Origin of the sequence: Neotamlana sedimentorum, from assembly GCF_000943565.1 — a bacterium.
GTDB lineage: Bacteria > Bacteroidota > Bacteroidia > Flavobacteriales > Flavobacteriaceae > Neotamlana > Neotamlana sedimentorum.
The window spans coordinates 230687-288357 of record NZ_JTDW01000001.1; the positions used below are offsets into that span (position 1 = coordinate 230687).

Annotated in this window: 61 protein-coding genes (2 of these 61 running past the window's edge); 41 read left to right on the top strand and 20 right to left on the bottom strand. The window is 33.6% G+C overall.

Features of this window, described 5'->3' with window-relative positions; all coding sequences use genetic code 11:
• On the top strand, window positions 1-2117 hold the 3' portion of the coding sequence (locus PW52_RS01020; protein ID WP_044631065.1) for a S9 family peptidase. 184 nt of this gene lie to the left of the window's left edge; the window shows 2117 of its 2301 coding nt (coding positions 185-2301); the start codon falls outside the window, past its left edge; the stop codon is at window positions 2115-2117.
• Between the two features lie 117 nt (window positions 2118-2234).
• On the opposite strand, the gene PW52_RS01025 is transcribed toward PW52_RS01020, so the two are convergent.
• Complete coding sequence (locus tag PW52_RS01025) at window positions 2235-3335, bottom strand: alpha/beta hydrolase family protein (RefSeq protein WP_044631066.1); 1101 nt, start codon at window positions 3333-3335, stop codon at window positions 2235-2237.
• Between the two features lie 113 nt (window positions 3336-3448).
• Here PW52_RS01025 and PW52_RS01030 point away from each other — a divergent pair, with 113 nt between their 5' ends.
• Together PW52_RS01030 and PW52_RS01035 are read left to right on the top strand one after the other, a co-directional pair.
• Window positions 3449-3970 carry a DUF4136 domain-containing protein gene (locus PW52_RS01030; RefSeq protein ID WP_044631067.1) on the top strand — a complete coding sequence of 174 codons (522 nt, stop codon included), beginning with the start codon at window positions 3449-3451 and terminating at the stop codon, window positions 3968-3970.
• A gap of 36 nt (window positions 3971-4006) precedes the next feature.
• A complete protein-coding gene (locus PW52_RS01035) occupies window positions 4007-4732 on the top strand; it encodes an SDR family oxidoreductase (RefSeq protein WP_044631068.1) in 726 nt (241 codons plus the stop codon).
• 109 nt (window positions 4733-4841) lie between these two features.
• On the opposite strand, the gene PW52_RS01040 is transcribed toward PW52_RS01035, so the two are convergent.
• The 3 genes from PW52_RS01040 to PW52_RS01050 are packed head-to-tail and all read right to left on the bottom strand — an operon-like array spanning window position 4842 to window position 12901.
• Entirely contained in the window at window positions 4842-6224 is a 1383-nt protein-coding gene (locus PW52_RS01040) for a T9SS type A sorting domain-containing protein (protein ID WP_044631069.1), read from the bottom strand.
• Window positions 6225-6226: 2 nt separating this feature from the next.
• Window positions 6227-6724 (bottom strand): hypothetical protein, encoded by a 498-nt coding sequence (locus PW52_RS01045; protein ID WP_044631070.1) that lies wholly within the window; start codon window positions 6722-6724, stop codon window positions 6227-6229.
• Between the two features lie 45 nt (window positions 6725-6769).
• Window positions 6770-12901: an alpha-2-macroglobulin family protein gene (locus PW52_RS01050; RefSeq protein WP_044631071.1), complete on the bottom strand. Its 6132-nt coding sequence runs from the start codon at window positions 12899-12901 to the stop codon at window positions 6770-6772.
• 138 nt (window positions 12902-13039) lie between these two features.
• Here PW52_RS01050 and PW52_RS01055 point away from each other — a divergent pair, with 138 nt between their 5' ends.
• Together PW52_RS01055 and PW52_RS01060 are read left to right on the top strand one after the other, a co-directional pair.
• Window positions 13040-13990, top strand: a complete 951-nt coding sequence (locus tag PW52_RS01055; RefSeq protein ID WP_044631072.1) for a tetratricopeptide repeat protein — start codon at window positions 13040-13042, stop codon at window positions 13988-13990.
• 512 nt (window positions 13991-14502) lie between these two features.
• Window positions 14503-15858: a UDP-N-acetylmuramate--L-alanine ligase gene (locus PW52_RS01060; protein ID WP_044631073.1), complete on the top strand. Its 1356-nt coding sequence runs from the start codon at window positions 14503-14505 to the stop codon at window positions 15856-15858.
• A 273-nt stretch (window positions 15859-16131) separates the two neighbouring features.
• On the opposite strand, the gene PW52_RS16970 is transcribed toward PW52_RS01060, so the two are convergent.
• The 8 genes from PW52_RS16970 to PW52_RS01100 form a co-directional block, all read right to left on the bottom strand.
• The gene (locus PW52_RS16970; protein WP_052823304.1) at window positions 16132-16800 is read right to left on the bottom strand and encodes a cupin domain-containing protein; all 669 of its coding nucleotides are present in this window, start codon (window positions 16798-16800) and stop codon (window positions 16132-16134) included.
• Window positions 16801-17376: 576 nt separating this feature from the next.
• The gene (locus tag PW52_RS01070) at window positions 17377-18342 is read right to left on the bottom strand and encodes an adenylate/guanylate cyclase domain-containing protein (RefSeq protein ID WP_131453958.1); all 966 of its coding nucleotides are present in this window, start codon (window positions 18340-18342) and stop codon (window positions 17377-17379) included.
• A 56-nt stretch (window positions 18343-18398) separates the two neighbouring features.
• Window positions 18399-19205 carry a sterol desaturase family protein gene (locus tag PW52_RS01075; protein ID WP_044631074.1) on the bottom strand — a complete coding sequence of 269 codons (807 nt, stop codon included), beginning with the start codon at window positions 19203-19205 and terminating at the stop codon, window positions 18399-18401.
• 108 nt (window positions 19206-19313) lie between these two features.
• Complete coding sequence (locus PW52_RS01080) at window positions 19314-20741, bottom strand: TolC family protein (RefSeq protein WP_082050816.1); 1428 nt, start codon at window positions 20739-20741, stop codon at window positions 19314-19316.
• 18 nt (window positions 20742-20759) lie between these two features.
• Window positions 20760-22127, bottom strand: a complete 1368-nt coding sequence (locus PW52_RS01085; protein ID WP_044631075.1) for an HlyD family secretion protein — start codon at window positions 22125-22127, stop codon at window positions 20760-20762.
• A gap of 5 nt (window positions 22128-22132) precedes the next feature.
• A complete protein-coding gene (locus tag PW52_RS01090) occupies window positions 22133-23797 on the bottom strand; it encodes a peptidase domain-containing ABC transporter (RefSeq protein WP_044631076.1) in 1665 nt (554 codons plus the stop codon).
• Window positions 23787-24467, bottom strand: coding sequence for a TetR/AcrR family transcriptional regulator (locus tag PW52_RS01095; protein WP_044631077.1), 681 nt, complete (start codon window positions 24465-24467; stop codon window positions 23787-23789). Before PW52_RS01095 ends, PW52_RS01090 begins: the two co-directional genes overlap by 11 nt.
• A gap of 307 nt (window positions 24468-24774) precedes the next feature.
• Entirely contained in the window at window positions 24775-25218 is a 444-nt protein-coding gene (locus PW52_RS01100) for a DUF1569 domain-containing protein (RefSeq protein ID WP_044631078.1), read from the bottom strand.
• 46 nt (window positions 25219-25264) lie between these two features.
• On the opposite strand from PW52_RS01100, the gene radC reads away from it, so the two are divergent.
• The 6 genes from radC (at window position 25265) to PW52_RS01130 (ending at window position 30858) form a co-directional block, all read left to right on the top strand.
• Entirely contained in the window at window positions 25265-25963 is a 699-nt protein-coding gene (radC, locus tag PW52_RS01105) for a RadC family protein (RefSeq protein WP_044631079.1), read from the top strand.
• 82 nt (window positions 25964-26045) lie between these two features.
• On the top strand, window positions 26046-27347 hold the full coding sequence (locus tag PW52_RS01110) for a polysaccharide deacetylase family protein (protein ID WP_044631080.1): 1302 nt from the start codon (window positions 26046-26048) through the stop codon (window positions 27345-27347).
• Window positions 27337-28026 carry a YjjG family noncanonical pyrimidine nucleotidase gene (locus tag PW52_RS01115; RefSeq protein ID WP_044631081.1) on the top strand — a complete coding sequence of 230 codons (690 nt, stop codon included), beginning with the start codon at window positions 27337-27339 and terminating at the stop codon, window positions 28024-28026. The genes PW52_RS01110 and PW52_RS01115 overlap by 11 nt, the downstream gene beginning before the upstream one ends.
• A gap of 52 nt (window positions 28027-28078) precedes the next feature.
• The gene (locus tag PW52_RS01120; protein ID WP_044631082.1) at window positions 28079-28603 is read left to right on the top strand and encodes a hypothetical protein; all 525 of its coding nucleotides are present in this window, start codon (window positions 28079-28081) and stop codon (window positions 28601-28603) included.
• 1 nt (window position 28604) lies between these two features.
• Window positions 28605-30017, top strand: a complete 1413-nt coding sequence (locus tag PW52_RS01125; protein WP_044631083.1) for a DUF5723 family protein — start codon at window positions 28605-28607, stop codon at window positions 30015-30017.
• Complete coding sequence (locus PW52_RS01130) at window positions 30007-30858, top strand: hypothetical protein (RefSeq protein WP_044631284.1); 852 nt, start codon at window positions 30007-30009, stop codon at window positions 30856-30858. Before PW52_RS01125 ends, PW52_RS01130 begins: the two co-directional genes overlap by 11 nt.
• Window positions 30859-31064: 206 nt before the next feature.
• On the opposite strand, the gene PW52_RS01135 is transcribed toward PW52_RS01130, so the two are convergent.
• A complete protein-coding gene (locus tag PW52_RS01135; protein WP_044631084.1) occupies window positions 31065-32348 on the bottom strand; it encodes a replication-associated recombination protein A in 1284 nt (427 codons plus the stop codon).
• Between the two features lie 181 nt (window positions 32349-32529).
• On the opposite strand from PW52_RS01135, the gene PW52_RS01140 reads away from it, so the two are divergent.
• On the top strand, window positions 32530-33267 hold the full coding sequence (locus tag PW52_RS01140) for a rhomboid family intramembrane serine protease (protein ID WP_044631085.1): 738 nt from the start codon (window positions 32530-32532) through the stop codon (window positions 33265-33267).
• 20 nt (window positions 33268-33287) lie between these two features.
• On the opposite strand, the gene PW52_RS01145 is transcribed toward PW52_RS01140, so the two are convergent.
• The 7 genes from PW52_RS01145 to PW52_RS01175 all read right to left on the bottom strand — a co-directional run bounded on the left by PW52_RS01145 (window position 33288) and on the right by PW52_RS01175 (window position 42370).
• Window positions 33288-33785, bottom strand: a complete 498-nt coding sequence (locus PW52_RS01145) for a hypothetical protein (protein WP_131453959.1) — start codon at window positions 33783-33785, stop codon at window positions 33288-33290.
• 19 nt (window positions 33786-33804) lie between these two features.
• Window positions 33805-34539, bottom strand: coding sequence for a 23S rRNA (guanosine(2251)-2'-O)-methyltransferase RlmB (rlmB, locus tag PW52_RS01150; RefSeq protein WP_044631087.1), 735 nt, complete (start codon window positions 34537-34539; stop codon window positions 33805-33807).
• A gap of 73 nt (window positions 34540-34612) precedes the next feature.
• Window positions 34613-35122 (bottom strand): lipid-binding protein, encoded by a 510-nt coding sequence (locus tag PW52_RS01155; RefSeq protein WP_044631088.1) that lies wholly within the window; start codon window positions 35120-35122, stop codon window positions 34613-34615.
• A 3-nt stretch (window positions 35123-35125) separates the two neighbouring features.
• A complete protein-coding gene (locus PW52_RS16975; RefSeq protein WP_052823307.1) occupies window positions 35126-35800 on the bottom strand; it encodes an immunoglobulin-like domain-containing protein in 675 nt (224 codons plus the stop codon).
• Window positions 35801-35812: 12 nt separating this feature from the next.
• The gene (locus PW52_RS01165) at window positions 35813-37258 is read right to left on the bottom strand and encodes a SusD/RagB family nutrient-binding outer membrane lipoprotein (RefSeq protein ID WP_165586738.1); all 1446 of its coding nucleotides are present in this window, start codon (window positions 37256-37258) and stop codon (window positions 35813-35815) included.
• Window positions 37259-37270: 12 nt separating this feature from the next.
• Window positions 37271-40447, bottom strand: a complete 3177-nt coding sequence (locus PW52_RS01170; protein ID WP_044631090.1) for a SusC/RagA family TonB-linked outer membrane protein — start codon at window positions 40445-40447, stop codon at window positions 37271-37273.
• A gap of 240 nt (window positions 40448-40687) precedes the next feature.
• The gene (locus PW52_RS01175; protein ID WP_044631091.1) at window positions 40688-42370 is read right to left on the bottom strand and encodes a POTRA domain-containing protein; all 1683 of its coding nucleotides are present in this window, start codon (window positions 42368-42370) and stop codon (window positions 40688-40690) included.
• A 289-nt stretch (window positions 42371-42659) separates the two neighbouring features.
• Between PW52_RS01175 and rpsL the strand changes: the two genes are divergently transcribed.
• From rpsL to rpsK, 29 genes are all read left to right on the top strand, one after another.
• Entirely contained in the window at window positions 42660-43034 is a 375-nt protein-coding gene (gene rpsL / locus PW52_RS01185; protein WP_044626943.1) for a 30S ribosomal protein S12, read from the top strand.
• Between the two features lie 22 nt (window positions 43035-43056).
• A complete protein-coding gene (rpsG, locus tag PW52_RS01190) occupies window positions 43057-43533 on the top strand; it encodes a 30S ribosomal protein S7 (RefSeq protein ID WP_044631093.1) in 477 nt (158 codons plus the stop codon).
• A gap of 5 nt (window positions 43534-43538) precedes the next feature.
• Window positions 43539-45665 carry an elongation factor G gene (fusA, locus tag PW52_RS01195; RefSeq protein ID WP_044631094.1) on the top strand — a complete coding sequence of 709 codons (2127 nt, stop codon included), beginning with the start codon at window positions 43539-43541 and terminating at the stop codon, window positions 45663-45665.
• A gap of 11 nt (window positions 45666-45676) precedes the next feature.
• Complete coding sequence (rpsJ, locus tag PW52_RS01200; protein WP_044626940.1) at window positions 45677-45982, top strand: 30S ribosomal protein S10; 306 nt, start codon at window positions 45677-45679, stop codon at window positions 45980-45982.
• A 171-nt stretch (window positions 45983-46153) separates the two neighbouring features.
• Entirely contained in the window at window positions 46154-46771 is a 618-nt protein-coding gene (gene rplC, locus PW52_RS01205; protein ID WP_044631095.1) for a 50S ribosomal protein L3, read from the top strand.
• Window positions 46771-47400 carry a 50S ribosomal protein L4 gene (gene rplD, locus PW52_RS01210; protein ID WP_044631096.1) on the top strand — a complete coding sequence of 210 codons (630 nt, stop codon included), beginning with the start codon at window positions 46771-46773 and terminating at the stop codon, window positions 47398-47400. The genes rplC and rplD overlap by 1 nt, the downstream gene beginning before the upstream one ends.
• Window positions 47401-47407: 7 nt before the next feature.
• Window positions 47408-47698 carry a 50S ribosomal protein L23 gene (gene rplW, locus PW52_RS01215; protein WP_044631097.1) on the top strand — a complete coding sequence of 97 codons (291 nt, stop codon included), beginning with the start codon at window positions 47408-47410 and terminating at the stop codon, window positions 47696-47698.
• 11 nt (window positions 47699-47709) lie between these two features.
• Complete coding sequence (gene rplB, locus PW52_RS01220; RefSeq protein ID WP_044631098.1) at window positions 47710-48537, top strand: 50S ribosomal protein L2; 828 nt, start codon at window positions 47710-47712, stop codon at window positions 48535-48537.
• Window positions 48538-48540: 3 nt separating this feature from the next.
• Entirely contained in the window at window positions 48541-48819 is a 279-nt protein-coding gene (gene rpsS / locus PW52_RS01225; RefSeq protein WP_013869040.1) for a 30S ribosomal protein S19, read from the top strand.
• 6 nt (window positions 48820-48825) lie between these two features.
• Window positions 48826-49233 (top strand): 50S ribosomal protein L22, encoded by a 408-nt coding sequence (rplV, locus tag PW52_RS01230; RefSeq protein ID WP_044631099.1) that lies wholly within the window; start codon window positions 48826-48828, stop codon window positions 49231-49233.
• A gap of 9 nt (window positions 49234-49242) precedes the next feature.
• On the top strand, window positions 49243-49962 hold the full coding sequence (rpsC, locus tag PW52_RS01235) for a 30S ribosomal protein S3 (RefSeq protein WP_044626934.1): 720 nt from the start codon (window positions 49243-49245) through the stop codon (window positions 49960-49962).
• Between the two features lie 21 nt (window positions 49963-49983).
• A complete protein-coding gene (rplP, locus tag PW52_RS01240; protein ID WP_044626933.1) occupies window positions 49984-50403 on the top strand; it encodes a 50S ribosomal protein L16 in 420 nt (139 codons plus the stop codon).
• A 13-nt stretch (window positions 50404-50416) separates the two neighbouring features.
• On the top strand, window positions 50417-50608 hold the full coding sequence (rpmC, locus tag PW52_RS01245; RefSeq protein ID WP_044631100.1) for a 50S ribosomal protein L29: 192 nt from the start codon (window positions 50417-50419) through the stop codon (window positions 50606-50608).
• Between the two features lie 12 nt (window positions 50609-50620).
• Window positions 50621-50878 carry a 30S ribosomal protein S17 gene (gene rpsQ / locus PW52_RS01250; RefSeq protein ID WP_044626931.1) on the top strand — a complete coding sequence of 86 codons (258 nt, stop codon included), beginning with the start codon at window positions 50621-50623 and terminating at the stop codon, window positions 50876-50878.
• A gap of 2 nt (window positions 50879-50880) precedes the next feature.
• A complete protein-coding gene (gene rplN / locus PW52_RS01255) occupies window positions 50881-51249 on the top strand; it encodes a 50S ribosomal protein L14 (RefSeq protein ID WP_027138502.1) in 369 nt (122 codons plus the stop codon).
• A 12-nt stretch (window positions 51250-51261) separates the two neighbouring features.
• Window positions 51262-51573 carry a 50S ribosomal protein L24 gene (gene rplX, locus PW52_RS01260; RefSeq protein WP_044631101.1) on the top strand — a complete coding sequence of 104 codons (312 nt, stop codon included), beginning with the start codon at window positions 51262-51264 and terminating at the stop codon, window positions 51571-51573.
• Between the two features lie 2 nt (window positions 51574-51575).
• Window positions 51576-52127: a 50S ribosomal protein L5 gene (gene rplE / locus PW52_RS01265; RefSeq protein ID WP_044631102.1), complete on the top strand. Its 552-nt coding sequence runs from the start codon at window positions 51576-51578 to the stop codon at window positions 52125-52127.
• Window positions 52128-52130: 3 nt separating this feature from the next.
• Window positions 52131-52400, top strand: coding sequence for a 30S ribosomal protein S14 (gene rpsN / locus PW52_RS01270; protein WP_044631103.1), 270 nt, complete (start codon window positions 52131-52133; stop codon window positions 52398-52400).
• A gap of 73 nt (window positions 52401-52473) precedes the next feature.
• Complete coding sequence (gene rpsH / locus PW52_RS01275; RefSeq protein WP_044631104.1) at window positions 52474-52872, top strand: 30S ribosomal protein S8; 399 nt, start codon at window positions 52474-52476, stop codon at window positions 52870-52872.
• Window positions 52873-52889: 17 nt separating this feature from the next.
• A complete protein-coding gene (gene rplF, locus PW52_RS01280; protein WP_044631105.1) occupies window positions 52890-53432 on the top strand; it encodes a 50S ribosomal protein L6 in 543 nt (180 codons plus the stop codon).
• 11 nt (window positions 53433-53443) lie between these two features.
• Complete coding sequence (gene rplR, locus PW52_RS01285) at window positions 53444-53800, top strand: 50S ribosomal protein L18 (protein ID WP_044631106.1); 357 nt, start codon at window positions 53444-53446, stop codon at window positions 53798-53800.
• Window positions 53801-53806: 6 nt separating this feature from the next.
• The gene (rpsE, locus tag PW52_RS01290) at window positions 53807-54331 is read left to right on the top strand and encodes a 30S ribosomal protein S5 (RefSeq protein WP_044631107.1); all 525 of its coding nucleotides are present in this window, start codon (window positions 53807-53809) and stop codon (window positions 54329-54331) included.
• A 12-nt stretch (window positions 54332-54343) separates the two neighbouring features.
• Window positions 54344-54523 (top strand): 50S ribosomal protein L30, encoded by a 180-nt coding sequence (gene rpmD / locus PW52_RS01295; RefSeq protein ID WP_044631108.1) that lies wholly within the window; start codon window positions 54344-54346, stop codon window positions 54521-54523.
• A 16-nt stretch (window positions 54524-54539) separates the two neighbouring features.
• On the top strand, window positions 54540-54992 hold the full coding sequence (rplO, locus tag PW52_RS01300; RefSeq protein ID WP_044631109.1) for a 50S ribosomal protein L15: 453 nt from the start codon (window positions 54540-54542) through the stop codon (window positions 54990-54992).
• Window positions 54993-55006: 14 nt separating this feature from the next.
• Window positions 55007-56353, top strand: a complete 1347-nt coding sequence (gene secY / locus PW52_RS01305) for a preprotein translocase subunit SecY (protein WP_044631110.1) — start codon at window positions 55007-55009, stop codon at window positions 56351-56353.
• Between the two features lie 10 nt (window positions 56354-56363).
• Window positions 56364-56579, top strand: a complete 216-nt coding sequence (gene infA, locus PW52_RS01310) for a translation initiation factor IF-1 (RefSeq protein WP_007094967.1) — start codon at window positions 56364-56366, stop codon at window positions 56577-56579.
• A gap of 5 nt (window positions 56580-56584) precedes the next feature.
• Complete coding sequence (gene ykgO / locus PW52_RS17310; protein WP_013305171.1) at window positions 56585-56701, top strand: type B 50S ribosomal protein L36; 117 nt, start codon at window positions 56585-56587, stop codon at window positions 56699-56701.
• Between the two features lie 106 nt (window positions 56702-56807).
• Window positions 56808-57176 (top strand): 30S ribosomal protein S13, encoded by a 369-nt coding sequence (gene rpsM / locus PW52_RS01315; protein WP_044631111.1) that lies wholly within the window; start codon window positions 56808-56810, stop codon window positions 57174-57176.
• A gap of 117 nt (window positions 57177-57293) precedes the next feature.
• Window positions 57294-57671, top strand: partial view of a 30S ribosomal protein S11 gene (gene rpsK / locus PW52_RS01320; RefSeq protein WP_044631112.1) — the 5' portion only. It continues 6 nt past the right edge of the window; 378 of the gene's 384 nt are visible here — the first part of the coding sequence; it begins with the start codon at window positions 57294-57296; its stop codon lies beyond the right edge, outside the window.

The following is a 57671-nucleotide window of genomic DNA, read 5'->3' on the forward strand; positions in this document are numbered from 1 at the left end:
AAGGAGCAACAGGAATCCCTATGGACGAGACTACTTTTACAGACAATACCTTAACTATATTATTTAAACAAGCTGGAATAAAATACACAGCATCACTAGAAGGCGAAACATTTAACGGTACGTTTAATCAAGGCGGAAATGCGTTGCCTCTAACCTTAACAAAAACGGTAATTACGTTACCTGGAAATCCCGATTTGGTGTCTTCAGAAGCCGAATTAAAAGCGCTTTCTAGTTTGTCGAAAGGGCAATATAAATATAGTGTTGAAGATTATTTTTCAAATCCAAAAGGGTATACATTTCGGTTTTCTCCTAACGGAAAATATCTGTCTTATCGAGAACGCGATGAAAATGGAAAACAACATGTGTACGTAAAAAATATTGAAACGGGCGAGGCTAATCGAGTTATTGTAGAGTCAGAAGAATTAATTCGAGGTTATGGTTGGTTAAATCACGAACGTTTGTATTATGTAATGGATAAAGGTGGCGACGAAAATAATCACATTTATGCTATAAATTTAGATGGAACTAACGATAAAGATTTAACACCTTTCGATGGGGTGAAAGCAAATTTTTCCGAACTTTTAAAGGAAGATAAGGATCATATAATTGTGGAATTAAATAAAAATAATCCACAGGTTTTCGAACCTTATAAACTAAATGTAGTTACTGGAGAAATAACACAGCTTTTTACAAATGATGATATTAATAATCCTATTTCTGGATATGAATTCGATAAAGACGGGAATTTAAGAGGCTACACCAAAATGAAAGATGGTGTATTTAACGATTTGTATTATGAAGATGGAGAAGGCGGCTTTAAATTTATGAAACAGTTAAGCTGGAAAGATAAATTTGGTATCATTGCCTTCGATTACTCAACCGAGTATGCTCATGATGCCTACGTGGTTTCAAATTTAGAATCCGATAAATCTGAAATTCTCTTGTGTGATATAAAAAGAATGAAAGTAATTGAAAAGGTGTTTTCTAATCCTAATTACGATGTAAGTAGCATGGGTTTATCTAAAAAAAATAACTATGCGATCGATTATTTTTCATATGAAGGCGAAAAAAATGTATTAATACCTGTTAGCGATACTTATAAAAAAATTGATGCCAAGGTAAACGAAGTTTTACCAAACATGCAATATTACGTTTTAGATAAAACCGAAGACGAAACTAAGTTTATGCTTTACGTAACAAGCGATAAGCTTTATGGAGTTTATTATGCGTACGATTTGCAAAAAGATGAGTTAAAAGAAATTTATAATACCATGCCACAACTTAACCCCGATGATATGGCCGAAATGCGACCTATTAGTTTTACAAGTCGCGATGGTGTTACAATTCATGGTTATATTACTTTACCAAAAGCGGCATTAAATGGGGAAAAGGTGCCCGTAATTGTAAATCCTCATGGAGGGCCTCAAGGTGTTCGCGATTCTTGGGGGTTTAATCCAGAAACCCAATTGTTTGCTAGTCGAGGATATGCAACTTTACAAGTTAACTTTAGAATTTCGGGTGGTTATGGGCGTGCTTTTTTAGAATCTGGGTTTAAACAAATTGGTCGTAAAGCTATGGACGACGTTGAAGATGGCTTAAAATATGTTATCGATAAAGGTTGGGTCGATGGTAATAAAGCCGCAATTTATGGCGCTAGCCATGGTGGTTATGCTGTTTTAAGAGGCTTAACTAAAACCCCAGATTTGTATGCTTGTGGCGTAGATTATGTTGGGGTTTCAAATCTTTTTACATTCATGAAATCTATGCCGCCTTACTGGAAACCTTATTTAAAAATTATTAAAGAAATTTGGTATGATGAGGATGTAGCCGAAGAAAAACTTATTATGGAAGAAGTTTCTCCTGTTAATCACATCGATAAAATTAAAAAACCATTATTTGTTGTTCAAGGTGCTAACGACCCTAGAGTTAATATTGATGAATCCGACCAAATTGTTAGTGGTTTACGAGCCAGAAATGTCGATGTACCTTATATGGTAAAATACGATGAAGGTCATGGTTTTGGAAAAGAAGAAAACACAATTGAATTGTACAAAGCAATGTTAGGGTTTTATGCGAAGCATTTAAAGGAAGAACATAGCGAACCTATTAAAGATTAGTTATTAAGAAATAATTTGGTATATAAAAATGTCATCTCGAACATTGTCCTAAAGTATAAATGGTCTTAAGAGGAAGTTTTTATTTTTAGTAAATAACAATGTTTGAGACGGCTTTTTTTATTGCGTGTTTTTTAAAATCCAATCTGTTATAATTTTTAGTGCTTGAGGTGAAAAAGTTTCTTCAATACTACTATACTCATTAATCATGCCTGTTTTACAAGTTTGAAATAAGTGATTTAAGTCTGCTAATTCGTGTAACGTAACATTTTTATTATTGGTTAATTTTAAGGCGTTGCTTATGCTTTCCAAATTTAATTTAGGCAAAACCTGTACGTCTTTACTACCGTTTAAAGCTAAAACAGGACAGGTAGTTTTTTCAAGATAATCTTTAGGTTCGGTTCTAATAAAAGTTAAAAGCCAAGGTGAGTTTAAAACCTTAAACTGTTGCTCAATCATTACCGGTGTAATAGCATTAGCAATGGGCGACATTGGGTTTTTAAACTTATAATCGTTTAACGTGTCTGTTATTTTTGTTTTTATAATGTCGTTATCATTTTCATTTTGAATAATACTGTAAATTAGGCTGGAGAGTTTCTCGTTTTCGTTAATATACATTTCTGGTGTTCCAGATAATTTAGCTATTTTCCGCGATTGCGATTTTAAAATTTCAGCGCCATTTACACCAGGTCCAGCAAGTAATACGCAAAAGACAAGAGTTTTGTTTTTTGATGCTACTATAGGTGCAATTAATCCACCTTCGCTATGTCCAATTAAACCTATTTTGGTAGTGTCAATATCGGTTCTCGTTTTTAAATACTTTATGGCTGCTTCAACATCTGTAGCAAAATCGAAAGTAGTTGCAGTACTAAAATCGCCTTCAGATTCAGCAATGCCTCTATCATCATATCGTAAAACAGCAATGCCATGTTCAGATAAAAAATCGGCTAAAACCCAAAACGGACGATGGTTAAATTGTGTAACTTCTTCATTTCTATTTTGAGGTCCCGAACCAGAAATTAAAATGGCAACGGGTGCATTTTTTGTGTTTTTTGGCAAGGTTAAAGTACCTGCAAGTTTAATACTATCGGCTTCGGTATTGATAAAATTAATAGCTTCAGAAGTGTAGTTAAAAGGAGGTTTAGGGTCTTGTGGTCTTTCGTTTTGCCCATGTAAAAACGTAACAATTAATGTGGCAAACAAAGTAAAAAGTCGTTTCATGTGCTTAAATGATGGTGTTATGCTTCAAGATACTATAAGTTTCACAAATATTTAGCATAAAAACTTAAATAGGAAGTCTGTTTTTCTGTTAATTTTAAATAAAAATTAAAGTTATGAGATTTTTACTAGTCTTTTTAATAGCAGTTACAACCTTATCCTGCGCAACCGTTAAGGTGGATTATGATTATGATAGCGCAGCCAATTTTAATAATTATAAATCCTATAATTATTATGCCGATATGAAAACAGGCTTTAGCGAATTAGATACCAACCGTTTACTCGATGCCATTGATAGCACCATGACTGCAAAAGGATTTTACATAGCAGATAGCCCAGATTTTTTTATTGATATAAAAAGTGAAGCTTTTCAAGCACCACCCAGACAAACTGTGGGCGTAGGCGTTGGCGGTGGTGGTGGACACGTAGGCGGAGGCATATCTATAGGAATACCTGTTGGAGACTCTAACTTTAACCGCGTTATTACTATCGATTTTGTTGATGAAAATAAAAAACAACTGTTTTGGCAAGCCGTTGCAGAAACATCACTAAAATTAAATAGCACACCAGATCAGCGTGAAGCTAAAATGCAAGCGGTTGCTAAAAAAGTATTGGCTGCATATCCGCCAGAATTATAATTTAAAAGGGAAACGAACAATTAAATAGCATATATTTTGAATACATTAAAACATAAAACCGCTTTAATAACCGGCGGATCAAAAGGCATAGGTTACGCTACGGCTTTAGCTTTATTAAACGAAGGCATTAACGTTGCTGTAACGAGCAGAAGTAAAGCAGCTGCCAATAAAGCAGCTGCAGAATTAAACAAAACTAAAACTACAGAAGCTGAAGCTATAGGGGTAGAAGCCGATGTTAGAAATTATGAAAGTCAAGAAAATGCGGTAAAAGAAATTTTAGAGCGTTTTAAACAGATAGATATTGTAGTTGCTAATGCAGGTTTGGGGCATTTTGCGAGTATAGAAGATTTAACGCTGGAGCAATGGCACGAAATAATCGATACCAATTTAACAGGTGTTTTTTATTCCATTAAAACTACGGTTGAAGCTTTAAAACAAACACAAGGTTATTTTATTAGCATTTCGAGTTTGGCAGGAACAAACTTTTTTGCAAAAGGGTCGGCTTACAATGCGAGCAAATTTGGTGTTACAGGGTTTACCCAAGCCGTAATGTTAGATTTGCGCCAGCATAATGTAAAAGTTAGTACAATAATGCCAGGTTCTGTATCGACTTATTTTAACGGAAGAACACCAAGTGAAGATGAAGCTTGGAAAATTCAAGGTGAAGATATTGGTGAGTTGGTGGTAGATTTGCTTAAAATGAATCCGCGTACTTTACCAAGTAAAATAGAGGTGCGCCCAACTATGCCGCCGCAAAAATAAACACGAAGCATTTAGATTTTTTTTGATAATTAACGATTGAAGCTACATTTGTAGTTTTGGTCGTTTTTTTATTTTAGGCTAGAAGCCTTTACTTTTAAAAAGAAAACAGCTACTGTTTAATAAGTTTTTTTGTAGATAACAACGCATTATCAGAATAAAAATTGGCTAAATAAACTCCGGCGTTTAATTTGCTAATATTTACACTTTCGGTTTCGAAATTTTTAAGCGATAACGTTTTAATTCGCTTACCGTCTAAACTTATAATTTCAATTTTTAGGTTAGAATTATTTCCGTTTTCAAATGAAAAATTAATGGTGTTTTTAGTAGGGTTTGGATACATTTTAATACTCAAATTGTTTTCGCTACTAATAGTTTCAATACCTAAAGTAGAGTAATTAATACTCCAAGTTACGGTGTGTATATTTATGGTTTCGTAATCGTCAATTCTAATAAGGCTTGTGTTGTCTGTAATGGCAGTTATAAGTGTGTTTTCGCCTTCAACTAAATCGGTTTCGTTAATAGAAACTTCATCTAAATTATTAGCAAAAACGTTGCTGTTTAATGTCCAATTGCTTTCTAAGGTGTTAGGGTTTGGTTTAATTAAACTAAGCGAGAAATCAATTGGGAAGTTTAACGCTTCTATGTTACTTGCACTCGGTAAATAACTATCAATTGGAGAAATTAACTCGTGAATTCTTGCCACCATTCCTTCTTTACAAACCGAACAAAATCCTTTGTCTATTTTCTCCATAATGCAGTTTTGGTGTGGTTTATACCAGTCTGCACAATTTCCCGTGTCGCAAGTATATTGGTAAATGCCAACGCTATTTGTGTTAAGCCAGTTTTTCCATTTAACACTGTTCGTGTTGGTTTCTTTTGTCATGTTAATAGCTTCTGACGCTAATTCATCTCCAGGATAATATTCATCTTTTAAATCGAAAAGCGAATGCCCGATTTCGTGCATAATTACATTATTACCCCAATAGCCATTATAAGCCATAGGGAAACTACCACCGCTACCACCATAATCGGGAGAATTTACCAAAATAAGTCCAACGTCATAATTAGGTGTATTATCAGCTAAAACGCTAAGTATTTTTGCTTCGGTGTTATTGGTGCTATACCCATCGACTTCGTAATAAAGTAAATATGGTTTACCAAAGGCTTCATGGGTAGCGTTAAAATAAGTGTCTACGTAAGTGTTTGTAGAAGGCCTGTCGGCACCACTTTCGTTCGATGGTACTTTTACAGCGTAAACATTAAAATAATTAGTGTAATTAGAAAAAGGAGCTTCTGCAAACATGGTTGAAGTGAATTTTTCCGCATCAGAAATAAAATCCGCCAACTCACTTTCTTGATAACCTTCACTTAAAATAACTAGGTTAATACGATTATTGTCATCACCAGAATATTTAATAGTTTCTACATCAAAAACCTGAGCGTTTAAAAAGCTTGATAACATCAATATGATAAAAAAATTAACCTTTTTCATTTTTAATCCAGTTTTGTGGTTATAAGCTCTGTTGTGCTTTTTTTGTTATCGGTTATTACAAGTAACCTTAAATAATGCGCTTCGGGATGTAATTGTAATTTAAGTGAAATTGGAGCTTTTTTTAAGATGTGTTTTTGTCTTGAAAATTCAAGCGATTCGTTAGTCGTTTCGGTAAACTTAATTAACGGATTTCTTATATAATCAACGTGAATTGTTTTGTAATTTTTATCTAATTGTACACATTTAATATCATCAACATTGGGTTGGCTAATAAATTTATGACTTTGGGTTTTTACCAGACCGTCTGTGATTTTTTTATTTATTAGTTGTATTTTTTTTGTGTTTTCTTCTTGTGCTTCTAAAGTGTAATTAATAAATAATAGTTTAGGGTTTTTGGTAATAGGAATGCTGTTATCGCTAATTTGTTTTTGCCCACCACAAGCTAGAAGGCATAACATACCAAGCAGGAAAATTAATTTAAAAAAGAATAACCGTTTCATAGGCGTAATAGATTTTGGGACAAATCTGTTACAAATTTAAACAATTTAGTTTATATGTAATCTTACGCCTTCGCTATGGCTACTAAATTCGGGTGCGTACATGCTTTGTATGGTGGTAATGCCATTACTCATATTACCAGCATTGTTAACACGTAAATCGTATTCGAAAACATAAATTCCTTTTGGTAAATAGTCGAAAAAGAAGTTTGTGCTCGCATCTTTTGTGCTTTCATAATAGCCCAAACCGTCTTGCCATTTGTATTGACTAATTACATTTACGGGTTCTAAACCTGCGGCACGCATGTCTTTCATGTGTATAAATTCCATAGCACGATCGCTGCGCAACTCAATACGAACGCGAACTAAATCGCCAACTTCAAGTTTGGTGTTTTCAGTAATTTCGGTGATTTCTTCTCCAAAATCTGTATTTGTTTTTTTGAAAAGCTTCTTTTTAAGACTTAATGGTGTTTCTGCCGATGAAATTTTATCTAAATCTTCAAAATATTGCCAATACAATCCGCCCCAAGCAATACCATCGCCTTTTTTAGTTAGTGTAACGTTGGCCATTTCGGGTTTAATTTCTGACGGATTCCATGAGGTTTTAAAGTAACCCGTTCCGGCTTCAACTTTTACGTTCTCTAGCTTTTTAGGTTCAATTTTTTTATTAGCTACTAAAACATCAACAGCTTCAGTAACGCTTAACCAATCACTACCTTGAAGCAATAAAGCATAAACCGCTTCGGTAGTTGCTTTGGTAGTTTTCCAACGGTTGGTTTGCTTATTTTTAAGTAACCAAATTTTTAGATTGTCTATGGTTTTTAAATTCTTTTTCTGTGCTTCAATTTCGTTCCGCGAGACATAAAGCACTTCGCCTGCTTCAGAAAAGGCTTCAATTAAAAGTGCTTGTGTTTCAATGGGTGCTTGATACCAAAACCATGAGTTCGTGTTTGTTTTCCAGTACATGCCCAATTCTTCATTAGTAATACTCGTTTCTTTTAGCGATTTTAAAATTTTTGATGCTGTATTTTTATCATCTTTTCTATATGAAACGAGCGCCATTAATCCTTTTGCGTATAAACTTCTATTTATCCAATACTTTTGAATTTGAGTTTGGTAATAATCCATAATGTTTTCAACTTCCTTTGAAGGTTTAATTTCTGGGAAGAAGCTTCGCATGTATAAATATTGAAGCTGTGTATAGCTTAAATGATTTTTGCTTAAATCAACTTTAGCATTGTATTTTGTTAGGCCTTTATATTCTTTAACAAACTGCGCATCTAAATATTTGATGGCTTTTTGAATCATTTTAGAGGTTTCATCATAATTATTTGTGACATTTAGTTTATTAAGATGCCCAAAACCAGAAATAATATGTTGGGTAATGTATCGGTTTTCGCGTCCGCCTTTAAACCAACTCCAAGCACCAGAACTCATTTGGTTAGATTTTAGTTTGTTGATTGCCGATTGTAATTCATTATTCATTTTGTTTAAATTGAATAATAAGGCGATGCGTTTTTTCTGTTCGGTTTCACTTTGTGCATCACGAAGCCAAGGCGTTTCTTGTATTAAAATAGATTTTAATTCTTCGTTTTTTTCAAGGTTAGAAACAAGAGCATCTGCATTGGCCCATTGGTTAAAAACCTCCTGAATTCGCGGATTAGAATTTGCAATGTGGCTTGCCAAAGCATTCGCATAATACCTGCTAAATGTTTGCTCGTTACATTCGTAAGGATATTCCATTAAATATGGTAAAGCTTGCACAGCGTACCATGCCGGATTTGAAGTGATTTCTAAAGTTAGCTTATGATGTTTTAATGTAGCAGACGAATTGGTCTTTAATTTATCGAGTGTAAAGGTTCGGGTTTCGTTACTTTTAATCCACATAGGAAGCGTTTCTGTAACTAACATACGATTACTTAAAACCGGTAGAGCGTTTTGTTCGCCATCGCTAAAGGTGTCGGATTTTGCGACAATTTTATATTGAACCGCATCGATAGTGTCTGGAATACTAAGTTGCCATGACACTTGTGTGTTGGCTTGTGGGTTAACCACGAAGGTTTCGACTGCGCTCAACCTGACAAGTTCTTTTGTAACATCTTCTCCAGAAATAGCATCTGTAAGGACTAAAAATGCGTTTCCTGATAATTGGTTGTCTGTTAGGTTTGCAATTTTTGTACTAATAGTAATGCTATCGCCATGGCGTAAAAAGCGTGGTGCGTTAGGTGTTACCATAAGTTCCTTTTGTGTAACTGTAGTAAGTGTTTTTGTTGCGCTTTCTAGGTTTTTGGTGTGTGCTAAAAGTTGCAATTTCCATTGGGTTAAAGCTTCAGGTGTGGTGAAACTAAAACTTACATTTCCAGCTTCGTCGGTTGTTAGCTGAGGAAAAAAGAAAGCGGTTTCTTGTAAATTTTTACGAATTTGTATGTTATCGAAATTTGGGGTTTCTGTGGCTGATTCTTCGGAAGTTTCTTCTATTATATCTTCATTAAGACTGTCGGCTTCGGCTTCTGCAGGAGCGCTTGCAATTGCTCCAACTTTAGCGTTTCTTTTTTGTGTACCGTAACCAACCACAACTACTTCATCTAAAATGGCTTCGTCTTCAACAACCTGGACACCAGCTACACGACCACTAAGCGCGCTCGAAACATTACTCATGCCTCTTATCATTAAATTTCCATTACCAAACCTAAATCCAAACCAATTCAATTCATCGTAATATTGCTGAGGGTAAGTTGTTCGCGGGTTGTAATTATAAACTTGAAAATTAGTGTTGCCAAAACTGCTGTAAGCTTTATTGCTAGTACCAATGTAATATGTTGGGTTATTCACAGGATTGAAATACCAATTATGAGGTTTAAACTGGTCGAGTGAAGCATCATACATGTTTGCTAAAAATTCGGCGCTTACTTTTTCGCTTTTAGGGCCTTTTATGTTAAAACTCCAAGTTTCGTTGGTTCCTGGTTGTAATTTATCGCGAAACGTATTGGTTTCAATGTTTAAATCGGTTTTAGGATAGGGCACAGCAATATAAGTTGTACCAGATTTATAACTGTTATAGGCGGCAAAACTATAATGCACTACAAAACCGCCAATGTCGTTAGTTTCAACGGGAACTGAAATGCTTTTTTTATTATTGTTAAGCTGAATTATTTCGGTTTTTATAATTTTTTTGTCTTTTTCAATACGAATAGTAACCGATACATCTTTGGAAGCAGAAGCTACAGTAACAACTGCAGTTTCACCAATATTATATTTTGATTTGTTGGTTGTGATACTAAACAATTGCTTATCGGCTAAAGTTTTATCGGTTTCACTAAATAAGGTAGTTTTAACTTCGTCTTTAACTAATTGTCCGAATTTGTCTTTACTTTCTAAAGTGATGAGGTATTGGCCAGATTCCCATTTTTTAAGTTTTCCTAAATCTATTTGTTTAGCGTTTTCGGTTTTAAAATCGCTACTAAAAACAAGTGTGCCTTTTTCCCAATTAGCCGAATTGTCTTCATTTTTATAAGCTTCATTAGGGAATAAGTTTTTGTATGCTTCTTTCGAGAATTCTTGATAATCTGGCGTTGCCCAAGGGCGAGGTCTTACAACGGTTTCCGGAGCTTTAAGTTTATAAATTTTAATATCACCTTGAGCCGGAACAAATTCGCCATTTAAGTTTTTTGTATCAATAGAAATACTTTGGTTTTTCTTGTTTTTATCAATTAAAGCATCTACGGTTAATTGGGCAGTTAAGGCATGATAACCTACGTTAACAATGGTTGTTGCACTTCTGGTTTCTCCGTTTAAATCGGTTACATCGGCAGTGATTTCGTAGTTAAAAATGGGTAAGCTGTTTTTATCTACACTTTGGTCTGGAAGCGCTTTAAAAGTAATTTCGAAGTTTCCGGAAGCATCGGTTGCGGTTTCGCCATGTGTAATTTCTTGAGCTTCGCTGCTAAAATATGGTCTGTACCAAAAATACCAACGCGGATATTGTACTTTTCGTTGTACACGGTAAACCACTTTAGCATCGGTAATATTGCTGCCGGCATAAGCTAGCGCATTTCCTGTTACGGTAACCGAATCGTTAATTTTATAAGTGTCTGTAACGGGTATAAATTCGGTTTTAAATTTAGGACGTTTGTATTCTTCTACAGAAAAATAGTGATCTGTATAAAAGTCTTTATTGTCGCCGTCAAATTCTATGTAATATTCGCCATTTAAACCGTTGTTTGGTAAAATGAATTCACCGGAAACCGAGCCAAATTCGTTGGTTTTAAATTCTAATTTGCTAACTTCTTCGTTGTTTACATTATAAAGTGTAACATAAACAGGTTCGTTATCAACAACTTCAGATTTATTGTTTTTAGTTTTTATGGCAATGGCTTTAAAAAACACGGTTTGCCCAGGACGATAAATGCTTCTATCGGTGAAAATGAAAGCTTTGTATTGTGTTTTTTCTCGAGGTTCTTGGTATTTAGTATAGACATTATAATTGCCAAAATAAGCCGTTTCGTTAGCGTTGCTTACTTTTAAAGTTATGTTTCTGTACCAATCGTTGGTTTTTTCAATACGTATTTCTCCGTAGTTGTTTGTGGTGTATTCTTCACGATTAATGGCGCGTGAATTTCTTTCAGAATAACTCATTTCAACTTTGGCGTTACTAACAGGAGCGCCATTAGTTCTGTTAATTACTTGAAATATTTTTTGTGTAATCGCTTCGGTTTCAACCAAAGCCAAATTGGTGACTTGTACTGTTGTGTAAGCAAAATTTTCTGGGTTGTTTTTTATTTCGGCATAAATTAAATAATCGCCGCCAACCAATTTCGGAATTAAAATTTCGGTGCTATGTTGTTGGTAATCGTTTTCATTTTTTAAAACACTTTCCCAAGATTGGTTCTCGTTTAAGGTTTTTATAAAATCTAGTTTTTCTTCTTTACGGTAAAGCTCTTCAAATTTCTCAAGCTCTTTTCTTTTTAGTTTAAATAGTTTAAAATTTAAAACGTCAATATTTTTATAATCAACCAAAACTTTGGCGTGCTTTTGTGTTGGTAAAAAGCGTTCTGCAGTTATTTTTAAAGAAGTAGCTTCAATGGTTTGTTTTAAAACTTGGCATTTTTCGGCGGCATGACTTTTTGGATAATTTGCAATGACATTATTACAAATTTCTAGAGCTTCTTTTGCTTTCCAACGATAGTCTTCTTGGGTTTTTGCATTGTGTTTTTTACTTTGATGCTGGTAAATATTAGCAATTTCATAATCGTATAAACCGGAAACCTCATGGTTTTTAACTTTGCTTTTTTCTGTTTTAAGGGCTTTTAAAAGGATTGTTTCTTTATTGCTAATTGGGGCGTGTTGGTTTACAAATTTTAAGCGCTCAATATCGGCATCTGCCTTAGCGTAAATGGCATTGTCTTTTAAATGAAATTGAATTAAATCTTGATAAATTTTTAAAGCATTTAATTGTAACGAAGTCGAATCTTTTGAAGTTATTTTTAGTTCCGAAAAGGTTTTGGCATCGGCTAAAAAATCTGGATTATCAATTTCGAATTTGTAAGAAGGTCGGGTAATATGCGTTTCATTCGTTTTATAAAATTCTAGAGCTTCATGGTTTAAAAAATCGAATAGGGTAGGACGGTATTTTTTAGAGTCCTTTTGAAGAATTAAAATATCATTGAACTGACTTAAATCTTCTTGTTGAAGCATTAACCCGCTCGCTAAGGCATTTTGGTAATGCACATGTATTTCATGAAAAAGTGTTTGTAAATCCCAAGTTCTAAAATCGGTTTTATCTACCTTTTCGCTTGTTTTTGTGCGGTTGTAAAATTGCCAACGGTTTTGCTGAAAATATTGCCAATACATTTTGGCAAGCATGCTCTCTAAAACATTTTTAGTAGGGAACTTGCTAGCTTCAATTTGGGATTTAAAATCGTTAATTATGTTAAGTTGCGCATCTTCTTCTAAAATAAGAGCAAACTTGCCTTTAAAAAGCATGGTTTTAATAAGTTGCGGCGTGTTATTATCTTGTTTTGCTTTTTCGGCAATGTCGTTCACTACTTTTAATGCCGATTTTGGTAAACCTTCGGCTTCAAATGTTTCAACCTTTTGCCATAAGTTGGTGTAGTCTGGATTTTGTGCAGTGGTGAAGTTTGCAAAAAGTATAATCATTAAAATAGTAAATGTCTGTTTCATATAGATTCGTATCTAAAAAGTAAAAATCAAAATCCGTTCCAAAATCCAAAATTTTAAAAAGATTTATAATGGAAGTTAAGTTAGCCATTTTTCAGGTTTAATTTGAAAGATTAACTTTGTTTTTTCGACCGACATTCTATGAGAAATTTTTTATTGTTTTTATTCTGCCCGATATGCTTATTTGCCCAGTTAAATACAGCGAATATTGATGCTTATTTTAGCAAAAAACAATACAAAAAAGCTGAAACCGAACTAAAAACGTATTTAAAAAGTACACCAAACGATTTACTAGCTACAGAGTATTTAGGCGATGCTTATGGTTACCAAAAACAATGGGATGCCGCTATAAAAATCTATAAAAACCTAGTCGATTTAAAACCCAAAGAAGCCAATTATCAATATAAATATGGAGGTGTTTTGGGCATGAAAGCTTTAGAAAATAAATTTAAGGCCATAGGCTTAATTAGCGATATAAAAACGGCTTTTACCACCGCTGCCAAACTCGATAAAAATCATATAAATGTGCGTTGGGCCTTAGTAGAATTATACGTGCAGTTGCCTTTGCTTTTTGGCGGAAGTTCTACCAAAGCATTAAGTTATGCTAGCGAGCTAGAAAACCTTTCGAAAGTAGATGGTTATTTGGCAAAAGGCTATGTTTATGAGTACGACGACGAGCCAGAACTTGCCGAAAAATATTATAAAATGGCAATAAAAACAGGAGGTTCTTTAGTCTGTTTCGATAAGTTGACCAAGTTTTACGAAAATAAAAACAAGCCAGCAGATGCCATAAAAAATATTGAAGCAGCGCACGAAAAACATCAGCGTAACGCCCTGTATTACCAAATAGGTAAAGTGGCTGCAGAATATAATGTGGAGTTGCAAAAAGGTATAAACTGCCTTAATGTTTATCTTAATAATTATTCTGCCATAGACGGTGTGCCAGTGGCTTGGGCAAATTACCGTTTAGCACAAATTTATTACCATAAACAAAATAAAACCGAAGCTTTAAAATACATTAATTTAGCATTAAACGAATTGCCAAAAATAGAGCCGTTTAAAACGCATAAGCAGAAGGTTTTAAACATGTAAATAAGGGCGTTCCCCCGAATTTTCGTGGTCGGGCTTTTATTTATGGTTCTTTATTCTATATTTTTGAATTCATGAACATAAATGTTTCACTATACCTGCCTGCCGACAGGCAGGTCTTTTTTTTGGCTTCTCGATACATTTTACTCATACTTCGTAAAACACTCGAAGTGACAAAAAAAAGGATGCCGCTACAATCCCTAACGCGCTACACCAGTGGCAAGTTTTTATAACAAAAGGTAAGTTCCATTTAACAACACTTTTATTAAGTTGAAAACAAAAAATAATATCTTTTGTCAGATTGAACGAAGTCGAAACCTAATTGATATAAGATTATTTGGAGACCTTTCGACTGCGCTCAAGGTGACAAGTATCTGTTTTTATAGCGTTTTTGGCTATTCTTTTATGGGTTTTATATCGAGCTCAGGTTAACCAAAAACATAGAAGCCACCAATGCTTTTAAAAAATAAAAGCATAAACTTTGAGATTTAAGCTTATAAACAGATATTTGCTTTATGAATGTACATTTTATAGCCATAGGCGGTGCAGCAATGCACAATTTAGCCATTGCATTACACAATAAGGGTTACCAAGTTACAGGTAGCGACGATGTTATTTTCGATCCATCAAAATCTAGGTTAGCTGCCAAAGGATTGCTGCCGGAAGCATTTGGTTGGTTTCCAGAAAAAATCTCCGAAAATTTAGATGCTATTGTTTTAGGAATGCATGCCAAAGCCGATAATCCCGAGCTTTTAAAAGCGCAGGAATTAGGGCTTAAAATTTACAGTTATCCAGAGTTTTTATACGAGCAATCTAAAAATAAAACACGTGTAGTAATTGGTGGTAGTCATGGTAAAACAACTATAACATCTATGATTTTGCACGTTATGCATTATCACGATCGTGATGTCGATTTTATGGTAGGCGCGCAACTCGAAGGCTTCGATGTTATGGTGAAACTTACCGAAGAAAACGACTTTATTGTGCTCGAAGGCGACGAATATTTAAGTTCGCCAATAGACCGCCGACCAAAATTTCATTTATACAAACCCAATATTGCCTTATTAAGCGGTATTGCTTGGGATCATATAAATGTGTTTCCAACCTACGAGAATTACGTAGAACAGTTTAAAATATTTGTCGACTCCATTGTATTGGGCGGCAATATAAACTACAACGAAGAAGATGCCGAAGTTAAACGAGTTGTAGAAGCCAGTGAAAACCCTATACGCAAAATAGCTTACCAAACACCAGAATATACTGTTGAAAATGGTGAAACCTTTTTAGAAACTACCGAAGGCCCAATGCCGATAGAAGTTTTTGGTAAACACAACCTAAATAATTTAGCTGGTGCCAAATGGATTTGCCAACACATGGGCATTGATGAAGATGATTTTTACGAAGCCATTTCAACCTTTAAAGGCGCTAGTAAACGTTTAGAAAAAATTGCCGAAAGCCCTACAAGCGTAGCTTATAAAGATTTTGCCCATTCGCCAAGTAAAGTCGCTGCAACCACAAAAGCAGTAAAAGAGCAATATGCAAACCGTACTTTGGTTGCCTGTTTAGAGTTGCATACATACAGCAGTTTAAATGCTGAATTTTTAAAAGAATATAATGGCGCGCTCGATGCCGCTGATGTTGCTGTGGTATTTTACAGTCCGCATGCCGTTGAAATTAAAAAGTTAGAAGCGGTTAGCGAGCAACAAATAGCCAATGCTTTTAAGCGCGACGATTTAATCATTTACACCAACCCAGACGATTTTAAAAACTATTTATTCTCACAAGATTTCGATAACAAATCGCTTCTTTTAATGAGTTCTGGTAATTATGGCGGACTAGATTTTGATGCGGTTAAGAAATTAATTAACTGATGCTGTCATCCTGAACTTGATTCAGGATCTTACCAAAGTGAGGTTTTGCTTTTATGGATTCCGTACTAACGTGGAATACCTAAAGATTGGATTTTGATAAAGTTAACGGTGTGGCCGGGTAGTTTGGTTTAATGGGTTTGTGTACGATTTCGTTGTGTTGGCTAGGACTAAATTAGTAAAAGAAAACGAACCAAAGGAAAACCCGTAGGGTTTTCCGAGTACACACAGACCGAACAATTAATTATATAGGCTGTTACAAGCTGGTTTTATTTATTATTCCACTTTCACAGGTTTAAGAATTAAGTCGTGTTCAGACGCTATTTTTCCAAATTCTTCAGGACTAAAAGTTGTAGCTTCTTTTCCAGGTTCAGCTCCAACCTTTTTGAAGAAAGAGATTAAACCATCTTTATCATTCGGTATAACTGTGAAAATTAATTTCAAGGGTTCGTCCCCTGTATTTTTAAATGAGTGATATTCTCCTGGTGCAGTATACCATACATATCCTTCTTTCACTTGAGTTTCAATACGTTTTCCATTCTCATAAGTTATAACAACTCCTTCTCCTGATAAAAAATATGCAATTTCTTCGGTTTTATTGTGTTTATGTTCAGGTAATGCTCCACCAACTCCTAATTCATATTTCGCAAAACTCGCAGATGCGTGAGGATGACTCTCTGCATCCATAAATACTTGAAGCTTTCCGCCTGAACCAAGTGTATCTTTATTTTTAGGAAAAACCCACACGTGTTCTCCTGCATGTGGTTCCATAATTGAGCCAACGGATTTTTGAGTTGTCGAAATTGTTTTTTCTGTTTGTATTTCTGCAACTTTTTCAGTTTTGGCTTTTTTGTTTTCACAACTTTGCATTACAATTGATAAGCCTAAACAAGCTAATAGTAATATTCCTTTACTTGATTTTAAATACTTTTTTTTGTTAATCATAATTTTGGTGTTAATTGGTTAGTACTATTTTTATTTACTTGTTTCTCAATGTGTTGTAACACATTTTGCTTAAGGATTCGATTCCAAAATAAAACTTTGTTTTTTTCTCTTTTTCGAATCTGCTAAATCCTATAGTTTCAAATATTTTTTAGTATATTTAAATAGTTGATTAATAGTTGTTTGTAAGGTACAACTATTAATCTTGGGAAATGGAATTTCAATAAAATTATCTGATTATTTTATCATTTTATGAATAATACATAGAATTATGTAGTCTTTATTGGGACAGGGTCAAAATTGCATGTAACTTAAATGATATAACATCGTTTGAATGACTTATACTAGACGTTAAACGAATTTAGTGGAAATTTTTTACAAAATCAATTGGTGAGATTTGTTTTTTAAAAAGGGTTTAAAAATTAGTATTCACTAGTTTTAGTAATTTCAATTAGTGTTTTTTGTTATGGTGTAAAGTTTTACGGGTTTTTCTTTTCCTCTTAATTTTTGATGCGCTATGAATTTGGGAGAAAACTCAAGGCCTAATTCTAAAATTTTTAATAGTGGTTCCGATACTAATCAATCTTCAGAAAGTTCGTTGCATAAACTTTGAATTCTAGCGGTTGTGTTTAACGTATCTCCAGTAAAAATAACGTCTTTTTTTATTCTGCCAATTGCGCCAGTTGTAACCTCGCCAACGTGAATACCTGCTTTAAAGGTTGGAGCGTCATTAAATTCGTTAATAAATACATTTTTTTGTTTCAATAAGTCATCTTTCATTTTAAAAAAACATGTTATGCAATTGTTGTTTCTTTTGTTATTGGAAACCTTCCAAGAAACAACCATCTCGTCGCCAACATATTGGTAAATCTCACCAGAATATTTTATAACACCTTCGGAAATTATATTGTAATACCATTTTAAAAGTTTAAAATATTGATGGTGGCCAATTTTTTCGGCAATTGCGGTAGAAGATTTCATGTCGAGAAACATAAAAATTCTAAGTTCGTTTTTGGGTTTGTGATATTTACCAGTAATAAAATTCCAGAAGGCATTAGCTCCAACTTTTTCACTTATTTCGTAATAAAACAATGTGAAAATTAGTGATATAGCCATTTGGAAACCGGTGCTAAAAAAAGTGATACTGCTTAAATAGTCCACGAATTTTGTCCAAACTTCTGCGCTTAAAACATCTGTTTTTAGTTCTATACTGGCTGCAATTGGGTAGGTTATGCAAATTATTACGAAAAGAAAAAGGGAGTATATTATGAGTTTTCCAATAACTTTAAAAAAGAAGCTTTTTTTGGTAAACAAATTATTAATGAAAAGTAATTCTATTAATCCAATAATAAAACCAACCATGGTAACGGCGGTTAATGCAAACAGCACAATTTGGTAGTTTAGTTTTATGGCCCCATGTGCGCTATAATTAAAATCTTTAGTAGCGGCGTGCTCTATAACTAAAAAAATGATACCAAATAGGAGCCAGATAATACCAAAAGGCATGATTTGTTTAATAATTCTATTAATTTTTTGGCTAATCAACTAAATGCTATTTTAATTTATTTTATGTGATTTAATTTTAATTGGAATATTAATTTTTAATGGTCATTTTTTTTAACATTTATAAAAGGACTTTTTATAAGATATAAAAAAGACTGTTTTTTTTCATCTTGAAATTCAATTAAACCATAATGCATTTTTGAGACAGGAATAAGTTTAAAGGTGCCAAAAAGACGATCCCAAATAATAAAAATATCTGCAAAATTAGAGTCGGTGTAAAATTGATTTTGGTGATGATGTACTCTATGATGATCGGGCATTACAAACAAAAGACCGATGGTTTTATTTAACCACTGCGGATAGTTGAGGTTTGAATGCTCGAAGAAAAAGAAAATATAAACAATAAAGTAATAAAGTGTTAGTGCGATTACATCTAGACCAAATAATGCAGCGGCAGCAATGTTTCCTGCTTGATAAACAACGGCAAGTTCTATTGGATGAAACCGAAACGTTGTAGACGAATCCATGGTGGTATCACTATGATGCACGCGGTGAAGTCGCCATAAAAGTGGTGATTTGTGCGAGGCTCTATGTAGCCAATACGTACAAAAATCGTATAAAATAACTCCCAAAATAAGTTTTAGCCAAAAAGGAAGCTCTATTATATAAAACAGCCCGATATTATTTGCGTTTAACCATTCTATTGCAGTGATTAAAACTGAAATAAAAAAAAGATTTATTACATAAAATAAAATTTGAAAAAGCAGATTTTGGAACAAATGCTTTCCTCTTTTTTTATATGTAAAAGGGTTGTTAAGTGCTTGTTCTAAAGTGAAGAATAGGGCTAATAAGGCAATTATTAAATAATTTAAATCTAAATTTAAAAGTGCATCTAAAATTTTCATATCGAATTATAACTTAGTTTTCCCTCCAAAGGAGGACTAAAAAAACGTTTGCTAAATTCTTAGGAATTATAAAGTTACTTAAAATTCTGCGAAAATGATGCTAATTACTTAATTTTCAATGGTATTTAAAATTTGAGCAAAACTAGCTTTCGTGTTTAAAACCTTATTTATTACATCAATACGTTTAAGTTCGGTTTCAATAAGTTTGGCTTCTCGGTAGTTTATTAAAAATAATGAACCCTCGCCTAATTCAAACTTTCGTTCTTCGGCAATAACTAAACGCTTATAATCATTCACCAAATTTTCTACAATGCCATTTTGGGTTTCGTACGAATTAATTTCTTGTTGCACAGCATTTATTTTGTTTAGTAAGCTTACTCGGGTTGCCGATAAATCGAAATTTATATCTTGTAATTTAATTTTAGCAAGTTTTAAATCGCCACGCTCTTTTCGTAAAAAAAGTGGAACACTTAAGTTTATTCCTGCTTTATAATTATGTGTGTTTAGGGAATTTATTTGTTCGTAATCGCTGGTTAAAAAGTTGTATTGTACATCAATTTTTGGGAGTAAATTACTTGTTTTTAAGCGTTTTTCGAGAACGAGTTGTTTTTGTTTGAATTCTAAGGCTTTTATTTTTGGGTGATTTTCCAAAATGCTGTCTGTAACTTCTAAAATACTTCTGTTTAAAACAGCATCAATTTTAATAGGTGAATTTGTGTCGGGTTTTAAACTATAATCTAGTTCTATAGGAACATTGTTTTCTAACCACAAATAATTCGAAAGTTCTAATTGCGATTTTAAGTATTTAATACGTGATTTTTCTACATCAAGCGCTCTATTTTTGTAATTAATACTAGCTTCAAGAGTATCTACCGCTGGCTTATCTCCGGCTTCAAAACTAGAAATTACATTATTTAAACGTTCGTTAGCGTTTACTAAGTAATCGTTATAAACTTGGAATTCTTGATACGATTTTAACCAATTAAAGTACGTAGAAATGGCATTGTAAAGCACTTCGTTTACAACAGTACGCTGTTTATTTATAGCGATATTTCTGTAAAGTTTGGCTTGCTTTAAAGTTGTCATGCGCTTATTGGCAAGAAAACCTTTAGCCAGCGACATTGAAACACCAACGCTATACAGTCCGTCTTCTGGAACTGTGGCTTCAGGGTTTAAATAATAGCCTTCATTATCTTCGTAATTTGCTTTTAGCTCTATGCCGTACCAAGTTGGTATTTTAAAGGCGGCGTTTAATTTGTTGTAATATTCGGTGCCTTTAAATTCTTTGTTGTTAAAATCGACTTCTACTTTAGGATCGAAGGCACCTCGTGCTTTAAGTAATTTGGCTTCACCTTCGCTAGAAATTAAGCGAGCTTGTTTCGCTATGGGATGAAATTGCTTAACGATGCCTAAATATTCTTCTAAGGTAAAAATACTGTCGTTAGTTATTTGGGCGTCAACATTAAATGTAAAACCTAAAACAAATAAAAAACTCAGTTTTTTTACGAGATTAATATGAGTGTTTTTAAAAATCATTTGCATAATTTTAAATGATTATTTAGACTTTTTAGCATCACTATTTTGGGATGCTTCGTGGCCAAAAGGTGTATAGAAATTTGGAGGGAAACCATTTATTTGTCGCCAAATTTCGTACCAAATTGGTACATCTTCTAATAAGGCAATAGTTTGCGCGCCAGAGCCTACACGTAAAGCTTGTGGCCAAGGTTCGTAATCGGGATCGCGCGTTATTAAAACTCGGTATAACCCTTGCTCGTTTGCAAAATTTTCTATGGCAACAATTACAGCACCGTAAGTTCCGTAAGATACGTTTGGCCAACCACTAAAAACAATAGCAGGCCAACCATCGAATTGTACTTGCACGTGTTCGCCTAAATGCAATAGTGGTAAATCCATTGGCTTTACATACATTTCTACAGCCAAATCGTAGTTGGCAGGCATAATACCAACAAGTGGTTCGCCTTCTTTAAAGGTTTCGCCAATACCAGATTTTATTGCTTTATTTATGTAGCCATCCTGCGGGGCAGTAATATATTGTAAACTGTTTCGTTTGGTGTAATTGGCTAAACTATTTTCTAGTTTCGATACTTGGGCTTCGGTATCTAGAGCGCTAGACTGTGCGGTATATAAATCGCTTTGTGCCTTGGCTAATTTGTCGTTGTATGTAGTAACAATTGTAGAGACGCTTAGTTCTGCGTTTATAACTTCGTTCTTCGAAGCTAGCCATTTATTTTTTTGTGAATTAAGTTTCGCATTGGCTTCTTGTAATTTATTCCTAAATTCTTCTACATCTTTTACAGCTTTTAATCCTTCTTCTTGTAAATTAATAGTACGCTCAAACTGGGTTTGTGCAATGGTAGCTTTAATTTTTGCAGCTTCCAAATCCATACTATCTGTTGTTACTTTTAACTTAGATTGTAGTAATTTGTTTTTAGCTTGCTCTAACTTTAATTTTTGCTCTTGTTTTAAGGCTGAATATTGATTTCGTAAGGCGCCAACTTTTGAATTATAAGAATCTACAGAAGCAGACTTTGCACGAATTTGGTCGCTAGTACGATCGGTTAATTGCTCATCGAAATAATCACTTTTTATTTCAGATATTTTAATAATAGTATCGCCTTTTTTTACATAATCACCTTCTTGTACAAGCCATTCATCTATACGACCAGGAATTGGAGATTGTAAGGTTTGCGGACGCTGATTTGGTTTTAACGTAGTAACATAACCTTTGCTGGTTATATTCTGGGTCCATGGTAATAACAAAATAATTAGCACCAAAATAGAACTTACGATAAGTAAACGTCTAAATAATTTATGCTGATTGGTATGTAATGTAGCTTTTCCAGATTTATAACTGTATAAATCGAGAAAATTAGAGACTTTATTTGTAGATATATTAAGCATAAGTTTTACGATTTAATAATGCGACCATCTTCTAAAGTTATATGCTTGTTACACATGCGTTTCCAGAAGTTAAGATTACTAACAACAATAACACTCCACGGGTTTGATGGGGCACAAATAAAACTAAATATTTTTTCAGATTCCTCTATGTTAAACTGTTTTAATGGTTCTTCAAGAATTAAAACTTTAGGCTTTTTTAATATGGCTCGAGCTAAAAGTAGTTTAGCCGAAATAAAATATGGAATTTGCTTGCCTTCAGGTTTTAAAAGTGTATTTAAGCCTTTAGTTTGTTGTTTTAAAAATGAAGTTAAGCCAACACGGTCTAAAATTTCAAAAATATCTTCATCAGAAATATTCTTGTCTCCAAAGGTTAAATTTTCTCGTATTGTACCTTCAAAAGGAGTTTCTTCAGACATAACCATGCCTAAATGTGATCGGTATTTATTTATATGTAAACTTTCTAAGGATAAATTGTTAATAAAAATATGCCCATCGGTTGGAGTTAAAACACCAGAAATTAACTGTAATAATGTAGATTTTCCTGAGCCACTTTCCCCTTGAATTAAAATACGGTCTTTAGGTTCTATGGTAAACGAAATATCTTCTAAAATGGGTTTTTTTCTGTTTTCTACGCGATAATCGGCATTATTTAATTCTATGGTTATAGGTTTTGTTTCGGAGACTTCTTCTCCAGATTGTTTTTCTATGGATTTATCTACCACTTGTCCCAGCTTTTCGATGGCAGTTAATACATCATAAAACGACTCTAAACCTAGAATAAGTTTTTCAACTGAAGCAATAATTAATAAGATGATGATTTCGGCCGCAACAAACTGTCCAATATTCATTTGTTGGTGTAATACTAGATAACCGCCAACAAGCAATAAACCAGCTGTAACAACAACTTTAAAGCCTATCATTTGCTTAAACTGAAGCACTAAAATTCTAAAGTGTTTTTCACGAGAATCTACATAATCATAAACCAAATCGTCTGTTTTAGTTAAAGCTAATTTAGTTTTACCTGAAAGTTTAAAGCTAATTACGGTTCTTGCAATTTCTTCTAACCAGTGCGCCACTTTGTATTTGTATTTAGATTCTTGTAAACTCGTATCTAAACCTTTTTGTGCGGTATATTTAAAAACAACAAAAATTAACCCGAGTAGCAGTAACCCAAAAAGAATAAAAAATGGGTGATAAAAAGCTAATAGAATTAGTGCGAAAATAATTTGAATAAACGCTGAAGGAATATCAATTAAAATTTTTGATAATCCTTTTTGAATACTTAAGGTATCGAAAAATCTATTCGCCAGTTCTGGTAAATAGTAGTTTCGCATTTCATTCATTTTGATTTTAGGAAATCTGTAAGCTAATTCAAAAGATGCTCTGGTAAAAATACGTTGTTGTATATTCTCAATAATTCGTATTTGAATTAGTTTTAAAATGCCTGTAAAAGCTACTCCAGTAGTTACTAATACTACTAAAACGATCCAAGAGGTAGATACTTGTCCGCCTTGTAAAAGTGTAATAATGGCTTGAATACCCAGTGGTAAGGTTAAGGCTAAAACACCTTCAAAAATAGCGAAATTGGCAACTTTAAAAATGTCTTTTTTTTCTAATTGTATTAGGCCTATAAAGCGTTTCCATGGTGATAGTACGCTGTTATTTTTCATGCTTTAACGTATTAAAGATTAAGTTTGTATAAAACTTAGTTACAGATGTCTTTTCGTTACAGTTGGTAATATTTTTAAAATGATTTTTAAAGAAGTGCTGTTGTAAAGCGCCTTCAATGATTGTATTGGCTAAACTTAACGGGTACTTGTAAGTGGTGTTAAAATCTGAAATTATTGAAGCAAAGCGCTTAACTACACGTTTATAAGGCATGAAAAAACCTTCTTCGTTTTCGGTGTCAACATCGTGTGTTAAATAAACTTTGGCATTTTCGTTAATTACAATTTTATTAAGTAAAACCTCGTTAATATGTTCAAAATCACTGTCTTCTTTAGTTGTACGTGTTAAAACAGTAATACTCTTTTTTAATTTTTTTTCTGGATTTTTTAAGGCAAATGTTTCTAAAACCAATTGGTATTCAATCCATACCCAATACCATGAGGTTAAATACATTAGTAAATGGTGTTTACTCTCAAAGTATCTATAAATAGAACTTTCATTCGAATTAATAGCGAAACCTAGCTTTTTAAAGGTAAATTGCTCAAACCCTAGTTCGTTAATAAGCAAAATGCTATGCTTAACAATACGCTTTCCTAATTTAGAAGTTTCCGGGTCTTTAATAAAGATGCCTTCTGGAACCTCTATTTTAAAGCTTTCTAGTAAATCTATCATCAATATTAATCCTATACTTCACAAATTTAATAGTATTACTTTTAATATTGCGTTTTATAATATTAAATTTTGTTAAAATTGTATTTAATAGTTTCTAAGTCTGTGTATAATTATTTTGGCTTTTTATCGGCCTTTGATATAGTTAGTACTTTTAAAGATAGAAGCGATGAATATTTATATTAAAATACCTAAAGCGGTAATATACAAATTGGTTAAATTTTGGAAACAGAATCTAGCCAACATAATTATTGTTTTAGGTTTAATATTTAGTAGCAATATGCTAGGAGGAACTTATTTGTAGATTAGTTTAAACACCAAATTGTCTTAAATGATGATCTAGATGTTTATATTGTAATTGCCCCCACTGTTCGTTTGTAAAATAACCAAATGCCGGATGAGGAGCCCATTCAGCTTTGTCGCGTTGGCTATGAACTTCACTAATTAAGTTTAATAATTTGGTTTTTTCTTCTGTTAAATTTTTAGTTTCGGTGGTTTTTAAAAATTTCGATGTAGGTAAACCTTTTCTCCAAGGTTTATCATTATATAATGATTTTTTAAAAAATAATTTAGCAATCCAACTCGAAGACATTCCAAAAGTCTTGTTTTGCAGCATTATATCTAAAGGACCTTGACAATGCCAAACCATTTGGCTAACATTCATTTTCCCCCACAGCGCTCTCGATTTTTCAGATAAATTGTTCACCCTATTTTCTAGTTCTTGTTTTGCTTGAGTACTAAAAATGGATTTCATACTACAGATTTTTTATTTCTAAAGTTACAATTTATATATTTATCAAATGCAAGAAAAATCAACTTCCTTTTCCATAAAAAATTGGAGTCAAGACGATCAACCACGCGAAAAATTGCTACATAAAGGTAAAGGCGCATTAAGCGATGCCGAATTGGTAGCCATTTTAATTGGTACAGGCAGTCGTGAAGAAAGTGCCGTAGCCTTATGCAAACGTATTTTGGCAAGTGTAGATAATAATTTAAGTGAATTAGGAAAACTATCTGTAAAACAGCTCATGGCTTTTAAAGGCATTGGGGAAGCAAAAGCTATAAGTATTTCTGCAGCTTTAGAGTTAGGACGTCGTCGTCGTGGGGAAGAAGCGCTTCAAAAAAAACAAATTACATCAAGTCATTCGGTTTTCGAAATGATGCAACCCGTAATTGGCGAATTACAACATGAAGAGTTTTGGATTATTTATTTAAATAATTCTAATAAAGTAATTCAAAAAAATCAACTTAGTAAAGGCGGTATTACAGGAACGCTTGTAGATGTTCGTTTGGTGTTAAAACAAGCGTTAGAGGTTGGAGCTACGAGTTTAATTTTATCGCATAACCATCCATCGGGAACTTTAAAACCAAGCGAAGCCGATAAACAAATTACTAACAAACTAAAAGTGGCAGCACAAAGTTTAGATATAAAAGTGCTAGATCATGTTATTATAACCGAAAAAGCCTATTTTAGTTTCGCCGATGAAGCCATTTTATAAACTACAATTAGCAAACTAACCTTAACCTTAAAAGCATATTAAAACGGTTTGATTTGTTATTTTTAACCTAGAATTAATTTTAATGCTTTTAGTTTACACTCATAAAATTACGCCACGATTAAAATATGTTTTTAAACATGTGTGTACGCGTATTTTAAAGGTTCAAGTTGGTTTTACTACAAAAGTAGAAGATTTTATTGCGCACGACAGTTTAAAAATGTCGTACACTAAACAACCACTAAGTAATGAGTTTTTTATAAAAAATCATGATATTTTATTCGAGCAAGGTTTAGCCGATGTAGAAATTAATGTACAAACATGGGAAAATACAAAATGTTTCTTTGCTAATGGAGAAAAAAGTGCTTTACCCTTTGATATTTTTGCAGCTTCATTTTATTTATTGTCGCGCTATGAAGAATATTTACCGCATGTTAAAGACGACTATGGGCGTTTTCCAGCTTCTCAAAGTTTGGCATTTAATGAAGGTTTTTTAAATCAACCGGTTGTAGATATTTGGGCTTATAAATTTAAAGATGCTTTACAGCAACAGTTCCCTGAATATAAATTCCCAGATAAAACATACAGCTTCAAACCAATTATTGATGTTCCAAATGCATATAATTACATGGCAAAAGGAATTGTTCGAACTATTGGTGGCGTAATTCGTGATTTGTTACATTTAAGGTTTAAAAGTTTATATGAAAGGTTCGCAGTTTTAATTGGTTTTAAGCACGACCCGTTCGATACTTTTAAGTATATAATTAACAGACAGCGTTATTCAAAATATAAATTTCAATTCTTTTTTCTGTTAGGAGATTATTCAACCTTCGACAAAAGTATAAGCGTAAACAATAAAAAATTTGTATCACTAATAAAGCATGTAGCAGATTATTGTTTAGTGGGTATAAAAGTTTCGTATTTTGCTTTAAACGATTTACAGTTGTTAAAAAAGGAAAAGTTAAGGATGGAAGACATCTTAAACACGGCATTACGAGCGTCTCGTCAATCCTACTCCAAACTTAACTTACCAGAATCTTATCGCAATTTAATTGAATTAGAAATAAATGAAGATTATACTATGGGATACGTAAATACCATAGGGTTTAGGGCAGGAACCTGCACGCCGTTTTTGTTTTACGATTTAGATTACGAAATACAAACCCCTTTGTTAATAAACGCTTATCATCTTATGGATTATGCACTTTTAAAACATAAATCTTTACTAGATAAAAAGCAGGTGTTAAATCAAATTATAAATGAAGTAAAGCAAGTAAATGGTGAGTTTGTTGCAGTTTTTCATAATTATACCTTTACAGACGAACCACGATGGAAAGGGTTTAAAGAATTGTTCAATTTAATATTAGATTCGGCAAATGAAGCTTAAGGGTATTACAGATGTGTTTTTCGATTTAGATCACACACTATGGGATTTCGATAAAAACTCGGCGCTCACATTTCAAAAAATATTCAAAACAAATCAAATTATAGTAAGTTTTGATGCTTTTATAGCTGAATATATTCCGATAAATGAATATTACTGGAAGCTTTTTCGAGAAGGAAAAGTAGAAAAAGAAGCCTTGCGTTTTGGTAGATTAAATGATGCTTTTAAGGCTGTTAATCATGCGGTTGAAGCTGAAACAATTCATAAATTATCAGAAGATTATATCACCTATCTTTCTAGTTTTAATTACCTTTTTGAGAATACATTCGAAATATTAAAATATCTGCAAACGAATTATAATTTGCACATTATTACTAACGGATTCGATAAGGTTCAGCAAAAAAAACTAGTGAATTCTAACATTCATAATTTTTTTAAAACGGTAACAAATTCTGAGATGGTAGGAGTTAAAAAACCCGATCCTAAAATTTTTAATTATGCCATGCAAATAGCGAATTGTAACGAGCAACAAAGTGTTATGATTGGCGATAATTTTGAAGCAGATATTTTAGGAGCTCAAGCTGTTGGTATGGAAGCTATTTATTTTAATAAAGCAGATATAAATCAAAGAAATAACCTTAATAGAGTAAATAATTTAATTGAATTAAAGCTATTTTTATAATTAACAATAAACCAAGTTTTAAGAAGTTAATATATTTAAAGTAACCTTATTTATGTTTAAAATCATCCCTTTTTTTATTGGTATTATTTTGTTAACATCTTGTGCAGAAGAGGTAGATTTTAACCAAGCAAACCAAATTCAAATTTCACCAACCGTAGAGTTAAGCCTTGTTTACACCCAAGCCGAGGTAAACGATTTTTTAGTAAACGGACAGGAAGTGGTAACTACAGAAACCGATTTTATTGAAGTCGATATTTTTAACGATCAGTTTATTAATGATAATGTTACAAAAGTTGATTTGCATTTTGAAACGGAAAACACTTTACCCAGAGAATTTCAATATGCAGTTAATTTTTATACCGAAACAGGAAATTATTTATATACCTACAGCTTTTCAAGTTTAGAAACTTCACCACATATTGCTACTTTCGAAGATGATAATTTAAACATTATAAAAAACACGTCTATATTAGAGTTTGTTATTTCTATGCTTCCCGGTGAGGCACTAAATAGTGAAACCCAAGGCGCTATTTCTCTTAAATCAAAAGGAATATTTTATTTTAATATAGAAAGTTAAAATGAAGCATATTCTGTGGTTATTAAGTTTTATAAGTGTGTTTTGCTTTTCGCAAAACAAGCAATTATTATATGGTTTTTCAGATATTCCTCAAAATTTACTGCTTAATCCTGGAGCCAATGTAAATCAAAGTGGACATGTTGGTATACCGTTATTGTCTCATTTTCATTTAAACGTTGGTACATCAAAAGTAACAGTATACGATTTATTTGCCGATAACAATATAGATTTTAACACGAAACTAAAATCGGCTATTTATGGTGTAAAAAGTAAAGATTTTTTTACTGCAACCCAGCAATTAGAACTCTTCTCTGGTGGGTTTGCTTTTGGTCCGAGTTTTAAAAAAGACAAATACATAAGTTTTGGATGGTATCAAGAAACCGATTTTATAGCATATATACCAAGAGATTATGCCATTTTAGCTTACGAAGGTAATGTTGGTAATACGAATAGAGTTTTTAATGTAGGTGATTTAAGTTTTAAATCAGAATTAATTTCTGTACTACATTTAGGTTTCAATAAAAAAGTAAACGATAAATTTACTTACGGTATTCGCGGTAAAATTTACTCTAGCGTAGCCAATGTTTCTTCTGCGGCGAACAAGGGTTCTATTGTAACCAGAGTGGGTGATAATAATTTATTGTCGCATACTTTTAATTTAGATATGGCCGTACAAACGTCGGGGATTGCCAGTTTAATTAATGATGATAACTCTAATTTTAGTGAAGATATTTCAACCTTACGAAAAAGGTTGCTATTTGGTGGAAATTTAGGTTTAGGTCTCGATTTGGGATTTACTTACCAAATTGATAAACAATGGCATGTCGACGGTTCTTTAGTCGATATTGGTTTTATTTCACATAAAAAAGATGTAGAAAATTACGAGCTTAACGGTACTTATGTTTACGAAGGTATTGATCCGTTATTTCCAGAAACCGATGGAGAAACTGCAGATAGTTACTGGAGTGAAATTGAAGAAGAAATTGAAGAATTATTTAAAGTTGATACCACCGCGACACGTTATACTACATTGAGACCTGTAAAATTAAATGCTTCTTTAAATTATTCGTTTGGGAAAAAACGCCTTAAAGATTGTGATTGCTTGCAAGAAAATGGAGGCTATATAAATCGTGTTGGGGCGCATCTATATGCAATAAAAAGACCAAAATCACCTCAGTTTGCATTATCTGCTTATTATTACCGACGTTTGTTTAATGGGCTTGATGCCAAAGCTACTTATACTGTAGATAGTTACACCTTTTACAATTTTGGTTTGGGGATTTCTACGCATATCTATGGATTAAATATTTATGCAATGGCCGATAATTTGCTTAATTTTAAGAATATTTATGATGCACGTAGTGTATCTTTACAATTTGGAATTAATTATATATTTAATAAAAATGAAAATTAAATTATTTTTTTTAGGAGTAAGTTTACTACTATGTTCTGCTGGTTTTGCGCAAAAAAACTTAAATAACTACAAGTATGTTATTGTTCAAAATAAATATGATTTTTTAAAAGAAGCAGATCAATACCAATTAAATTCGTTAACTAAATTTTTATTCGAAAAATATGGCTTCGAAGCTGTTTTAGAAGGTGAGAATTTCCCCGAAGAAATGGCTTTTAATCGTTGTTTAGCTTTAAGCTCCGATGTTATTAAAGATTCTGGCATGTTTAAAACCAAGTTGTCTGTGCAACTTAAAGATTGTAACGGAGCTTTAGTGTTTACTTCACAATTAGGAGAGAGCCGCGAAAAAGAATATAAAGTAGCTTATCATGAAGCCTTAAGAGATGCTTTTAAATCTATTGAATTATTAAACCATAAATACGAGCCTAAAAGCGAGGGTAGTTTGCCAGCGAAAAAAACAATATCAGAAAAAGTTGCAGCTGCGAACGTAGAAAAAGAAAAAGAGGTTGCGCGTTTAAAACAAGAATTAGAAGCACTTAAAAAAGAAAGAGAAACTTCAGCTAAGGCTGTAAAACCAATCGAGCCACAACCAAAAAAAGTAGTACCAGTAACTAAAAGCTTACCTGCTAAAGCTCAAATATTGTATGCTCAAGAAACACCAACAGGATTTCAATTAGTAGACAGTACACCAAAAGTAGTATTCAAAATAAAAAAAACAGGTCGTAAAGATTTGTTTTTAGTAGAAGGCGAAGATTCTGTTATTTACAAACAAGATAACAAATGGATTTACGAGTACAATACCGATGCTGGCGCACAGCAAAAAGAGCTAAATATTAATTTTTAGGTTTTTAGTGCATAGAGGGCAGTAGGCAGTAGGTAGTAGGCATTTGTTGCGTCATGAATTTCTGTGTATTTATTGTTAGTTGATTTATTCTTTTGTTAATAAAATATTTCTCTAATTGCATTATAGTAACTCCATACGTTTTAGTTTTCAAGAAACAAGAAACAAGAAACAAGAAACAAGAAACAAGAAACAAGAAACAAGAAAACCTAATATCCGTACTTGTCCTTCCATCGTTCCTTTAAAAAACTACGGTGTGCATTTTCACGAGCATTATTTCCGGGGTCGTAAAGTTTGGAGTTTTTAATTTCATCAGGCAAAAACTCTTGTTTTGCAAAATTGTTTTCATAGTTATGTGCGTATTTGTAATTATCGCCATAGCCCAAATCTTTCATAAGTTTAGTTGGGGCATTTCTTATTTCTAAAGGCACACTTAAATCACCAGTTTGTTTAACCAATTGTTGGGCTTTACCAATAGCAGCATAAGCGGCATTACTTTTAGGCGAACAGGCTAAATAAGTAGCACACTGGCTTAAAATAATACGCGATTCTGGGTAGCCAATGGTGGTTACCGCTTGAAACGTGTTGTTTGCAATAACCAAAGCTGTAGGGTTGGCATTACCAATATCTTCACTAGCAGCTATAAGCATACGGCGAGCAATAAACTTTACATCTTCGCCACCTTCAATCATGCGAGCAAGCCAATACACCGCAGCATTTGGGTCGCTACCGCGAATCGATTTAATAAATGCCGAAATAATATCGTAATGTTGTTCGCCAGTTTTATCATAGCGCACCGTATTGTTTTGTACTTTTTGCAGAACCACATCATCGGTAATAACCACATCGTCCGTATCAAACGAATTCACAATAAGTTCGAAAATATTAAGTAGTTTTCTGGCATCGCCACCAGAAAGTCGCAATAATGCTTTAGTTTCTTTTAGCGTAATGTTTTTATTCGATATGTATTCATCTTCAGAAATAGCCCGCTTTAAAAGCGTTTCTAAATCATCTTTATCAAAAGCATTTAAAATATACACTTGGCAGCGCGAAAGTAATGCCGAAATAACCTCAAAACTCGGGTTTTCGGTAGTGGCACCAATAAGTGTTACCCAGCCTTTTTCTACGGCTTGTAATAACGAATCCTGTTGCGATTTACTAAACCTATGTATTTCATCAATAAATAAAATAGGGTTTTTGGTATTAAACAAGCCACCGCTGTTTTTGGCCTTATCAATAACCTCACGAACATCCTTAACACCAGAACTAATTGCGCTTAACGTATAAAATGGCCTGCCAGATTGGTTTGCAATAATATTAGCCAAAGTCGTCTTACCAATACCTGGAGGTCCCCAAAAAATCATCGACGGAATTAAACCCTGTTTAATATGCTGTGTAAGCGTACCATTTTTACCCACCAAATGCTCTTGGCTCACATAATCTTCCAATGTTTTTGGTCGTAATCGTTCCGCTAAAGGCTCGTTTGCATTCATAAATGTAAAATTACAGAAATTTTTAGGTTTTGGGCGTGCCCCTTCATATAATTACGGGTCGCGCTTTCCGTTGCAAGTCCTCGCTACGCTGTGGGCTTTTCACTGCAATCGCTCACGCGGGCTTATCTGCCAATTTAGCACATAAACCAAACTTGGATGCTTTTTTGCTATTTTAACAGCAATGAATAAATCGCAACAATTTAAATTCTCAACAGGCGTAATTGCTTACCCTGTGTTTTTTGTTCTCACCATCTGGATTGTTTTTTGGGCCGAGGTTAGATTTGGGTATAATTTTAGCAAATATGGCGTGTATCCACAAACATTAAAAGGATTGCGAGGCGTGTTGTTTAGTCCATTTATTCATGGTAGTATCGAGCATATTTATCACAACACTATACCGTTGTTTGTGTTGTCTACTGCGTTGTTTTATTTCTATAGGAAAATAGCTTGGAAAGTACTTTTTTACGGCATTTTGTTATCAGGTTTCTTAACGTGGTGTATTGGCAGACCCTCTTATCATATTGGCGCAAGCGGATTAATTTATGTATTAGTTAGTTTTACTTTTTTTAAAGGTATTTTTGCTAAATATTATAGATTAATAGCTTTGTCGCTTTTAGTTGTTTTTCTATACGGAAGCATGATTTGGTATACTATGCCGGTTGATAATAGTATTTCCTGGGAAGGCCATTTAGCCGGATTAATAACCGGATTACTTTTTGCTTTACTATTTAAGAAAGAAATAGCCAAACCTAAAAAGTTCGCTTGGGAGGAAGAACATTATAACGAAGATGATGACCCGTTTTTAAAACACTTCGACGAAAACGGAAATTTTATAGAAAGTTTACCTGAAGATGAGGTCGAGGAAGAAACAGAACAACTTCAAATTCGATATATTTTTAAGAAAAAAGACGAGGAGTAGTGTTTTTAGCTAGATTTTATCTATTTGTGGTTTGTGGTCAGTTTGTATATACCAAATATGTATCCGTTGATGTATGATAGTAAAAACGAAAAGTTTCTAAAATACTCTGAGATATTCGATTCATCTAAAGTAATATTATCATGGTTATTCTGATTATAAAATAATATTATTTTTTTTAACATTAGTGAAAGATTTAAATCATCTAATATTAATTTATGTGCGTAGTCATTTCTGATTGTATTTAATTTTTTTAAAATCTCAATAACTTCGAATGGCAAATTTCCAAATTGTTCTGCTAAAAATATTTTCTTTGAATATGTTATATTTTGTTTAAACATATTTAAGTTTCTTTGCTTTGATATTGATTGTATATAGCAATTTAACGTAAACTCACTAATTACATGAGCTTTTAAGACTAAATTTTCTTTAATATTTTGAGCTATGTTAATATTTTGAGACATGAAATTCGAGGAGAAAGTGGAAAATTCTTTAGTCGAATAATGTCGTATTTCTTTCATGTTTATACTGTTTTGAAAATTATCGTCTCTGTCTAACAGCTTCGTACAAAAATGCACCACAAGCCACAGAAACATTTAACGATTCAATGTCGCCCATTAAAGGTAATTTAGCTTTATCGTCGGCCACTTTTAATACCGATGGATTAATACCTCTGCCTTCCGATCCCATAATTATGGCGCAAGGTTCTGTAAACGAAACATCGTAAATCGTATTGTTAGTTTTTTCGGTAGCAGCAATTACTTTTATACCCGATGCTTGCATATAAAATACGGCATCTTTAATATGGTCTACTCTGCAAATTGGCACTTTAAAAACGGCACCTGCACTAGTTTTTATAGTATCACCATTAATAGGGGCAGCACCTTTTTTTTGTATAATTATACCGCTAACACCGGTACATTCTGCAGTTCTAATAATGGCTCCAAAATTTCTAACATCACTAAGTTGATCGAGTAGGAGGAAAAGTGGCGTTTTACCAGACTCCATAACATTAACCACTAAATTTTCGATATCATAAAATTCAACAGGCGATATTTGTGCCACAGCACCCTGATGATTTTTTTTAGTTAATCGGTTTAGTTTTTCTACCGGAACATATGATTTTGCAATGCCTGTTTTATTAACCAACGATTCTAATTCGTTAAATAAATCGCCGTGTAAACCTTTTTGTAAAAAAACTTTATCGATAGTTTTTTCAGAATTTATCGCTTCAATTATAGCGCGAATACCAAAAATTTGTGTGCTATTTTCCATTGGTGTAAAGGTATAAAAAAACCACTCTTTTCAGAGTGGTTTTTGTAATTAACTAATTTTCTGTTTTAGCTTTTTAATGTTCGTCTTCTGCTAAGCCAGTTCTTTTATAGCCTGTAATTTGGTAAACTGTAGTAGGATCATCAGAAAAAACAGCATCAAAATATATGCTATCAACTGTATTACCTCCTGAACTAACAGTACCGTCTTCTACAATTGCTCCATTTGTAATTGTAACGTCAACTTCATAACCATCTACATTACTAGAAAGGCTTTCTCCAGAAAATGTTTTTGTTGTTAAATCTATTGGACATTTTACTTTGAAGGCCCAAGTATGTTCTCTATCATCAATTATAAATTCTGTCGATGTGTTACTTGAAGAATTAGTAGTTGTAATTAATTGGTATCCTAGGTTATATACGTCAACGCCGTCAACTAAGAATTGTATATACCAATCTCCACTCACTTCCGACACATTTGTTAATCCAACATCATAATCTTCAGTTTCATCACATGAAATGAAAATGGTGCTGAATAATGTAATCAGAACTACTGATAAAAATTTCATTTTTATTATATTTTTCATTTTTTATTCTTTTATTAATTTAACATCAAAACCAAAAGTACCTTGTTGAACTGTGTGACTTAATGTAGTTCCATCTATTGCGCTATTTAAAATTTCCCATGGTCCCCAAGGAGAAGTCGTTGATAACCAAGTGTATGTTGTGTTATCGTCGCTTACATAAAAATAGGTTAATAGTCTGTAAGCTAAGCCGTAATTACGTGCTCCACAACAATAAACTCCACCAAAAAAATCATCGGCTACATACGTGCTAGGAGCTATTTTAGTAATATTACAACCAGCGATCATTGTTTCTCCTCTAGCTTCACCTGTGTATACTCCAGAGTAATCAACTCCAGAATCGTTTTCTGGATGAACGATTACAGTCCTTGTTGCCACTTTTTCAAATCCGTCTGCATTTGTTATACTATAATTTATATAATATATTCCAATGGTACTATCATCAACAGGGTTGTCTGTTATGATTCGATCTGTTACAATTTCGTCACCTTCGTAAGCAATCACTCCTGGATCTGTATATGTGGTTCCTACTGGGTGTGTTGTAACCTCATCACCTAGTAATTCAATAATATTGAAATACGTTATCTGCGAAACATCGGCTGTATCTGTATCAGAAGAGCATGATGTAAGAATCAATCCTGATAATATAAATACTGCGATATAATTTTTTAAATTTTTCATAAATATTTTTTTTTAATTTGCGTACCAAGTTTTTTCAGTAATATCTAAAATTTCAGTAGGAGCATTTACATTAGTTTGTAATTCATCATTTGGATATTCAAATCTTTTAGGGAATGCACCTAATGTAGTTCCTTCTACAGAGTATGTTAATTGCCCTGGTACGTAAGATAGATCTGTAGTTGGTACACTACTAATACTAGGATAGCCTGTTCTGTTTTGTTCGATGAAGCTTTCGAAACCACTTCCAGGGAACAAATCAACCCATTTTTGTAGAATTATAGCTTCTATATTTTCTTCATTGCTTCCATTAGGGTAAGCATAATTTCCAGAAATAAATGTTGAAGCATCTAATCCCCATCTTTCAAATGCTGCAGTAACACCTTCTTCATATAAAGCTTGTGCACCTGTGCCGCTCATATAACGTACTCGAGCTTCAGCCTGAATAAACTTGCTTTCTGCTTTAGTCATAAAGTAAAATGCATCTGTTGCATTAAGAATTGGTAATGAGGCATCTGCAGTTCCATCTTCAAAGTTACCTTGTTCTTGAAAATTTACACCATCATAATATTCATCAAGTCTTGTGTCTCCATTACGTTGTAAGTAAGTGCCTAATGTACTACTGGCTCTTAAATTTGTTCCAACATTTAATTGTCTTCTTTCATTTTCATATAATGGGTTACTTCTACTGTCCTCGTCAATATATTGAGTTATAGCAGCTGCATCGTCTAGAAATGAAACGCCAGAATTAATTAATGATGTTATACCGCTTTGAGCAACCGAAGGTCTTGCATTAGATTGTCTTAGGTATATTTTTAGTAATAATGTATTTGCGAACTGAGTCCATTTGTCCATATCACCTTCAAAAATGTAATCATCAGTACCAGGAGTGTTGTCTACTGGAGATTCTGATAAATCTTTGGCAAGGGCATTTTTAAGTTCGGCCGTAATGGCATCATAAATCTCTTCACTTGTGTTAAATGAAGGACTTAATATTGTAGGATCGTTCGCTTCAGTATAAGGCACGTTTTCATAGAAATCTGCTAATAACTGGAAAGAATAAGCTTCTAAAGTTGTAGCGATTAAATAATAGTTCCAATTTTCATCTTCTAAGGAGATTGATTGTATGTTTCTAATATCTGTTAAGGCGTCATACATTTGAGCCCAACCACCTGTAATTAATCCACTACTGTTGGTCATAGAATAATCATCAATTACTCTATACTGGTTCGCTACAGCACTTTGTGTATAAAATTGGCTCCATAAGCCACCAGGAATTGCAAAGTATGTACCAGCGGCGGTAGCTACTCCTGTTATTGATGTTGGTAATTCTGCAGAAATAGGAATATCAGTTGGAGATAAAAGATCTGGATCTGTATTGATATCTAAATCCATATCACACGCTTGAAAGCATATTAGTGAAATAAATACAACTTTTATTTTTATATAAATATTTTTCATTTTCATTTATTTTTAGAATGATAATTTAACAGTTGCACCATAAGTACGTTGAGAAGGGTTTGTTCCAAACTCACCAAATTCACTTCTAATTCCGAATCCGTATGTAGAAGTTTCTGGGTCAACATAAGTATTGTCACTAGGAGTCCATAAGAATAGGTTCTTACCGTAAACAGAGAATGATAATCCCGTTAATCCTAATGGTTCAAGAAAATCTCTATTAACGTTATAGGCTAAAGATAGAGATCTAAGTCTAACAAAGCTTTTGTCAATTATATGTTCGTTTTCAATAGCTTGGTTTGAACTTGCACTATAAAAGCCAGTAATATCTTCGTAATCAACATAAGTAGTATTCTCGCTATATGTGCCATCTCCATTATCTACTACTGAATTAGGCACTATAAAAGATTGTCTGTTATTATAGGTTGTTTCAATGCCATTTCCTACAAAATAACTTAATCGTTTAGTGTAAGAGTACATCACACCTCCTTGTTTCCAATCCCAATTAACTCCTAATCTAAAGTTTTTATAAGTGAATACATTTTGTAATCCCATTATAAAATCTCTTTGTGAAGTTCCTTGGTAATCTTCCGTACCATCATAAGAATAATATCCAGTAGCAGGATCTACAATAATTTGACCGTCTTCAGTTGTGTCTGGAGAAGGCGCGTAGAATACACCTAGAGGTTTGCCAACTTCTGCTCTGAAGTATGTTTCATAAGCAGAGTATATGTCTATTTGATCTTGATCGCCTGCGACATCTGTTACTTCACTGTCATTTTTAGAAAATGTATAAGTTACATCCCAAGTAAAGTCTTTACTTACAATTGGTTTACCTGTTAAGGTTAATTCAATACCTTTGTTTGTTAAATCTACAAAGTTACCTGTAACACTCGAATAACCAGTTGACCTTGGTACATCTAAACTTACAATTAAATCTTTTGTGTCTCTGTTGTAAAGAGCTAAATCTACACCTAATCTATTATTAAAAAAGCTAGCATCTAAACCTAGTTCAATTTCATCAGTAATTTCCGGTTTAAGATTAGGGTTTGCAATTTGGCCATAAATTTCATAACTATTTACTCCTCCGAAAGGGTAAGATAGAGATCCAAAATATCCGGCATTAGAAGCTTGACCTGCAACAGATTCTGTTAAATATGTTCCAGTGTCATTACCTACACGAGCGATACTTCCTCTAAGTTTTACAAAAGAGCTATTGTTATCTAATACAACTGCCGCTAATGCAAGAGAAGGGTATATGTATGAGTTGTTTCCAACAGGAAGTGTTGAAGTATTATCATTACGAGCGGTTAGCGTTAAGAAATATCTGTTTACATATCCAAACTCTAGACTAGTATAAGCTGCATATCCTCTTCTTAAATAATCATTTTGCGAAATAGTAGGAGTACCTGCAGAGTTGCTAATTTCATAGTATCCAGGTAAATCTAAATCTGTTACAACAGTGCTTAAAGATTCGCCTTCTCTCTGGTTGTAGTTAAAACCTAAAAGAGCATTGAATGTTAAGTTATCACTAAGATTTTTGTTGTAGTTTAAATTAAAATATGTATCAAACTCTTTGTTTGTATACTTATATTCTCCAACAGCACCAACTACGGCATTTGCACCAGCAAGGTCTTGTGGCGAACCTTCAATATAATTTAATACTGCACCAGTTCTTTTTACATACTCGTTTTCAATATCTCCACCAATTTGAAAAGATGCACTAATATTATCGGTAATGGCGTAACTTAAATTTAAATTTCCAAAAAACCTGTTTTTATTAATCCCAATTTTATTGTTACTAAGTGTAGTATATGGGTTTGTTGCATATGGCGTATAAAAATAACTAGGAGTATTAAAAATGTTACTTTGATCTTCTAAGTCAATTATACTAATATCATTAGGGATTTGTATTAATTCTTGCATTAATGATTTACCAAAACCGGCATCATCACCTTGACCTGTTGGTACAGCGTTTTGAGTTTTAGTCACGTAATTAGCACTTGCTCTAATTTTTAACTTATCATAAGTTAAACCAGCATTTAGGCCAAAGTTATTTTTTAAGTATATATCCGCTTCTGTTGGGAATACACCATCAGAATCTACCCTTGAATAAGTAAAAGAAGCATTTGCTTTATCGCTAGCTCCACTAACTGTTACTGAGTTTGTGTAGGTGTTTCCAATATCAAAAAACTCTCTTAAGTTGTCTTCAAGAGGCACATAAGGTTTTAACAATTGCGAATCATTTACAATTCTACTCCATGTTCTTAATTGACCATCGAATTCTGCTCCCCAAGAACCATTTTCGTTACTGGCAGCTGTACTACCTTCTCCTGAAACAAATGAATAAGATAAACCGCTCCATCCTGTTCCAAATTGTTGTTGAGCATCAACTAGTTTAGCTACTTCGGAAAAATCGATAGAGCTAGAAATTTCAACTTTTAATTTACCTTTTCCTTTTTTAGTGGTAATTATTATGGCACCGTTAGCTGCTCTAGAACCATAAAGCGCTGTTGCTGCCGCACCTTTTAAGAAGTTAATGGTTTCAACGTTGTTAGGGTCGATATCTGTAGCTCCAGACCCAGCATCAAAAGAACTAGTCGATGTCGTCCCACTTGAAGATCTGTTTAAGATTGGAGTTCCATCTACGATATACAACGGATTGTTTGATCCTGTAATAGAACCTAGCCCACGAGAAATTACCTTTGTTGATGCACCAGGTTGAGCTGGAGCGGAAATATCTACACCAGCGATTTTACCAGATAAAGATTCAAATGGGTTAGCATTTACAACCTCGGTAAGTTCATCACTATCAACTTTAGTCGATGCAAAACCTACAGACCTGGCTTGTCTAGTTTGGCCAAATGCGGTAATTACAACTTCTTCTAATGCCGCAGCATCTTCCGATAAGGTAACATTAATTGTGCTTGAAGCACCTACTGTGATTTCTTTAGACGTATACCCAACAAAACTGAATACAAGAATATCTCCTGTGTTCGCTTTAATTGCATATTTACCATCGAAATCTGAAGATGTACCTGAAGAGGTACCTTTTACTAAGACAGTTGCTCCAGGCAGAGGTAGTCCAGTACCATCTGAAACTATACCTGAAATTGTCTTTTCTTGTGCAAAAGTTAATTGCACAACAAACGCTAGTAATAGCGTTAAAATTCCACTAAACTTTGTTTTCATTTTAAAATTATTTGAATTAGTCAATGCCAAAAATCTTAATTATTAGTTAATAAAACAACAAAAACAAGTTAAAATTTAGAAAAAAGGGAAAAACGTTAACATAATTGCAACGATTTTTTAAGTTTATAGCATAATCTTTAGTGGGTTATGTTTTGGGTTTTGGTTATAGTTTTAAAGGTATAAGTAGGGAATAATGAAGAAGTTATGTTAAAAACAGCCTTTTTGTATTTAATTTTTTAGTTAAAAATTAGTTTTTAAACTAATATGTATCTTCGAATTTGAAAATTTAAAATTCGAATCTTCAAATTTGCCATTTGCGTAATTTAATTTGAAAAGCCCTGATTTTGTTAGGATTCCTAGCCCTATGCCGTAACCAAATAATTTCTCCTTGGCTAATGTTATGTCGTTTTCAAAATAAGCTGCATCAAAAATAGTATTGATGTAAATGTTACTAGATAACTGATAACGATACTCCGTGTTTATTACGCTAAATAAATTGGCGTAAATACTGTTTTCTTCAAAACCTCGTATAGAATTTATTCCGCCAAACCTGTAGAGTTCGTTTTCGAAATATGCGTTGGATGATAATAAGGCGTTGTTTGTTCTTAAAAAAAAACTATTCCTATTATTTAAATAAAATATTTTGAAAGCTTCAAGTGTAAATTGTGATTGTTGTTGCTCGTTAATATTGGTTTTTCTTTTTCCTAAGCCGCCTTCAATATAAAACTTGGATTTAATAGGGAAAAGCAGGTTGTTTGAGTTTAAACTTAAGTATTCGTAATTTAATGTATAGAATGTTGATTCGTAATCGTTAATATTTAAATTTTGTGTTATGTTAAGTAAATTGCTTGATGTAGTGCTGTTAATTCCAGTAGATATTTTGTGTTTAGCATTTATTTGATAGTTAAGTTTAGCGCTTTGATTAGCTGTTGTAAACGAAGAGTCTTTTTTAAATATGTGTAAGGCTAAATCTATTCCTATTGCAGTGTTAAATAAATAGGGGGTTTTAGTGGTTATTTCGAAGGTTTGTTGGTCGTTTTCATCGCTTTTATAAAATATACTTAACGATTCACCGTAATTAAGGTTGTTCGTTAAATTTAAATTTAGGTAACCATCAAATTGAATTTTATTGGTTTCTTCGTTTGTGCCAAAACCTAAAAATCCATCAAAAGTGTTCCTTGGTCTTTTTTCAATATATAAATATAATGATGTAGAATCTTTAGTAAAAAGGACTTCTGGAGATTTTAACTCGCTTGCGAAGTTTAAATTATTTAATTGATTGGTTTTGGTTTGTATGTCGTCTAAATTGAATACTTGATTTTGTTTAATCTTTAAATAATGTTTTAAATACGATTTTGGGAATTTCTCATATCCTTTAATAATTATGCTATTGATTATTCTTTTTTTGTTTGAATCTGACGTTGTTAATCTAGCTTCAACCAAATCGTTGTTAATAATTATATTAGATAACATAAGTTTAGCAAAAGGTAATCCTGTTTTCGAGATTTCATTGTTTATATAGTTTAAACCGTCTTCAATTTCTGTAAATGGTAAATCAAAGTAAGTTTTGTTGTAATTGCTCGATATCTGCTTTATTATGTTTAAGTCTAAATCTGTTTCATTATAAAAAATGCGTAATTGTTTGTAGCGTTTATTTAAGGTTAATTGAATATGGAATGAAGAATCGTTTACCTTATTAATTGGGTTAGGTTTTAATTCAATATGTCCTTTTGTTTCTAATGCAAGCTTAATAGCTTCAACTTCTTGTTTTATTGATAAGGAGTTTGGGTGGGTTTTAGTGTAGTTTAATGAATCTATAATTTGGGTTTCAAATTCGGTTTTACCAATTATTTTTAAATTGAGATTTTGTGAATACACAGATCCAAAAAAAAGACTAGTAATAATAAGGAGTAAAAAACGCAAATCTGTGAATTAAATTTTCAGCTTTAATATTGTAAAACTAACGTAAAACGAATAGATATAATATGGAGAAATTATAAAATTTAATTTTTTAAAAATTATTGTATCAATTATATGTTTTAACGGTCATTTTATCTAAAAACATATATTTAAAACACTTCGATAAAAATCCTATAGACGAAAAAAACGCCTATGATATGAAAATTAATGAATTAGGATTTGAATTATTAAATAAAATTTCTACCTTTGCAGCCCTTTTAACGAGGGATTATAAAAAATTAGTATAAAATATATGCCAACAATTTCACAATTAGTACGAAAAGGAAGAGCCAAAATAACCAAGAAGAGTAAATCGGCTGCTTTAAATTCGTGTCCACAAAGACGTGGTGTATGTACTCGTGTTTACACAACAACTCCTAAAAAACCTAACTCAGCAATGCGTAAGGTAGCAAGGGTTCGTTTAACAAACGGTAACGAGGTTAATGCATACATTGGCGGTGAAGGTCACAATTTACAAGAGCACTCGATAGTATTGGTTAGAGGTGGAAGGGTAAAAGATTTACCAGGAGTTAGATACCACATTGTTCGTGGTGCATTGGATACCGCAGGTGTTCAAGGTAGAACGCAACGTAGATCTAAGTATGGTGCAAAACGCCCTAAAAAGTAATTTAAAACTTTAAGAAGAAGACATGAGAAAAAGAGCAGCGAAAAAAAGACCGCTTTTACCAGATCCACGTTTTAACGATCAGTTAGTAACTCGTTTTGTTAACATGATGATGTGGGATGGAAAAAAGTCTGTCGCTTTTAAAGTATTTTACGATGCAATTGATATCGTAGATCAAAAGAAAACAGATGAAGAAAAAACAGCTTTAGAGTTGTGGAAAGATGCTTTATCAAATGTGATGCCTCACGTAGAAGTACGTAGTCGTCGTGTTGGTGGTGCTACTTTTCAAATTCCAATGCAAATTCGTCCAGATAGAAAAGTTTCAACAGCAATGAAATGGTTAATTGGTTATGCTAGAAAGCGTAACGAAAAATCTATGGCCTTGCGTTTAGCTTCAGAAATTTTAGCAGCAGCTAAAGAAGAAGGAGCAGCGGTAAAGAAAAGAGTTGATACTCATAAAATGGCAGAAGCTAACAAAGCATTCTCACACTTTAGATTCTAAATAAAATGGCAAGAGATTTAAAATTTACAAGAAACATTGGTATTGCAGCACACATTGATGCTGGTAAAACTACAACTACAGAGCGTATCCTTTATTATACTGGGGTTTCTCATAAAATAGGGGAAGTTCATGATGGTGCCGCTACAATGGACTGGATGGAGCAAGAGCAAGAACGAGGTATTACAATTACTTCGGCGGCTACTACTTGTACCTGGAAATTCCCTTTAGAAAACGCACAACCTGTACCTGAAACTAAAGATTATCACTTCAATATTATTGATACTCCGGGTCACGTTGATTTTACCGTAGAGGTAAACCGTTCGTTACGTGTTTTAGATGGTTTAGTATTCTTATTTAGTGCAGTTGATGGTGTTGAGCCACAATCTGAAACTAACTGGAGACTTGCAGATAACTATAAAGTGCCTCGTATTGGTTTTGTTAATAAAATGGACCGTCAAGGATCTAATTTCTTAGCAGTTTGCCAACAGGTAAAAGATATGTTAAAATCGAACGCAGTGCCAATTGTATTAAACATTGGTGATGAAGCAGATTTTAAAGGTATTATAGATTTAGTAAAAAACCGTGCTATTGTTTGGCACGATGAAACTCAGGGAGCTACTTTCGACGTGATTGAGATTCCTGAAGATATGAAAGAAGAAGCTCGTAAGTACCGTGCACTTTTAATTGAAGAAGTTGCAACTTACGATGAGAACCTTTTAGAAAAATTCATGGAAGATGAAGATTCTATTACAGAAGAAGAAGTGCACGCTGCACTTAGAGCTGCTGTAATGGATATGGCTATCATTCCAATGATTTGTGGTTCTGCTTTCAAAAATAAAGGTGTTCAGTTCTTATTAGATGCTGTATGTCGTTATTTACCTTCTCCAACAGATAGAGATAATATTGTAGGAACTAATCCTAATACAGGAGAAGATGCCGTGCGTAAGCCAGATGCAAAAGATCCTTTCTCAGCATTAGCATTTAAAATTGCTACCGATCCTTTCGTAGGTCGTTTAGCTTTCTTCCGTGCTTATTCTGGTCGTTTAGATGCAGGTTCTTACATCTTAAATAACCGTTCAGGTAAAAAAGAACGTATTTCTCGTATCTACCAAATGCACTCTAACAAACAAAATGCTATCGATTTTATTGAGGCAGGAGATATAGGTGCTGCAGTAGGTTTTAAAGATATTAAAACAGGTGATACATTATCAGATGAAAAGAACCCAATCGTTCTTGAATCTATGGATTTTCCAGATCCAGTAATTGGTATCGCTGTAGAGCCTAAAACAAAGGCTGATGTAGATAAGTTAGGTATGGCTTTAGCTAAATTAGCAGAAGAAGATCCAACATTTACAGCAAGAACCGATGAGGCTTCAGGTCAAACAATTATATCTGGTATGGGTGAGCTTCACTTAGATATTATTGTAGATCGTCTTAAACGTGAGTTTAAGGTTGAAGTAAATCAAGGTCAGCCACAAGTAGAGTACAAAGAAGCTATTACACAACGTGCAGAACACAGAGAGGTTTACAAAAAGCAATCTGGTGGACGTGGTAAATTCGCAGATATTGTATTTACATTAGAGCCTGCCGAAGAAGGAACCGAAGGATTAGTATTCGAATCTCAAATTAAAGGTGGTAACGTTCCTAAGGAATTTGTTCCATCAATCGAGAAAGGTTTCCAAATGGCAATGGTAAATGGTCCATTAGCTGGTTATGAAGTAGATGCTATGAAAGTAACATTAACAGATGGTTCTTACCACGACGTGGATTCAGATCAATTATCATTCGAATTGGCTGCCAAGTTAGGATTTAAAGCTGCTGCAAAAGCTGCAAAAGCCGTAATTATGGAGCCTATGATGAAATTAGAAGTTATTACTCCAGAAGAAAATATGGGTGATATCGTTGGAGATTTAAACCGTCGTAGAGGTCAAGTAAGTGACATGGGAGATCGTAACGGTGCAAAAACAGTTAAAGCTATTGTGCCTTTATCAGAAATGTTTGGTTATGTAACAACATTAAGAACATTATCTTCTGGTCGTGCTACTTCTACAATGGAATTTTCACACTATGCTGAAACTCCATCAAACATTTCAGAAGAGGTAATTAAAGCAGCTAAAGGGATTGAAGCCTAAAATCTAAGAAAATGAGTCAAAAAATCAGAATAAAATTAAAATCTTACGATCATAATTTAGTAGATAAATCTGCTGATAAAATCGTAAAAACAGTAAAAAGTACTGGTGCTGTTGTAACTGGACCAATTCCATTACCAACTCACAAAAAATTATTTACAGTACTTCGTTCTCCACACGTTAACAAAAAGTCGAGAGAGCAGTTTCAATTATCTTCTTATAAAAGATTATTAGATATCTACTCGTCGTCGTCAAAAACAATTGATGCGTTAATGAAACTTGAGTTACCTAGTGGTGTAGAAGTAGAAATTAAGGTTTAAGTATAAACTTTAATTTTTAACTCGAACTAGATTCAAGTTCTCGTTAAGAGAAAGTAAAATGTCCCACCGATGCGGTCGCGGGAAAAACGGCAAAAATACAATTCAAGGACGAAGCGTATTTTGTCCTTGAATTTTTTTTAAATAAGTAATAAATAAATTAATAATTAAATTATGTCTGGGTTAATTGGAAAAAAAATCGGTATGACCAGCATTTTCGACGAAAACGGGAAAAACATTCCTTGTACGGTAATCGAAGCTGGACCATGTATCGTTACCCAAGTCAGAACTGAAGAGGTTGATGGCTATGAAGCTGTTCAATTAGGTTTCGATGACGCGACAGAAAAAAGCGCTACAAAAGCAGACTTAGGTCATGCTAAAAAAGCGGGTACTTCTGTAAAACGCAAAGTTGTTGAATTTAAAGGTTTTGATGCGGAGTACAAATTAGGTGATGCTATAACAGTAGATCATTTTGCTGAAGGTGAATTTGTTGATATTTCAGGTACATCAAAAGGTAAAGGATTTCAAGGTGTTGTAAAACGTCATGGTTTTGGTGGTGTAGGTCAAGCTACTCACGGTCAGCATAACCGTTTAAGAGCGCCAGGTTCTATTGGTGCTGCTTCTTACCCTGCTAGAGTATTCAAAGGAATGCGTATGGCCGGAAGAATGGGTGGAGAAAAAGTGAAAGTTCAAAATTTAAGAGTTTTAAAAGTAGTTCCTGAAAAGAATTTACTTGTTGTTAAAGGTTGTGTACCTGGACACAAAAACGCTTATGTAATTGTTAGAAAATAATGAAAGTAGCAGTTTTAGATATAAACGGAAAAGACACAGGTAGAAAAGCAGAGCTTTCTAACGATGTGTTTGCTATTGAGCCTAATAATCATGCGGTTTACTTAGATGTTAAACAATATTTAGCTAACCAACGCCAAGGAACTCACAAATCTAAAGAAAGAGGTGAGATTGCTGGTAGTACTCGTAAGATTAAAAAGCAAAAAGGAACAGGTACTGCAAGAGCTGGTTCTATTAAGTCTGGTGTGTTTAAAGGTGGTGGTCGTATGTTCGGTCCAAGACCTAGAAATTATAACTTCAAACTTAATAAAAACCTTAAGCGTTTAGCACGTAAATCGGCTTTAAGTATTAAGGCAGGTGAGCAGTCAATTACAGTTCTAGAAGACTTTAACTTCGAAACAGTAAAAACTAAAAACTTTACTGCAGTGTTAAAAGCCTTAGAACTAGAGAATAAAAAATCTTTATTTGTGTTGGGCGCGTCGAATAATAATGTATATTTGTCATCGCGTAATTTAAAAGGCTCTGAAGTTGTAACTTCTTCAGAATTAAGCACTTATAAAATTTTAAATGCAAGTCAAGTAGTCCTTTTAGAAGGCGCTTTAGAAGGAATTGAAACAAACTTAAGTAAATAAGAAACAGATGAGTATCTTAATTAAACCTATAATCACAGAAAAAGCGACTGCTGATAGCGAGTTAAGAAACTGCTACACATTCGAAGTGAATACAAAGGCGAACAAGATAGAAATTAAAAATGCAGTAGAAGCTGCATATGGTGTTTCTGTTGAAAAAGTTCGTACTATTAATATCCGTCCAGATAGAAATACTAAGTATACAAAAACTGGTATTCAACATGGTAAAACTAATGCTAAGAAAAAAGCTTTAGTACAACTGGCGGAAGGTGAAATGATTGATTTATACAGTAACATGTAATTAGACAAAAAATGTCAGTAAGAAAATTAAAACCAATCACACCAGGACAGCGTTTTAGAGTAGTAAATGGGTATGACGCCATAACTACTGATAAGCCGGAAAAAAGTTTACTTGTTCCGAATAAAAGGTCTGGTGGTAGAAACAGTCAAGGAAAAATGACCATGCGCTATATTGGTGGTGGTCATAAAAGAAAGTATCGTATTATCGATTTTAAACGCAACAAAACTGGAATTCCAGCAGAAGTTAAGTCTATCGAATACGATCCAAACAGAACCGCTTTTATCGCGTTATTGAATTATCAAGATGGCGAAAAAAGATACATGATCGCTCAAAATGGATTACAAGTTGGGCAAAATGTGGTATCTGGTACAGAAGGTATCGCTCCTGAAATAGGAAATGCAATGCCATTAAGTGAAATTCCATTAGGTACAATTATCTCTTGTTTAGAGTTACGTCCAGGTCAAGGTGCTGTTATGGCGCGTAGTGCTGGTGCATTTGCTCAATTAATGGCGAGAGATGGTAAGTTTGCTACAGTAAAATTACCTTCTGGTGAAACACGCTTAATTCTTGTAACGTGTATGGCTACAATAGGTGTAGTATCAAATTCAGATCACCAATTACTTGTTGGTGGTAAAGCAGGTAGAACGCGCTGGTTAGGACGTCGTCCAAGAACTAGACCAGTAGTAATGAACCCAATCGATCACCCAATGGGTGGTGGTGAAGGACGTGCTTCAGGTGGTCACCCACGTTCTAGAAATGGTATACCGGCAAAAGGATTTAGAACACGTTCTAAAACTAAAGCAAGTAATAAATATATTGTAGAACGTAGAAAGAAATAAGACATGGCAAGATCATTAAAAAAAGGACCTTACGTTCATTATAAATTAGAAAGAAAAGTAGCTGCAAATGTTGAGGCTAACAAAAAAACAGTTATCAAAACTTGGTCTAGAGCTAGTATGATAACTCCAGATTTTGTAGGACAAACTATAGCAGTACACAATGGCCGTCAATTTGTTCCTGTTTATGTAACAGAAAACATGGTAGGTCATAAATTAGGAGAATTTTCACCAACACGTTCATTCCGTGGACATGCAGGTGCTAAAAACAAAGGTAAAAAGTAGTAAGCTATGGGAAGTCGTAAAAAACAAATGGCAGACGCTATTAAGGAAGCAAAAAAGCAAGTTGCTTTTGCAAAACTTAATAACTGTCCTACATCACCAAGAAAAATGCGTTTAGTAGCCGATTTAGTAAGAGGTGAAAAGGTAGAAAATGCACTAAATATCTTAAAATTCAATCAGAAAGAAGCTTCAGGTCGTTTAGAAAAGTTATTACTTTCGGCTATTGCTAACTGGCAAGCTAAAAACGAAGATGCTGATGTTGAATCTGCAGAATTATTTGTAAAAGAGATTAGAGTAGATGGCGGATCTATGTTAAAAAGATTACGTCCAGCGCCTCAAGGTCGTGCACACAGAATTAGAAAACGTTCTAACCACGTAACATTAGTGGTTGGTGCTAACAATAACACACAAAGCTAAGATAGAAGTATGGGACAAAAAACAAATCCAATCGGAAATCGCTTAGGTATTATCAGAGGATGGGAATCTAACTGGTACGGAGGTAATGATTATGGAGATAAGCTTGCCGAAGACGATAAAATTAGAAAATACGTTCATGTACGTCTTTCTAAGGCTAGTGTAAGTAGAGTAATTATCGAGCGTACTCTTAAACTTGTAACCGTTACTATCACTACAGCTCGCCCAGGTATCATTATTGGTAAAGGCGGACAAGAGGTAGACAAGTTAAAAGAAGAGCTTAAGAAGATTACTGGTAAAGAAGTTCAGATTAATATTTTTGAAATTAAAAGACCTGAACTAGATGCATTTTTAGTAGCATCAAGTATTGCTAGACAGATAGAAAATCGTATTTCTTACCGTCGTGCAATCAAAATGGCTATTGCTGCTACAATGCGCATGAACGCTGAAGGAATTAAAATCCAAATTAGTGGTCGTTTAAACGGTGCTGAAATGGCACGTTCTGAACACTACAAAGAAGGACGTATTCCTTTATCAACCTTTAGAGCCGATATTGACTATGCTTTAGTTGAAGCACATACTACTTATGGTAGATTAGGTGTTAAAGTATGGATCATGAAAGGCGAAGTATATGGTAAAAGAGAGCTTTCTCCGCTTGTAGGATTATCTAAGAAGCAAGGAAAAGGTGGCGCTGGACGTGGAAACAAAGGACCTCGTCGCAGTAGAAAGTAATTTTTTATAAAGTAAAGAAACATGTTACAGCCTAAAAGAACAAAATTTCGTAAGCAGCAAAAAGGACGTATGAAAGGAAATGCCGGAAGAGGGCACCAACTTTCAAACGGAACCTTTGGAATAAAAGCATTAGACTCAGTATTTATAACATCGCGTCAAATTGAAGCAGCACGTATTGCCGCTACACGTTACATGAAAAGAGAAGGGCAACTTTGGATTAAAATTTTTCCAGACAAGCCAATTACAAAAAAGCCTCTTGAAGTACGTATGGGTAAAGGTAAAGGTGCCGTAGAATTATGGGTAGCTGTTGTAAAGCCAGGACGAGTACTTTTTGAAATCGGTGGTGTGCCATTAGACGTGGCTAAAGAAGCGTTACGTCTTGCAGCACAAAAACTACCAGTAAAAACTAAGTTTTTAATCGCTAGAGATTACGAAGCATAATTTATTTGATATTATGAAACAATCAGAAATTAAAGAATTATCTGTTGCTGAGTTACAAGAAAAACTTAGTGAAGTAAAAAAGAGTTATTCAGACCTAAAATTGGCTCATGCAATTTCTCCTTTAGAAAATCCAATCCAGTTACGTTCAGTAAGACGTTCGGTAGCTAGAATTGCGACAGAACTAACTAAAAGAGATTCACAATAATTCTGCTTAAATATGGAAACAAGAAATTTAAGAAAAGAACGTATAGGAGTTGTTACAAGTAACAAAATGCAGAAATCAATTGTGGTTTCTGAGGTGAAAAAAGTAAAACACCCTATGTACGGAAAGTTCGTGTTAAAAACAAAGAAATATGTTGCGCACGACGAGAAAAATGACTGCAACGAAGGAGATACAGTAAGAATCATGGAAACACGACCTTTAAGTAAATCTAAATGTTGGAGATTAGTTGAAATAATTGAAAGAGCGAAATAATTATGGTACAACAAGAATCAAGATTAAAAGTAGCAGATAACACTGGAGCAAAGGAAGTTTTAACTATCCGTGTTCTAGGTGGTACTAAAAGAAGATACGCTTCTGTAGGTGATAAAATTGTAGTGTCTGTTAAAGATGCTACTCCAAACGGTAACATTAAAAAAGGAGCCGTGTCAACTGCAGTTGTAGTACGTACTGTAAAGGAAGTAAGAAGACCAGATGGATCTTATATTAGATTCGATGACAATGCTTGTGTTTTATTGAACCCAGCGGGTGAGATGAGAGGAACACGTGTTTTTGGTCCTGTTGCTAGAGAACTTCGTGATAAACAATTCATGAAAATTGTATCATTAGCACCAGAAGTGCTTTAATACATTATTAAGATGACAAAGCTTAAAATTAAAACTGGAGATACTGTAAAAGTAATTGCTGGAGACCATAAAGGTAGCGAAGGTAAAGTACAAAAGGTATTAATAGAAAAAAACAAAGCCATTGTTGAGGGTGTTAATTTGGTAAAGAAACATACTAAACCAAGTGCACAAAATCCTCAAGGAGGCATTGTAGAGAAGGAAGCACCAATTCACATCTCAAACTTATCATTGTTAACCGCTAAAGGTGAAACAACTCGTATAGGTTATAGAACAGAAGGTGACCAAAAAGTAAGATTCTCAGTAAAATCTAATGAAGTAATATAGTTATGGCATATTCACCAAGACTTAAAGAGGAGTATAAAAGCAAAGTAATTGCAGCTCTTACAGACGAATTTGGATATCAAAATGTAATGCAAGTTCCTAAACTACAAAAGATAGTAATATCTAAAGGTGTTGGAGCTGCAGTTGCAGATAAAAAATTAATCGACTACGCTGTAGAAGAATTAACTACGATATCTGGACAAAAAGCCGTAGCAACATTATCTAAAAAAGATGTTGCATCTTTTAAATTACGTAAAGGTATGCCAATTGGCGTAAAAGTAACTTTGCGTGGAGAAAGAATGTATGAATTTTTAGATAGATTGGTAACTTCTGCCTTACCTCGTGTAAGAGATTTTAATGGTATCAAGGCAACAGGTTTTGATGGTCGTGGTAACTACAACTTAGGAATCACAGAACAAATCATTTTCCCAGAAATAAATATCGATAAGGTAAATAAAATTTCTGGTATGGATATTACATTTGTAACTTCTGCAGAAACAGATAAAGAAGCAAAATCGTTATTAACTGAATTAGGGTTACCTTTTAAAAAGAACTAAGATATGGCTAAAGAATCAATGAAAGCCCGTGAGGTAAAAAGAGCTAAAACAGTAGCTAAATATGCTGAAAAAAGAAAGGCTTTAAAAGAAGCTGGAGATTACGAAGCATTACAAAAGTTACCAAAAAACGCTTCACCTGTTCGCATGCATAACAGATGTAAGCTTACAGGAAGGCCTAAAGGTTACATGAGAAACTTTGGTATATCTCGTGTAATGTTTAGAGAAATGGCTAACCAAGGATTAATCCCAGGGGTTAAAAAAGCAAGTTGGTAAAAAAAGAATTATAAATTGGTTTTAGGTTCAAGAGAAAAGGTTTCTTGAAAACCACTACCGCAAATTAATAAATATGTATACAGATCCAATTGCGGATTATCTTACAAGAATTAGAAACGCAGTGCGTGCTAACCATAGAGTGGTTGAGATTCCTGCTTCTAATTTAAAGAAAAACATGACTAAAATATTATTCGAACAAGGATATATTTTAAGTTATAAGTTTGATGATTCGACCGTACAAGGAACAATTAAAATTGCTCTTAAGTACAACAAAGAAACAAAAGAACCAGTAATTAAAAAGCTTCAACGCATTAGTACACCAGGTTTACGTAAGTATGCTGGTGCCGATGAGTTACCAAGAATTCTTAATGGTTTAGGTATTGCTATCATTTCTACATCTCATGGTGTAATGACAGGTAAACAAGCCAAAAAAGAAAATGTTGGTGGAGAAGTTTTATGTTATGTTTACTAATTTAAAACCTAAAAGAAATGTCAAGAATAGGAAATAATCCAGTAGCCATTCCAGAGGGTGTAACAGTCGATGTTAAAGATAATGTTGTAACTGTAAAAGGAAAATTAGGAGAACTAACTCAAAATTTTGATACAGTAGATATCAAAGTAGAAGATGCTAACGTAATTGTTACTCGTTCTGCAGAGACTAAAGATCAAAAAGCTAAGCACGGTTTATACAGATCGCTTATGGCTAATATGATTGATGGTGTGTCAAAAGGATGGACTAAAGAATTAGAGTTGGTAGGTGTAGGTTATAGAGCATCTAACCAAGGACAAAAATTAGACCTTGCAATTGGTTTTTCTCATAATATCGTTTTGGATATTGCTCCAGAAGTAAAAGTGGAAACAGTTTCAGAAAAAGGTAAGAACCCAATTGTAAAACTAACTTCTTTTGACAAACAACTTGTTGGTCAAGTAGCTGCTAAAATTCGTGGCTTTAGAAAACCTGAACCTTACAAAGGAAAAGGTATTAAGTTTGTTGGTGAGGAAATTAGAAGAAAAGCAGGTAAATCAGCTTAATAAATTTAGTTATGGCATTAACAAAGAACGAAAGAAGATTAAGAATAAAAAACAGAATTCGTAAGGTTGTTTCTGGTACAGAAGCAAGACCTAGATTAGCTGTTTACAGAAGTAATAAAGAAATTTATGCTCAAATAGTTGATGATGTAACTGGTGTAACCATTGGTTCGGCATCATCAAGAGATAAAAGTATAGATACTGCTAAAGTTAATAAAGTTGAAGCTGCTAAATTAGTAGGTAAGGCTATAGCTGAGAAAGCACTTAAGGCAGGTATAGAAACTATCGCTTTCGATAGAGGTGGTTATTTATACCATGGTAGAGTAAAATCATTAGCTGAAGGAGCTAGAGAGGCAGGACTTAAATTCTAAGATATTATGTTTCAAAAATATAAAAGCGCAGAGCTAGTAAAACCAAGTGGATTAGATCTTAAAGATCGTTTAGTTGGTGTACAAAGAGTTACAAAGGTAACAAAAGGTGGTAGAGCATTTGGTTTCTCGGCAATCGTAGTGGTTGGTGATGAAGCTGGTGTTGTAGGACAAGGTTTAGGAAAATCTAAAGACGTAGCTAGTGCAATTGCAAAAGCTGTAGAAGATGCTAAAAAGAACCTAGTTCGTATTCCTATTATAAAAGGAACTTTACCTCATGAGCAAAAAGGTAAATACGGAGGTGCAAGAGTAAATATTATTCCTGCTGCCCCTGGTACAGGTGTAATCGCGGGTGGTGCTGTAAGAACAGTATTAGAAGCCGTTGGTGTACACGATGTATTATCTAAATCTCAAGGGTCTTCAAATCCACATAACGTAGTTAAAGCAACTTTTGATGCTTTATTACAATTAAGAGATGCGAAAACCATTGCAAAGGATAGAGGTATTTCACTTGAACAAGTTTTTAACGCTTAATAAAAGACAGAAATGGCAAAGATTAAAGTAACAAAAGTTAAAAGCGCAATCAATCGTACTTTAAGACAAAAAAGAACTTTAGAAGCTCTTGGTCTTAAAAAAATTGGTCAAGTAAAAGAATTTGAAGCTACACCAAATATTCTTGGTATGGTTGCAAAAGTGTCACATTTAGTTTCTGTTGAAGAAGCTTAAAAAATAAAACTGAAAAATGGATTTAAGTAATTTAAAACCTGCACAAGGTTCAGTAAAAAGCCAAGGAAAACGCATCGGTCGTGGTCAAGGTTCTGGTAAAGGTGGTACCGCTACTCGTGGTCACAAAGGAGCTAAGTCACGTTCTGGTTATTCTAAGAAATTAGGATTTGAAGGTGGGCAAATGCCGCTTCAACGTCGTGTACCTAAATTTGGTTTTACAAACATTAACCGTGTAGAATATCAAGGTATAAACCTAGATACTTTACAACAATTGGTTGATGATAAGAAGATTAATGATACTGTAGATTTTGATGCATTATTTGCAAACCGCTTAGTTGGTAAAAACGATTTAGTAAAAATATTAGGTCGTGGCGAATTAAAAGCAAAATTAAAAGTATCTGCTCATAAGTTTACTGCTACTGCAAAAGCTGCTATCGAAGCTGCTGGAGGTGAAGCTGTAACAATTTAAGACATTTTATAAGTATGAAGTTTATAGAATCAATAAAAAATGTTTGGAAAATTGAAGAACTAAGAAACCGTATAGTTGTTACTTTAACGTTATTATTAGTTTATCGATTTGGTGCTCAAGTAGTTTTACCTGGTATTGATGCTGCTCAATTAGGCGGATTATCTGATAGTACGGATAGCGGCTTATTAGGCTTACTTAATGCATTTACAGGTGGAGCGTTTGCAAATGCATCGGTATTTGCACTTGGTATTATGCCTTACATTTCTGCTTCTATTGTTGTTCAATTAATGGGAATTGCAATTCCTTATTTACAAAAATTACAAAAAGAAGGAGCTAGTGGTCAGAAAAAAATAACACAAATAACACGTTGGTTAACCATCGCTATTTGTTTATTACAAGCACCAGGTTATTTAGCTAGTTTACCTGCATTAGGTATTCCTCAGAGCGCCTTTTTATTAGGAACTGGGTTTACATTTTATTTCTCTTCAGTATCTATATTAGTAACAGGATGTATTTTTGCGATGTGGTTAGGTGAAAAAATTACCGATAAAGGAATTGGTAATGGTATTTCATTATTAATTATGGTTGGTATTATTGCTACTTTACCACAGGCCTTTTTACAAAACGCAGCTACTAGATTAGAAGGTAATAACGTTATGTTAATTCTTTTCGAACTTGTAATTTGGTTTGTAATAATATTAGCATCTATTATGTTAGTAATGGGTGTTCGTAAAATTGCCGTTCAATATGCAAGAAGAACAGCTACTGGAGGTTACGAAAAGGCAGCCGTTGCTGGTTCTAGACAGTACATACCATTAAAATTAAATGCTTCTGGTGTAATGCCAATTATATTTGCCCAAGCTATTATGTTTGTGCCTGGATTAATTGGAGGATCGTCTTTCTTAAAAGATACCAGTTTTGGAGCATGGTTAACAACAAATTATTCTGATTTATTCGGATTTACATACAACCTAACATTTGCTTTATTAATTATTGTGTTTACATATTTTTATACTGCAATTACGGTTCCAACTAATAAAATGGCCGACGATTTAAAACGTAGCGGTGGTTTTATTCCTGGTATCCGTCCAGGTTCTGAAACTTCGGAGTATTTAGATAAAATCATGTCTCAAATTACCTTACCAGGTTCTATATTTTTAGCTTTAATTGCAATATTCCCTGCATTTATAGTTAAACTTATGGGAGTTCAACAAACATGGGCTATGTTTTTTGGTGGCACATCCTTGTTAATTATGGTTGGGGTTGCTATAGATACTATGCAACAAATAAATTCTTATTTGTTAAATAGACACTATGATGGTTTGATGAAAACAGGTAAAAATAGAAAAGCAGTAGCTTAATTATTATACTATGGCAAAGCAAGCAGCAATAGAGCAAGACGGAACAATTATAGAAGCATTATCTAATGCGATGTTTCGTGTAGAATTAGAAAATGGTCACATTGTGACTGCACATATATCTGGTAAAATGCGTATGCATTACATTAAGCTATTACCAGGTGATAAAGTAAAATTAGAAATGAGTCCTTACGATTTAACTAAGGCTCGTATAACCTATAGATACTAAGACTCATGAAAGTAAGAGCATCAGTAAAGAAAAGAAGCGCAGATTGTAAAATAGTGCGTAGAAAAGGTAGACTTTACGTAATTAACAAAAAGAATCCTAGATTTAAGCAAAGACAAGGATAAAATAGAATTAAGGTCATTAGTAATTAGACGTTAGATGAATCTGTTTGAAATAGAAATGTTTAGGATTCTAACAACTAAAAGCTAACAACTAAAAACTAAAATCAATATGGCAAGAATTGCAGGTGTAGACATACCAAAAAACAAAAGAGGAGTTATCTCTTTAACTTATATCTACGGTGTAGGTAGAAGTAGAGCAAAAGAAATTTTAGCTACAGCTAAAGTTGATGAAAGTACCAAAGTTCAAGATTGGACAGACGATGATATTAGCGGTATTCGTGAAGCTATCGCTGCCTTTACTATTGAAGGTGAGTTACGTTCTGAAACTCAATTAAACATTAAGCGTTTAATGGATATCGGTTGTAATAGAGGTATTCGTCACAGAGCGGGTCTTCCTTTAAGAGGACAACGTACTAAGAATAACTCTAGAACAAGAAAAGGTAAAAGAAAAACTGTTGCTAACAAGAAAAAAGCATAAGTAAAATAATTTAACAGTCATTAGTTCATTAGTATTTGGACGTTAGAAGAATCTGTTTGAAATGTAAAAGTTTAGGATTCCAATAACTAAAAGCTAGCAACTAAAAACTAAAAGAATATGGCAAAAACAAGCACAAAAAAACGTAAAGTTATTGTTGAGTCTGTAGGTGAAGCTCACGTTACAGCATCTTTTAACAATATCATAATTTCACTTACCAATAAAAATGGAGACGTTATTTCATGGTCTTCAGCTGGTAAAATGGGATTTAGAGGTTCAAAGAAAAATACACCTTATGCAGCGCAATTAGCAGCAGAAGATGCGGCTGGAGTAGCTTCAGAAGCAGGTTTAAAAAAGGTAAAAGTATACGTTAAAGGACCTGGAAATGGTAGAGAATCTGCTATTCGTTCAATCCACAATGCAGGGATCGAAGTTACAGAAATTATCGATGTAACTCCATTACCACATAACGGTTGTCGTCCTCCAAAACGTCGTAGA

Bases quoted from the DNA above. Each gene is read 5' to 3' on its own strand.
- PW52_RS01025 (WP_044631066.1), bottom strand. From the start codon at position 3,335: ATGAAACGACTTTTTACTTTGTTTGCCACATTAATTGTTACGTTTTTA.
- PW52_RS01030 (WP_044631067.1), top strand. From the start codon at position 3,449: ATGAGATTTTTACTAGTCTTTTTAATAGCAGTTACAACCTTATCCTGC.
- PW52_RS01040 (WP_044631069.1), bottom strand. From the start codon at position 6,224: ATGAAAAAGGTTAATTTTTTTATCATATTGATGTTATCAAGCTTTTTA.
- PW52_RS01045 (WP_044631070.1), bottom strand. From the start codon at position 6,724: ATGAAACGGTTATTCTTTTTTAAATTAATTTTCCTGCTTGGTATGTTA.
- PW52_RS01050 (WP_044631071.1), bottom strand. From the start codon at position 12,901: ATGAAACAGACATTTACTATTTTAATGATTATACTTTTTGCAAACTTC.
- PW52_RS01055 (WP_044631072.1), top strand. From the start codon at position 13,040: ATGAGAAATTTTTTATTGTTTTTATTCTGCCCGATATGCTTATTTGCC.
- PW52_RS01060 (WP_044631073.1), top strand. From the start codon at position 14,503: ATGAATGTACATTTTATAGCCATAGGCGGTGCAGCAATGCACAATTTA.
- PW52_RS16970 (WP_052823304.1), bottom strand. From the start codon at position 16,800: ATGATTAACAAAAAAAAGTATTTAAAATCAAGTAAAGGAATATTACTA.
- PW52_RS01075 (WP_044631074.1), bottom strand. From the start codon at position 19,205: ATGAAAATTTTAGATGCACTTTTAAATTTAGATTTAAATTATTTAATA.
- PW52_RS01080 (WP_082050816.1), bottom strand. From the start codon at position 20,741: ATGATTTTTAAAAACACTCATATTAATCTCGTAAAAAAACTGAGTTTT.
- PW52_RS01085 (WP_044631075.1), bottom strand. From the start codon at position 22,127: ATGCTTAATATATCTACAAATAAAGTCTCTAATTTTCTCGATTTATAC.
- PW52_RS01090 (WP_044631076.1), bottom strand. From the start codon at position 23,797: ATGAAAAATAACAGCGTACTATCACCATGGAAACGCTTTATAGGCCTA.
- PW52_RS01095 (WP_044631077.1), bottom strand. From the start codon at position 24,467: ATGATAGATTTACTAGAAAGCTTTAAAATAGAGGTTCCAGAAGGCATC.
- PW52_RS01100 (WP_044631078.1), bottom strand. From the start codon at position 25,218: ATGAAATCCATTTTTAGTACTCAAGCAAAACAAGAACTAGAAAATAGG.
- radC (WP_044631079.1), top strand. From the start codon at position 25,265: ATGCAAGAAAAATCAACTTCCTTTTCCATAAAAAATTGGAGTCAAGAC.
- PW52_RS01110 (WP_044631080.1), top strand. From the start codon at position 26,046: ATGCTTTTAGTTTACACTCATAAAATTACGCCACGATTAAAATATGTT.
- PW52_RS01115 (WP_044631081.1), top strand. From the start codon at position 27,337: ATGAAGCTTAAGGGTATTACAGATGTGTTTTTCGATTTAGATCACACA.
- PW52_RS01120 (WP_044631082.1), top strand. From the start codon at position 28,079: ATGTTTAAAATCATCCCTTTTTTTATTGGTATTATTTTGTTAACATCT.
- PW52_RS01125 (WP_044631083.1), top strand. From the start codon at position 28,605: ATGAAGCATATTCTGTGGTTATTAAGTTTTATAAGTGTGTTTTGCTTT.
- PW52_RS01130 (WP_044631284.1), top strand. From the start codon at position 30,007: ATGAAAATTAAATTATTTTTTTTAGGAGTAAGTTTACTACTATGTTCT.
- PW52_RS01135 (WP_044631084.1), bottom strand. From the start codon at position 32,348: ATGAATGCAAACGAGCCTTTAGCGGAACGATTACGACCAAAAACATTG.
- PW52_RS01140 (WP_044631085.1), top strand. From the start codon at position 32,530: ATGAATAAATCGCAACAATTTAAATTCTCAACAGGCGTAATTGCTTAC.
- PW52_RS01145 (WP_131453959.1), bottom strand. From the start codon at position 33,785: ATGAAAGAAATACGACATTATTCGACTAAAGAATTTTCCACTTTCTCC.
- rlmB (WP_044631087.1), bottom strand. From the start codon at position 34,539: ATGGAAAATAGCACACAAATTTTTGGTATTCGCGCTATAATTGAAGCG.
- PW52_RS01155 (WP_044631088.1), bottom strand. From the start codon at position 35,122: ATGAAAAATATAATAAAAATGAAATTTTTATCAGTAGTTCTGATTACA.
- PW52_RS16975 (WP_052823307.1), bottom strand. From the start codon at position 35,800: ATGAAAAATTTAAAAAATTATATCGCAGTATTTATATTATCAGGATTG.
- PW52_RS01165 (WP_165586738.1), bottom strand. From the start codon at position 37,258: ATGAAAAATATTTATATAAAAATAAAAGTTGTATTTATTTCACTAATA.
- PW52_RS01170 (WP_044631090.1), bottom strand. From the start codon at position 40,447: ATGAAAACAAAGTTTAGTGGAATTTTAACGCTATTACTAGCGTTTGTT.
- rpsL (WP_044626943.1), top strand. From the start codon at position 42,660: ATGCCAACAATTTCACAATTAGTACGAAAAGGAAGAGCCAAAATAACC.
- rpsG (WP_044631093.1), top strand. From the start codon at position 43,057: ATGAGAAAAAGAGCAGCGAAAAAAAGACCGCTTTTACCAGATCCACGT.
- fusA (WP_044631094.1), top strand. From the start codon at position 43,539: ATGGCAAGAGATTTAAAATTTACAAGAAACATTGGTATTGCAGCACAC.
- rpsJ (WP_044626940.1), top strand. From the start codon at position 45,677: ATGAGTCAAAAAATCAGAATAAAATTAAAATCTTACGATCATAATTTA.
- rplC (WP_044631095.1), top strand. From the start codon at position 46,154: ATGTCTGGGTTAATTGGAAAAAAAATCGGTATGACCAGCATTTTCGAC.
- rplD (WP_044631096.1), top strand. From the start codon at position 46,771: ATGAAAGTAGCAGTTTTAGATATAAACGGAAAAGACACAGGTAGAAAA.
- rplW (WP_044631097.1), top strand. From the start codon at position 47,408: ATGAGTATCTTAATTAAACCTATAATCACAGAAAAAGCGACTGCTGAT.
- rplB (WP_044631098.1), top strand. From the start codon at position 47,710: ATGTCAGTAAGAAAATTAAAACCAATCACACCAGGACAGCGTTTTAGA.
- rpsS (WP_013869040.1), top strand. From the start codon at position 48,541: ATGGCAAGATCATTAAAAAAAGGACCTTACGTTCATTATAAATTAGAA.
- rplV (WP_044631099.1), top strand. From the start codon at position 48,826: ATGGGAAGTCGTAAAAAACAAATGGCAGACGCTATTAAGGAAGCAAAA.
- rpsC (WP_044626934.1), top strand. From the start codon at position 49,243: ATGGGACAAAAAACAAATCCAATCGGAAATCGCTTAGGTATTATCAGA.
- rplP (WP_044626933.1), top strand. From the start codon at position 49,984: ATGTTACAGCCTAAAAGAACAAAATTTCGTAAGCAGCAAAAAGGACGT.
- rpmC (WP_044631100.1), top strand. From the start codon at position 50,417: ATGAAACAATCAGAAATTAAAGAATTATCTGTTGCTGAGTTACAAGAA.
- rpsQ (WP_044626931.1), top strand. From the start codon at position 50,621: ATGGAAACAAGAAATTTAAGAAAAGAACGTATAGGAGTTGTTACAAGT.
- rplN (WP_027138502.1), top strand. From the start codon at position 50,881: ATGGTACAACAAGAATCAAGATTAAAAGTAGCAGATAACACTGGAGCA.
- rplX (WP_044631101.1), top strand. From the start codon at position 51,262: ATGACAAAGCTTAAAATTAAAACTGGAGATACTGTAAAAGTAATTGCT.
- rplE (WP_044631102.1), top strand. From the start codon at position 51,576: ATGGCATATTCACCAAGACTTAAAGAGGAGTATAAAAGCAAAGTAATT.
- rpsN (WP_044631103.1), top strand. From the start codon at position 52,131: ATGGCTAAAGAATCAATGAAAGCCCGTGAGGTAAAAAGAGCTAAAACA.
- rpsH (WP_044631104.1), top strand. From the start codon at position 52,474: ATGTATACAGATCCAATTGCGGATTATCTTACAAGAATTAGAAACGCA.
- rplF (WP_044631105.1), top strand. From the start codon at position 52,890: ATGTCAAGAATAGGAAATAATCCAGTAGCCATTCCAGAGGGTGTAACA.
- rplR (WP_044631106.1), top strand. From the start codon at position 53,444: ATGGCATTAACAAAGAACGAAAGAAGATTAAGAATAAAAAACAGAATT.
- rpsE (WP_044631107.1), top strand. From the start codon at position 53,807: ATGTTTCAAAAATATAAAAGCGCAGAGCTAGTAAAACCAAGTGGATTA.
- rpmD (WP_044631108.1), top strand. From the start codon at position 54,344: ATGGCAAAGATTAAAGTAACAAAAGTTAAAAGCGCAATCAATCGTACT.
- rplO (WP_044631109.1), top strand. From the start codon at position 54,540: ATGGATTTAAGTAATTTAAAACCTGCACAAGGTTCAGTAAAAAGCCAA.
- secY (WP_044631110.1), top strand. From the start codon at position 55,007: ATGAAGTTTATAGAATCAATAAAAAATGTTTGGAAAATTGAAGAACTA.
- infA (WP_007094967.1), top strand. From the start codon at position 56,364: ATGGCAAAGCAAGCAGCAATAGAGCAAGACGGAACAATTATAGAAGCA.
- ykgO (WP_013305171.1), top strand. From the start codon at position 56,585: ATGAAAGTAAGAGCATCAGTAAAGAAAAGAAGCGCAGATTGTAAAATA.
- rpsM (WP_044631111.1), top strand. From the start codon at position 56,808: ATGGCAAGAATTGCAGGTGTAGACATACCAAAAAACAAAAGAGGAGTT.